This window comes from Sphaerotilus sp. (assembly GCF_031429695.1).
Lineage (GTDB): Bacteria > Pseudomonadota > Gammaproteobacteria > Burkholderiales > Burkholderiaceae_C > Sphaerotilus.
This window is the reverse complement of record NZ_JANPAB010000092.1, coordinates 1-57,671: the sequence shown is the minus strand read 5'-3', so window position 1 is coordinate 57,671 and position 57,671 is coordinate 1. Positions and strand designations below refer to the sequence as shown.

Annotated in this window: 46 protein-coding genes (1 of these 46 running past the window's edge); 24 read left to right on the top strand and 22 right to left on the bottom strand. The window is 70.1% G+C overall.

Annotation, left to right across the window (positions count from 1 at the left end):
• The 4 genes in view from bcsA to RMP06_RS17870 are tightly spaced (at most 37 nt apart) and all read left to right on the top strand, a layout consistent with a single transcriptional unit that may run on beyond the window.
• Positions 1 to 589 carry the final stretch of a UDP-forming cellulose synthase catalytic subunit gene (gene bcsA / locus RMP06_RS17885; RefSeq protein WP_310463147.1) on the top strand. Its footprint begins 1,634 nt before the window's first position, so 589 of the gene's 2,223 nt are visible here — the last part of the coding sequence; the start codon falls outside the window, past its left edge; it ends in the stop codon at positions 587 to 589.
• A gap of 37 nt (positions 590 to 626) precedes the next feature.
• On the top strand, positions 627 to 2,972 hold the full coding sequence (locus tag RMP06_RS17880) for a cellulose biosynthesis cyclic di-GMP-binding regulatory protein BcsB (protein WP_310463146.1): 2,346 nt from the start codon (positions 627 to 629) through the stop codon (positions 2,970 to 2,972).
• Positions 2,938 to 4,209, top strand: coding sequence for a cellulose synthase complex periplasmic endoglucanase BcsZ (bcsZ, locus tag RMP06_RS17875; RefSeq protein WP_310463145.1), 1,272 nt, complete (start codon positions 2,938 to 2,940; stop codon positions 4,207 to 4,209). The genes RMP06_RS17880 and bcsZ overlap by 35 nt, the downstream gene beginning before the upstream one ends.
• A complete protein-coding gene (locus RMP06_RS17870; RefSeq protein ID WP_310463144.1) occupies positions 4,206 to 8,312 on the top strand; it encodes a cellulose biosynthesis protein BcsC in 4,107 nt (1,368 codons plus the stop codon). Before bcsZ ends, RMP06_RS17870 begins: the two co-directional genes overlap by 4 nt.
• Before the next feature lie 16 nt (positions 8,313 to 8,328).
• Here the strand turns inward: RMP06_RS17870 and RMP06_RS17865 are convergent, their stop codons facing one another.
• Both RMP06_RS17865 and iolG read right to left on the bottom strand, forming a co-directional pair.
• Positions 8,329 to 9,357, bottom strand: a complete 1,029-nt coding sequence (locus RMP06_RS17865) for a Gfo/Idh/MocA family oxidoreductase (RefSeq protein ID WP_310463143.1) — start codon at positions 9,355 to 9,357, stop codon at positions 8,329 to 8,331.
• Positions 9,357 to 10,352, bottom strand: coding sequence for an inositol 2-dehydrogenase (iolG, locus tag RMP06_RS17860; RefSeq protein ID WP_310463142.1), 996 nt, complete (start codon positions 10,350 to 10,352; stop codon positions 9,357 to 9,359). Before iolG ends, RMP06_RS17865 begins: the two co-directional genes overlap by 1 nt.
• A 164-nt stretch (positions 10,353 to 10,516) precedes the next feature.
• Between iolG and RMP06_RS17855 the strand changes: the two genes are divergently transcribed.
• Positions 10,517 to 12,124: a c-type cytochrome gene (locus tag RMP06_RS17855; protein ID WP_310463141.1), complete on the top strand. Its 1,608-nt coding sequence runs from the start codon at positions 10,517 to 10,519 to the stop codon at positions 12,122 to 12,124.
• 12 nt (positions 12,125 to 12,136) lie between these two features.
• Here RMP06_RS17855 and RMP06_RS17850 read toward each other — a convergent pair whose 3' ends face one another.
• Positions 12,137 to 14,050 carry a multicopper oxidase family protein gene (locus RMP06_RS17850; protein ID WP_310463140.1) on the bottom strand — a complete coding sequence of 638 codons (1,914 nt, stop codon included), beginning with the start codon at positions 14,048 to 14,050 and terminating at the stop codon, positions 12,137 to 12,139.
• Between the two features lie 70 nt (positions 14,051 to 14,120).
• Positions 14,121 to 14,693, bottom strand: a complete 573-nt coding sequence (locus tag RMP06_RS17845; RefSeq protein WP_310463139.1) for an SCO family protein — start codon at positions 14,691 to 14,693, stop codon at positions 14,121 to 14,123.
• A gap of 275 nt (positions 14,694 to 14,968) precedes the next feature.
• Here RMP06_RS17845 and RMP06_RS17840 point away from each other — a divergent pair, with 275 nt between their 5' ends.
• The 15 genes from RMP06_RS17840 (at position 14,969) to RMP06_RS17770 (ending at position 32,064) form a co-directional block, all read left to right on the top strand.
• Entirely contained in the window at positions 14,969 to 15,580 is a 612-nt protein-coding gene (locus tag RMP06_RS17840) for a hypothetical protein (protein WP_310463138.1), read from the top strand.
• 85 nt (positions 15,581 to 15,665) lie between these two features.
• Positions 15,666 to 16,505 carry a TIM barrel protein gene (locus RMP06_RS17835; protein ID WP_310463137.1) on the top strand — a complete coding sequence of 280 codons (840 nt, stop codon included), beginning with the start codon at positions 15,666 to 15,668 and terminating at the stop codon, positions 16,503 to 16,505.
• A gap of 18 nt (positions 16,506 to 16,523) precedes the next feature.
• The gene (locus tag RMP06_RS17830; RefSeq protein ID WP_310463136.1) at positions 16,524 to 17,609 is read left to right on the top strand and encodes a LacI family DNA-binding transcriptional regulator; all 1,086 of its coding nucleotides are present in this window, start codon (positions 16,524 to 16,526) and stop codon (positions 17,607 to 17,609) included.
• A gap of 63 nt (positions 17,610 to 17,672) precedes the next feature.
• Positions 17,673 to 18,764 carry a LacI family DNA-binding transcriptional regulator gene (locus RMP06_RS17825; protein WP_310463135.1) on the top strand — a complete coding sequence of 364 codons (1,092 nt, stop codon included), beginning with the start codon at positions 17,673 to 17,675 and terminating at the stop codon, positions 18,762 to 18,764.
• Between the two features lie 157 nt (positions 18,765 to 18,921).
• On the top strand, positions 18,922 to 20,172 hold the full coding sequence (locus RMP06_RS17820; RefSeq protein ID WP_310463134.1) for a maltoporin: 1,251 nt from the start codon (positions 18,922 to 18,924) through the stop codon (positions 20,170 to 20,172).
• Positions 20,173 to 20,203: 31 nt separating this feature from the next.
• Positions 20,204 to 21,910, top strand: coding sequence for an alpha-amylase family glycosyl hydrolase (locus RMP06_RS17815; RefSeq protein WP_310463133.1), 1,707 nt, complete (start codon positions 20,204 to 20,206; stop codon positions 21,908 to 21,910).
• Entirely contained in the window at positions 21,903 to 23,000 is a 1,098-nt protein-coding gene (locus RMP06_RS17810; RefSeq protein ID WP_310463132.1) for an ABC transporter ATP-binding protein, read from the top strand. Before RMP06_RS17815 ends, RMP06_RS17810 begins: the two co-directional genes overlap by 8 nt.
• A gap of 21 nt (positions 23,001 to 23,021) precedes the next feature.
• Positions 23,022 to 24,233 carry a maltose/maltodextrin ABC transporter substrate-binding protein MalE gene (gene malE, locus RMP06_RS17805; protein WP_310463131.1) on the top strand — a complete coding sequence of 404 codons (1,212 nt, stop codon included), beginning with the start codon at positions 23,022 to 23,024 and terminating at the stop codon, positions 24,231 to 24,233.
• Positions 24,234 to 24,270: 37 nt separating this feature from the next.
• The gene (malF, locus tag RMP06_RS17800) at positions 24,271 to 25,809 is read left to right on the top strand and encodes a maltose ABC transporter permease MalF (protein ID WP_310463130.1); all 1,539 of its coding nucleotides are present in this window, start codon (positions 24,271 to 24,273) and stop codon (positions 25,807 to 25,809) included.
• A 27-nt stretch (positions 25,810 to 25,836) separates the two neighbouring features.
• Complete coding sequence (gene malG, locus RMP06_RS17795; RefSeq protein WP_310463129.1) at positions 25,837 to 26,727, top strand: maltose ABC transporter permease MalG; 891 nt, start codon at positions 25,837 to 25,839, stop codon at positions 26,725 to 26,727.
• A 52-nt stretch (positions 26,728 to 26,779) separates the two neighbouring features.
• The gene (locus RMP06_RS17790) at positions 26,780 to 27,229 is read left to right on the top strand and encodes a pullulanase-associated domain-containing protein (RefSeq protein WP_310463128.1); all 450 of its coding nucleotides are present in this window, start codon (positions 26,780 to 26,782) and stop codon (positions 27,227 to 27,229) included.
• A gap of 23 nt (positions 27,230 to 27,252) precedes the next feature.
• Positions 27,253 to 28,866, top strand: coding sequence for an alpha-amylase family glycosyl hydrolase (locus tag RMP06_RS17785; protein ID WP_310463127.1), 1,614 nt, complete (start codon positions 27,253 to 27,255; stop codon positions 28,864 to 28,866).
• A 27-nt stretch (positions 28,867 to 28,893) separates the two neighbouring features.
• On the top strand, positions 28,894 to 29,379 hold the full coding sequence (locus RMP06_RS17780) for a DUF3459 domain-containing protein (protein WP_310463126.1): 486 nt from the start codon (positions 28,894 to 28,896) through the stop codon (positions 29,377 to 29,379).
• Positions 29,366 to 31,051, top strand: a complete 1,686-nt coding sequence (locus RMP06_RS17775; RefSeq protein WP_310463125.1) for an alpha-amylase family glycosyl hydrolase — start codon at positions 29,366 to 29,368, stop codon at positions 31,049 to 31,051. Before RMP06_RS17780 ends, RMP06_RS17775 begins: the two co-directional genes overlap by 14 nt.
• Positions 31,048 to 32,064 (top strand): hypothetical protein, encoded by a 1,017-nt coding sequence (locus RMP06_RS17770; RefSeq protein ID WP_310463124.1) that lies wholly within the window; start codon positions 31,048 to 31,050, stop codon positions 32,062 to 32,064. Before RMP06_RS17775 ends, RMP06_RS17770 begins: the two co-directional genes overlap by 4 nt.
• Before the next feature lie 24 nt (positions 32,065 to 32,088).
• Here the strand turns inward: RMP06_RS17770 and RMP06_RS17765 are convergent, their stop codons facing one another.
• Entirely contained in the window at positions 32,089 to 32,847 is a 759-nt protein-coding gene (locus RMP06_RS17765) for a TerC family protein (RefSeq protein ID WP_310463123.1), read from the bottom strand.
• 100 nt (positions 32,848 to 32,947) lie between these two features.
• Between RMP06_RS17765 and nhaR the strand changes: the two genes are divergently transcribed.
• Positions 32,948 to 33,877, top strand: a complete 930-nt coding sequence (nhaR, locus tag RMP06_RS17760) for a transcriptional activator NhaR (protein ID WP_310463196.1) — start codon at positions 32,948 to 32,950, stop codon at positions 33,875 to 33,877.
• Here nhaR and RMP06_RS17755 read toward each other — a convergent pair.
• Genes RMP06_RS17755 through RMP06_RS17735 form a run of 5 tightly spaced genes read right to left on the bottom strand, consistent with a single transcriptional unit; the run spans position 33,863 to position 39,579 of the window.
• Positions 33,863 to 34,486: an NIPSNAP family protein gene (locus RMP06_RS17755; RefSeq protein WP_310463122.1), complete on the bottom strand. Its 624-nt coding sequence runs from the start codon at positions 34,484 to 34,486 to the stop codon at positions 33,863 to 33,865. The genes nhaR and RMP06_RS17755 overlap by 15 nt on opposite strands.
• 11 nt (positions 34,487 to 34,497) lie before the next feature.
• Positions 34,498 to 36,261, bottom strand: a complete 1,764-nt coding sequence (locus RMP06_RS17750) for an FAD-dependent oxidoreductase (RefSeq protein ID WP_310463121.1) — start codon at positions 36,259 to 36,261, stop codon at positions 34,498 to 34,500.
• Positions 36,258 to 37,073, bottom strand: a complete 816-nt coding sequence (locus tag RMP06_RS17745; protein ID WP_310463120.1) for a shikimate dehydrogenase family protein — start codon at positions 37,071 to 37,073, stop codon at positions 36,258 to 36,260. Before RMP06_RS17745 ends, RMP06_RS17750 begins: the two co-directional genes overlap by 4 nt.
• Positions 37,070 to 38,767 (bottom strand): FAD-dependent oxidoreductase, encoded by a 1,698-nt coding sequence (locus RMP06_RS17740; RefSeq protein WP_310463119.1) that lies wholly within the window; start codon positions 38,765 to 38,767, stop codon positions 37,070 to 37,072. The genes RMP06_RS17745 and RMP06_RS17740 overlap by 4 nt, the downstream gene beginning before the upstream one ends.
• An 8-nt stretch (positions 38,768 to 38,775) precedes the next feature.
• Positions 38,776 to 39,579, bottom strand: a complete 804-nt coding sequence (locus RMP06_RS17735) for an IclR family transcriptional regulator (protein ID WP_310463118.1) — start codon at positions 39,577 to 39,579, stop codon at positions 38,776 to 38,778.
• 97 nt (positions 39,580 to 39,676) lie between these two features.
• Between RMP06_RS17735 and RMP06_RS17730 the strand changes: the two genes are divergently transcribed.
• Both RMP06_RS17730 and RMP06_RS17725 read left to right on the top strand, forming a co-directional pair.
• Entirely contained in the window at positions 39,677 to 40,855 is a 1,179-nt protein-coding gene (locus RMP06_RS17730) for an acyl-CoA dehydrogenase family protein (protein ID WP_310463117.1), read from the top strand.
• 66 nt (positions 40,856 to 40,921) lie between these two features.
• Positions 40,922 to 41,335 (top strand): DUF4870 family protein, encoded by a 414-nt coding sequence (locus RMP06_RS17725; RefSeq protein WP_310463116.1) that lies wholly within the window; start codon positions 40,922 to 40,924, stop codon positions 41,333 to 41,335.
• A gap of 24 nt (positions 41,336 to 41,359) precedes the next feature.
• Here the strand turns inward: RMP06_RS17725 and RMP06_RS17720 are convergent, their stop codons facing one another.
• The 12 genes from RMP06_RS17720 to araD form a co-directional block, all read right to left on the bottom strand.
• Positions 41,360 to 42,367, bottom strand: a complete 1,008-nt coding sequence (locus RMP06_RS17720) for a zinc-binding alcohol dehydrogenase family protein (RefSeq protein WP_310463115.1) — start codon at positions 42,365 to 42,367, stop codon at positions 41,360 to 41,362.
• A 9-nt stretch (positions 42,368 to 42,376) separates the two neighbouring features.
• Complete coding sequence (locus tag RMP06_RS21480; protein ID WP_409050198.1) at positions 42,377 to 44,830, bottom strand: PfkB family carbohydrate kinase; 2,454 nt, start codon at positions 44,828 to 44,830, stop codon at positions 42,377 to 42,379.
• A 13-nt stretch (positions 44,831 to 44,843) separates the two neighbouring features.
• A complete protein-coding gene (manD, locus tag RMP06_RS17705; protein ID WP_310463114.1) occupies positions 44,844 to 46,055 on the bottom strand; it encodes a D-mannonate dehydratase ManD in 1,212 nt (403 codons plus the stop codon).
• Positions 46,052 to 47,458 carry a TRAP transporter large permease gene (locus RMP06_RS17700; RefSeq protein ID WP_310463113.1) on the bottom strand — a complete coding sequence of 469 codons (1,407 nt, stop codon included), beginning with the start codon at positions 47,456 to 47,458 and terminating at the stop codon, positions 46,052 to 46,054. Before RMP06_RS17700 ends, manD begins: the two co-directional genes overlap by 4 nt.
• A gap of 58 nt (positions 47,459 to 47,516) precedes the next feature.
• Positions 47,517 to 48,098 (bottom strand): TRAP transporter small permease, encoded by a 582-nt coding sequence (locus tag RMP06_RS17695; protein ID WP_310463112.1) that lies wholly within the window; start codon positions 48,096 to 48,098, stop codon positions 47,517 to 47,519.
• A gap of 5 nt (positions 48,099 to 48,103) precedes the next feature.
• A complete protein-coding gene (locus tag RMP06_RS17690; protein ID WP_310463111.1) occupies positions 48,104 to 49,084 on the bottom strand; it encodes a sialic acid TRAP transporter substrate-binding protein SiaP in 981 nt (326 codons plus the stop codon).
• A gap of 41 nt (positions 49,085 to 49,125) precedes the next feature.
• Entirely contained in the window at positions 49,126 to 50,151 is a 1,026-nt protein-coding gene (locus RMP06_RS17685; protein WP_310463110.1) for an L-idonate 5-dehydrogenase, read from the bottom strand.
• Positions 50,148 to 50,882, bottom strand: coding sequence for a FadR/GntR family transcriptional regulator (locus tag RMP06_RS17680; protein ID WP_310463109.1), 735 nt, complete (start codon positions 50,880 to 50,882; stop codon positions 50,148 to 50,150). The genes RMP06_RS17685 and RMP06_RS17680 overlap by 4 nt, the downstream gene beginning before the upstream one ends.
• Positions 50,883 to 51,012: 130 nt before the next feature.
• Positions 51,013 to 51,723 carry a ribonuclease activity regulator RraA gene (locus RMP06_RS17675; RefSeq protein ID WP_310463194.1) on the bottom strand — a complete coding sequence of 237 codons (711 nt, stop codon included), beginning with the start codon at positions 51,721 to 51,723 and terminating at the stop codon, positions 51,013 to 51,015.
• Between the two features lie 27 nt (positions 51,724 to 51,750).
• Entirely contained in the window at positions 51,751 to 52,818 is a 1,068-nt protein-coding gene (locus tag RMP06_RS17670) for an Ldh family oxidoreductase (protein WP_310463108.1), read from the bottom strand.
• 1 nt (position 52,819) lies between these two features.
• On the bottom strand, positions 52,820 to 53,794 hold the full coding sequence (locus RMP06_RS17665) for a Bug family tripartite tricarboxylate transporter substrate binding protein (RefSeq protein WP_310463107.1): 975 nt from the start codon (positions 53,792 to 53,794) through the stop codon (positions 52,820 to 52,822).
• 54 nt (positions 53,795 to 53,848) lie between these two features.
• Positions 53,849 to 55,591, bottom strand: coding sequence for an L-arabinonate dehydratase (gene araD, locus RMP06_RS17660; RefSeq protein ID WP_310463106.1), 1,743 nt, complete (start codon positions 55,589 to 55,591; stop codon positions 53,849 to 53,851).
• A gap of 105 nt (positions 55,592 to 55,696) precedes the next feature.
• Between araD and RMP06_RS17655 the strand changes: the two genes are divergently transcribed.
• Positions 55,697 to 57,574, top strand: a complete 1,878-nt coding sequence (locus RMP06_RS17655; RefSeq protein ID WP_310463105.1) for a tetratricopeptide repeat protein — start codon at positions 55,697 to 55,699, stop codon at positions 57,572 to 57,574.
• The last annotated feature ends 97 nt before the right edge of the window (positions 57,575 to 57,671 follow it).

Below are 57,671 nucleotides of genomic sequence, written 5' to 3'. Positions count from 1 at the left end.
CCTTCGGCTGTTCTGGTGGAACACGCATGAACTGGACACTGTGCTGCTGAACATGCTGTGGACGGTCTACAACCTCGTGATCCTGGGTGCGGCGGCAGCCGCCGCCTCCGAGACGCGGCAGGTGCGCCAGTCGCACCGCGTCCAGTTCGGCATCCCGGCGCGCATGGAAACCGCCGACGGCCGTGTCTGGCACGTGGAGACGGAAGACTTCTCGGAAGGCGGCCTGCGCGTGCGCCTGCCGCCCGGCGTGATGCTGGACGAGCAGACCCCCGTCACGCTGGCGCTGCTGCGCGGCGACCACGCCGCGCTGTTCTCGGCGCTGATCGTGTTCCGCCAGGGCGAACACCACGGCCTGCGCTTCGACCCGATGACGCTGCAGCAGCAGATGGACCTGGTGGAAATCACCTTCGCCCGCGCCGATGCCTGGATCGACCACGCCTCGCGCCACGCACCCGACCGTCCGGCCCATGCGATGCGCCAGATCATCGGCCTGGGTGTGCGCGGCTGCGCAAAGGTGTTTGGCTGGAAATCGAAACAGGCAGCGAAACACGCGGGCCAGCCCCGCCGGCCAGCCCCGGCCCGCGCCTGAAGACCGGCATGGACCAAGACAACAAGGATTGCAGGGGATGACGAAGCGCAACGACAAGACACGGGGCACGCTGACGCCAGTACGCCAGACCGTCCGGCAGGCGCTGGCCGCCATGCTGGCGCTGACGCTGGGCTTGACCGGCGCGCTGGCCGCCAACGCCGGCCGCGATCTGGTGATGCCCTTCTCGCAGCTTGGCCAGCGCGAGGCGGTGATGCTCAAGCGCGGCCATTCGCGCCACCAGATTCCGTTTGCCTTGCGCGCGGATGAGGTGGTTGCGTCCGCGGTCCTCAAGCTGGATCTGGCGCAGTCGCCGATGCTGGCCGGCCGCGCAGGGGCACTGGAGGTGCGGGTGAATGGCGAACTCGTGAGCCGCCTGGACCCATCCACGACGGCCAGCAGCGACAGCCGCGGCGCCAGCTACACGATCCCGATCGATCCGCGCCTGGTGATCGACCAGAACGAGCTGACCGTGCAGTTTGCCGAGCCGATCGACTGCGCATCCGCGGACAGCGCCGGCCTCTGGGCGCAGATCGCCCTGACCTCGACGCTGAACCTGGTGATGGCACCGCTGCCGCTGGCCAATGACCTGTCGCTGTTGCCCGCGCCCTTTTTCGATCCCCGCGACCCGCGCCGCAACGAGCTGACGCTGGTGCTCTCGCCGCGTGCCAGCGAGGCGACGCTGCAGGCCGCCGGCAATGTGGCCTCGTGGTTCGGTGCGCTGTCGGCCTACCGCGGCGTGCGCATCCAGGCGCGCGACCGCCTGCCGGGCGGCAACGCCATCGTGCTCGCCACGCCCGAGGACGCACCACCCGGCGTGGCACTGCCGCCCATTGCCGGGGCCTTGGTGACACTGGCTGCGCACCCGGACTACCCGCAGCGCAAGGTGCTCTACCTGCTCGGCCGCGACGGCGAGGAGCTGCGCCGCGCCGCTGACGCCCTCGTGCGCGGCCAGTTGCCCGGTCACGGCAGCAGCGCGCTGATCGACCGCCTGACCGACGCCCCTCCGCGCCGCGCCTGGGACGCGCCCAACTGGACGCCAACCCACCGCCCGGTGCGTCTGGACGAGCTGATCTCCACTGCCACGCTGGCCACCCGCGACGCCGGCCCGCTGAAAGTGCACGTGCCAATGCGCTTGCCACCCGACCTGTTCTCGTGGCGCGAACGCAAGGTGCTGGTCGATCTGCGCATGCGCTACGAGGCGCGGCCTGACGACACGGCGGTCGCGCTGCGCGTACGGTTCAACGGCGAGAACCAGCTCGACGAACTGCTCGACCCGGGCATCGCCGGGCGCTGGCTGGACAACCTGCAGCGCAGCGTCCGCGGCGAACGCGACGAGGCACTGACCCGCTCGGTGCGCCGCAGCCTGCGCATTCCGGTTGCCACACTCGGCACACAGTCCTACGCCCGCCTGGACGTGACGCTGCAACCCGGCGCCACCGACGACGCCGTCGAGTGCCAGCGCGAAAACGGCGTCGACACCGCACTGGACCGCCCGCGCAGCGTAGTCGATGGTGCCTCCACCATCGATTTCTCGGACACGCCCCACTTCCTGCCGATGCCGGACCTGGCTGCCTTCGCCAACACCACCCACCCCTACACCCGGCTGGCTGACCTGGCCGAAACCGCGGTGGTGCTACCCGACGAGCCTTCGCGCGAAGACGTGGACACCTTCCTGACGCTGATGGGCCGGGCGGGCGAGGCCACCGGCCTGGCGGCACGGCTGATCCGGGTGGTGCACACCCGCGGCGTGGGGCAGGTGGCCGACCGCGACCTGATCGTCATCGGCAGCGCTGGCAACCAGCGCCTGTTCGCCGACTGGGCCAGCGCCATGCCCTTCCGGGATCTGGCCGCGGTCCACGCTGCCACGTCGGTGGCACCGAAAACCGCCCTGTCGATGTCGATCGCGGGCCTGTCCCCGGCGGACTGGGCGCTGCCGGACAGCCTGCGCTGGCTGCGCACGCTCTGGCAGCACGACGGGCTTGCGCCCCAGGAAACGCTCGCCTTCCGCGGTACGGACCTGCAGGCGGCGCTGGTCGGCTTCGAATCGCCGCTGGCAAGCAACCGCAGCGTGGTCGGGCTGATGGCCACCACCCCGGCCGCGCTGTCCTTCATCACCGACGCCCTGCTCGACAGCCGCCGCCTGGCGCAGATCCACGGCCACATCTCGCTGTTCGACGAATCCGGCCGCATCACCGTCTTCAGCGCCGAACCGACCTACGCCAGTGGCGACCTGCCCTGGCTGAGCTGGATCCGCTGGAAGCTCTCGGACCGCCCCGTGCTGCTGTGGGCGGTGCTGATGCTGGGCATCCTGGTCCTCTCCGCCGTGATCTACGTGCTGCTCCAGCGCCATGCCATGCGCCGCCATGCCGGGGCATCGACCTGAACCGCTGACCAGTCCGCCGCGCAGGCGCCTGCTGCTGCGGATCGGCGCCCTGGCTGGTGGGGCGGGTGCGCTCGCGAGCACGGCGTGTGCCGCGCCCGTGCCGCCCCTGCGCCGGCTGGCCTGCGACGACTTCGATGCGCTGTGGGCCAGCTTCGTCGGCAACTTCCTGCAGCCGGATGGCCGCGTGCTCGACCCCGACACCGAGGCCCGCACCAGCACCTCCGAGGGCCAGGCCTACGCGCTGTTCTTCGCGCTGGTGGCCGACGACCGCCCGCGCTTCGACCAGCTGCTGCAGTGGACACGCCAGAACCTCTGCAACGGCGATCTGGCCGCACGCCTGCCCGCCTGGCAATGGGGCCGGCAGCGCGACGGCCGTTGGGGCGTGCTCGACACCAACGCCGCCAGCGACGCCGATCTCTGGCTGGCCTGGACACTGATCGAGGCCGCCCGCCTGTGGAATGCTCCAGCGCTGGCCACCGAGGGTCGTGCACTGCTGGCCCGCATTCGGGCCGAGGAGGTGGTCGAGGTGCCGGGGCTGGGCACCATGCTGCTGCCCGGACCGCAGGGCTTTGTCAGCGCAGACCGCCTGTTCTGGCGCTTCAACCCGAGCTACGCGCCGCTGCACCTGCTGCGCGGGCTGGCCAGCGCCGACCCGGGCGGGCCGTGGACGGTGCTGGCCGAACAATCGGTGCGCACACTGCCGGGCATGGTGCCGCACGGCCTCGCGCCCGACTGGGCCACCTGGTCGGTGCAGCACACGGCGCCCCTGCGCGGTCACTGGATCGCCGACACGCAGCACGGCGACACCGGCAGCTACGACGCCATCCGCTGCTACCTCTGGGCCGGTGTCGCGCCGGCCGACGATCCGCTGCGCGCAGCCCTGCTCCAAGGGCTGTCCGGCATGCAGCGGCACACCCGCGCAGCCACGTTGCCCGAGCGTTTCGCCACCCGAGCGCCCGCCGGCGCAGACCCGGCCGCCATCGCCCGCGGCACGGCACCGCCCGGTTTTGCCGCCGCGCTGCAACCCTATCTCGCCGCGCTCGGCGACTGTGCCGGCGTCCAGCACCTGGCCGAACGCCTCGCCACTGCCTGCGCCAGCGGAACCCGCTTGCGCTATTACGACCACGCCCTGGCGCTCTTCAGTGCCGGCTGGCTGCAGCAGCGCTGGCGCTGCGACCGCCACGGCCGGCTGCAGCGTGCCCCTATTCCATCAATTTTTCGCTGCCCGACGCCATGACGCATCCGTCCTCCCTGCCCTCCGCCCCTCCCCGCGCCCGCCCGACGCCCACCCTGGTTGCATGGGCCTGTGCCGGCCTGATGTCCGGCCTGGCCGCCGCGGCCAGCACCACGCCCGCGCCGCCCGACACAACCGTCGCCACCACGGTGCAGCAACTGGTCGCCCAGGCGCACCACTGGCAACAGCGCGGCCGCGCCGATCTGGCCGGCCAGACCTGGCAGAAACTGCTGGGTGTCGACCCGCGGCAGCCGGATGCGCTCTACGGTCTGGCTGCGCAGAACGTCGAGGCGGGGCGCTTCGAGGAAGCCAGCGCCTACCTCAACCGGCTGCGCCAGGTGCGCCCCGATCATCCCGGGCTGGCTGCGCTGACGAAGCAGGCCCAGTCGCAGACATCGAACAAGTCGCTCATCGCCACCGCCCGCCAGTACGCGCAGGCCGGTCAGCCCGAGGCCGCCGCCAGCGCCTACAAGCAGGCCCTCGGCGCGCAGCCTCCGGGCGACGACCTCGCCATCGAGTATTACCAGACGCTCGGCGGCACCCGCGAAGGCTGGGATGAAGCCCGCCGTGGCCTGGAACGCCTGACCCAGTCGGCCCCTGGCCAAGCCGCATCGGCCCTCGCCTACGCCCGCCACCTGAGCTACCGCGAACCGACCCGGCGCGACGCCATCCAGCGGCTGGCCAGCCTGTCCACGCAGACCGGCGCCTCCCCGCAGGTACAGAAAGACGCCCGCGCCGCGTGGCGCCAGGCGCTGGTCTGGCTCGACGCCCGCGCTGCCGACGCGCCGCTGTACCGCCAGTTCATCGCCAGCGCGGGTGACGACGCCGAGCTGCGCACACGGCTGGCCGAGCTGGCGCGCCCCGGCAGCGCCCCGGCCAAAGCGGCCACCACGGCCGCCGGTCCGCGCCGCGCCACCGGCCCGCGCACCGCCAGCGCACCCGCCGCCCAGCCCCCGCTGTCCCCGGTCGTGCGCCAGGGCTTTGCTGCACTCGACAGTGGTGACCTGAAGACCGCCCTGGACCGCTTCGAGTCCGTGCTGCGCCAGCGCCCGGACGACACCGACGCGCTGGCAGGCCTGGGCATCGTGCGGATGCGCGAAGACCGCTTTGCCGACGCGGGCGAGCTGCTCGGGCGCGCCAGTGCGGCGACCAACGGCAACCGCTGGAAGCCGGTCTACCGCTCGGCGATGCACTGGCAGGCGGTCCACGACGGCCAGGCCGCCCGGCAGGTCGGCGACCTCGACCGCGCCACCCGTCTCGCCAAGGGTGCCGTCGAAACCGATCCCAAGGAGCCGGAAGGCCAGGTGCTGCTCGGCGACCTGCTGGCCGAGCAGGGCCAGTTCCTGACCGCCGAAACCGCCTACCGCGAGGCGCTGCGCCAGAACGCCGACCACCTGCGTGCCAACAGCGGGCTGTACCAGGTACTCGGCGCCGCGGGCCGCACCGAGGCGCTGCGCACGGTGGTGCAACGCATGGACAGCGAGGTGAAGGCCCGTCTCGGCGGCGAGAAGGGTTTACAAGCGAGCCAGATGCGCCTGCAGGCCGACTTGGCACAGCAGCGTGGGGATCTGGCCGGCGCGCAGGCGCTGCTGGAGCAGGCCGTGACGCTGGCGCCGGGATCGCCGTGGGTGCGGCTGTCCCTCGGTCAGTTGCTGATGCGGCAGGGGCGGCTGGACGCGGCGCGCACGCAGGTCGATGCATTCGTGGTCCCCGCGGCCCATCCCGGAGAAGCCTTGCAGGCGCGGGCGCTGCTGCAGAGCGAGTTGAAGGACTGGACCGGTGCGCTCAAGACGCTGGAGCAAGTGCCCGCCCGCGAGCGCACGACCGACATGGGTCGGCTGCAGCGCCGCCTCGCCGTGCAGGCACAGGCCACCGAAGCCGTTGCCCAGGCCCGTGCCGGCCAGCGCTGGCAGGCCGAGGCCATGCTGGTGGAAGCCGAAGCCGCTGCCGGGCAAGACCCCGACATGGTCGGCGCCGTGGCGAGTGCGCGGCTGGAGCTGGGCGACGAGGCCCGCGCCGGGCAGCTCATCCGCGCCACGCTGGCCGCCCAGCCGCAGGCCGGCGCGGGGCTGCGCCTGCGCCACGCGGCGCTGCTGCTGCAGACGCGCCAGGACATCGAGCTGGTCGGCGTGCTGCGCCAGATCGCCGTGCAGCCGCTGACCGCCGGGCAGCGGCGCGATTTCGACGAACTGCGCACGGCCGTCGCGCTGCGGCAGTCCGACCAGTTGCGCGAAGGCGGTGACCTCTACAACGCCTGGGAAGCGCTCGCCCCGGTGCTGCAGGACCGGCCGCAGGATCCGCGGCTGCAGATGGCATTGGCCCGGCTGCACAGCGCGGCCGGGGAACACGACCAGTCGCGGGCGCTGTTCGAGGCGGTGCTGCAGCAGCGGCCGGACGAGGTAGACGCCTGGCTCGGGCTGGCGGGTGCCGCCGATGCACAGAAGGACCACGACTCGGCGACGATGGCGCTGCAGGAAGCCGGCCGGCTCGCTCCGAACACGCCCGCCGTGCTCGCCCAGTACGCCCGCCACCACCGGGCGCTCGGTCAGTTCAGCAAGGCGACCGAGTACCTGCGGGCGGCGGTGGCGGCCGAACAGCCGAACCGCCTGCAGTGGGGCCAGGCCAAGGCGGCGGGCAATCCCTTTGCGGCCCACGCGGCGGACGGACGCTCGCGCACGCTGCTGGCGGTGGGCGGCGTGCCGAACCGGGTGCCGGGCGGTGGACCGGTGCCGGGCGTGCTGCCGGGGTTTGGAGCGAACACAGGGCTGGGGCTGGCGAACCTGGACCAGTTGCCACCCACAGGCGCCGGCCGCCCCAGTACGCAGGTGGACAACGCCAGCGCCGTGAGCCGCTCGCTGCGGTGGCGTGATCCGGCGCCGGTGGTCGTGGCGCAGGCCCAGGTGCCGATGCAGCCGCCCCGCATCCCCAAGACCCTGAGCGACGAACTCGCCGAGGTGCAGATCGAGCGGGGCCGCACCAGCCTGGCCATCGCCGGCTCGATCGGCTCGCGCACGGGCGATGCTGGCCTCGGCAAGCTCGACAGCGTGCAGACGCCTGTCGAGGGCCGCAAGACGATCGAGAACGTCGGGCAGGTCAGCGTGCGCGTGACGCCGGTCGTGCTGAGCGCCGGACAGGTCGCCATCAACGCGCGCACCCGCACCGGCACGCTCGGGCTGGACGCCACCGGCGTGCTGGTCGCCCCGTCCCAGAGCGACGCCGGCACGGCGGTTGCCGTGGCGCTGAAGACCCGCACGCTGACCGTCGATGTCGGCACCACGCCGGTCGGCTTCGCGGTGGTCGATGTGGTCGGCGGGCTGCGCTACATCGACGAGTTCCGCAACAACCTGACGCTGACCGTGGATGCCTCGCGCCGCGCCGTCACCGACAGCCTGCTGTCGTTTGCAGGGACGCGGGATGCGCGCACCGACCGGGTCTGGGGCGGCGTGCGCAGCACCGGGGCGCGGGCCCAACTGGCGTGGGAACAGACGGATGTCGGGGTCTACGGTTATGGCGGCCTGCACGCGCTGACAGGCGAGCGCGTCGCCAGCAACAGCCGCTTCGAGATGGGCGCCGGCAGCTTCTGGCAGGCGCAGCGGCTGGCCGACTCGCAGATCGACCTCGGCATGAACCTCGGCTACCAGCACTACCGGCGCAACCTGAGCGGCTTCACCTGGGGCCACGGCGGCTACTTCAGCCCGCAGCACCTGCTGTCGCTGACGGTGCCGGTGAACTGGTTCGGGCGCAGCGGGCGGCTGAGCTGGGGGCTGCAAGGCTCGGCCGGCGTGCAGGCGTCCCGCGAGGACGCCGCGCCCTACTTCCCCACCGACGCCGCAGCGCAGGTGACGATGGACAGCCTGGTCGCGCAGCAGCGGGCGCCCGCGTCCACCTACGCGGCACGCAGCGATTCGGGGCTGGTGCTGAACCTGGGCGGGGCGCTGGAATACCAGATCACCCGGCAGCTCGACATCGGCACCCGGCTCGGCCTGGAACGCGCCGCGCAGTTCACGCAGAGCACGGGGTCGATCTACCTGCGCTTCAGCCTGGAGCCGCGGGGGGCGGTGAGCGGGCTGGGGCTGCAGATGCCGGGGGGGCCGGCGGGGTTCTGAGCACCGGTGCCCGCGGTCACACCGCCTCCGGCATCCCCGACCGCAGCGACCGCGTGATCGCCAGCCCGATCCGCGTGGCCTCCATCGCGTCCGACAGCGTGAGCGACAGCGGCTCGACACCGCGGCAGGCCGCGACGAACGCCGCCATCTCGTGCGCGAACGCCGCCTCGAAGCGCTCGTGGAAATCGCCGAGCACCGCGTGCGACACCCCACCCGCGTCGCTGCGGATCACCCGGTCGCGCGCCGCGTGTTCGCCCACCAGCAGCTTGCCTGCGGTGCCGATCACCTCGGTCGTCGTTTCATGCCCGTGCGCCAGCGTGCGCGAGGCGTAGAACACCGCCCGAGCCCCACCCTCGAACTCGACGATCGCCAGCCCGTTGTCCACGTCGCCACACTCGGCCAGGCCGGGGTGCAGCACGATGGTGCCGCTGGCGAACGCCCGCAGCGCCTTCGGGCGGCCGAGCAGCCAGCGCGCCAGGTCGATGTCGTGGACGCTGCAGTCCATGAAGATGCCGCCCGAAGTCGGCGCGAAGCGGACGAAGAAGCCGTCCGGGTCGTTCTTGTCGCAGGTCTGCGAGCGCACGAGGAAGGGCCGGCCGATCTCGCCCGCCTCGACCGCCGCCGCCGCGTTGCGGTAGCTCGGGTCGAAGCGCCGCACGAAGCCGACCATCGCCACCTGCGCGGGATGTTCGGCGGCCATCGCCAGCACGCGTTCGCAGTCCGGCAGGTTCAGCGCCAGCGGCTTCTCGATGAAGACGTGCTTGCCGGCCTTCAGCACTGCGATCGCCTGGTCGGCGTGCAGCGAGGTGGGCGTGACCAGCACGACCGCGTCCAGGTCGGGGTCAGCGATGAACGCGTCAAAGTCCGCGTACAGCCGATCCGCAGCGATGCCCAGCTCGCGGCCGGCGAAGTCACGCTCGGCCTCGACCGGGCTGCACGCGGCGACCAGATCGACATGGCGGGTGGAGAACGCCAGCGCCTCGGCGTGGCGCCGCCCCAGCCGCCCGAGGCCGGCGATGCCGACACGCAAGCGGGCGGCGGCCATCAGAAGCGCACCGGTTGGCCGCTGAGCGCGCTCTCGGACGCGGCGTCGGCGAGGATCTGCGCCTTCACGCCGTCGGCGACGGTCGTGCGGAACGGCGCGCCGGTCTGCAGGCACTCGAAGAAGTGCGCCAGTTCCAGCTTGTAGGCCGCAGCGTAGCGCTGCAGGAAAAACGGCTCGGGCTTGTCGCTGGAGATGCCGTTGGCGTCCCACTGGATGACCTGGTTGGGCGTCTGGTTGCCACACTGCAGCATGCCGGCCGACCCCAGCACCTCGAACCGCTGGTCGTAGCCATACGCGGCGCGGCGGCTGGTGTTGATCTGGCAGAGGCGGCCCTGCTTGGTGCGGATCGTCACGGCAGTGCTGTCGAAGTCGCCCAGATCGGCAATGCTCGGGTCGGTCAGCACGGAGCCGGACGCGCTCAGCCACTCGGCCTCGTCGCCGTCGGCGCACAGGATCCAGCGGAACACGTCCAGGTCGTGGATCAGCATGTCGCGGAAGATGCCGCCCGAGGCCTTGATGTACTCGGCCGGCGGGGCGCCCGGGTCGCGGCTGGTGATGATCAGCATCTCGGGGTTGCCGATGGCACCGGCATCCATGCGGGTGCGGGCTTCGTTGAAGGTGGGGTCGAAGCGGCGCTGGAAGCCGATCATGCAGGCAACCCCCGCAGCCTTGACCGCTTCGCCGCAGGCGATGGCGCGCGGCACCGACAGGTCCACCGGCTTCTCGCAGAAGATGTGCTTGCCAGCGGCGGCGGCACGGGTGATCAGGTCGGAGTGGGTCGAGGTGGGCGAGGTGATCGCGACCACGTCGATCGACGGGTCGGCCAGCACGGCGTCGATGGTCGAGACCTGGGCACCCAGCTGCTGCGAGAGCTGCGCGGCGCTGTCGCCGAAGGGGTCGCAGATGAATTGCAGGTTCACGCCGGGCAGGCTGGCGAGGTTGGTGGCGTGGATGCGGCCGATGCGACCGGCACCGAAGACGGCGACGTTTTTCATGGAGTCTCCTGGGGAATGGGGCATTGACGACCGCAGGGGCCGGGTCGTCCTTGGGTCGGAACTATAGCCACGGTCCTCAATTTTGGAAATATTTTTCCATTGGTGTTTTCCATGGAACATCTTTTTGAACGTTTCAGTCGCCAAGACCCCGGCACACTGCCTGCATGAAGCATCTTGTCACCATCCTGCTGTTGGCGATCAACCTCCCATTGGCATTCGCGGAGACGGCGGAGAACGCTGGTCCGGCGCGGGGCCGGGCCATTTACCAGGACGGGCGGCGTCCAGATGGCAGCGGGCTGCGGGCCCGGCGCGCAGACTTGCCCGACATGACCGGCACGGCAGCCGCGTGCGCGCAATGCCACCGGCGCAGCGGGCTGGGTGACCAGGAGGGGCGCCTGCGCGTGCCGCCGATCACGGCTGCGAGCCTGTTCGCGCCGGGCCGGGCCATGGCGGTCGGACGGGCGGCCTCGGGCATCGGCGTCGCCGGCACCCGGACCGAGACCCGGCCGGCCTACACGGCGGACAGCTTCGCCCGGGCGCTGCGCAGCGGCACCGATCCGGCGGGGCGGGCGCTGGCGCCGTGGATGCCGCGGTATGACCTTGACGACGCGGCGGTCGCCGATCTGCTGGCCTGGTTGCAGCAGATCGGCCCGGTCGGCGGCGCCTCGCTGCGGGGGCTGGTGGACGGGACGCTGCACCTCGCCACCATCGTCACACCCGACGCACCCGCGGCGCGGCGCGGGGCCGTGGAGACGACCCTGGCAGCGTGGGCACGCCAGCAGACCTTCGGCGAGGTGCGCGTGGCGCTACACGTCTGGCGTCTGACCGGCGAGCCGGCCGGGTGGAGCGCGCAGTTGCAGCACAAGCTGGCCGCGCAGCCGGTGTACGCCGTGGTCTCCGGCGCCGGTGCCGCGCAGTGGGCGCCGGTCGAGGCCTTCTGCGAGGCGGCGTCGCTGCCGTGTGTGTTTCCGCTGATCGACGGTGCGCCGGCCTCTGCCCCCGCAGCGGCGCGGCACCACGCGCTCTACCTGTCCGAAGGCCTGGTCGCGGAGGCACGGGTGGCCGCGCGCGCCGTGGCGGCGCTGGCTGCGGCGCCTGCGCGCCTGCGGGTCTGGTTCGATTCGGACCTTGGCCGCGACGCGGCGCAGGCCTTCCAGGCGCTGCTGGGGCAGGCCGGCCCGGACGTGCAGCTCCGGGATCTGCGCACGCAGCCGGTGGCCATGGACCAGGCACTCGCGGCACCGGACGACCTGGTGCTCGCCTGGCTGGCGGCACCCCAGGTGCGCGCCCTGCTCGCCCCCACGGCCGATGCGCGGCAAGCGGACACGCTGCCGGCGGTCTGGCTGTCGGCGCAGCTGGCGCCGCCCGAGACGCTCGACCTGGCGCCGGCGTGGCGGGCGCGGGTGCGCTGGGCCTCGCTGCGGGCGACGCCGGAGCGCTTCCGGGCGGCCGCGGTCACCGGCCTGCAGCCGTGGCTGCGCACCCTGGGCATGGACCCGCTGCAAGCGACGCCACTGCAGGGCGAGGTGTACGCCGCCGCCTACTTCTTCACCGACGCGCTGCAGCGCAGCCGCGGTGCGTGGTCGGTGGAACACCTGCTGGAGCGGCTCGAAGCGGGGGTCAACAACCGTGCCGCCGCAGGCGCCTACCTGCGGCTGTCGCTGGGACAAGGCCAGCGTGTCGCCGCGCAGGTTGGCCAGATCCAGGGCTGGGCGCCGCCGGACTACCGCACGCTGGTGCCGCTGTCGCCCGTGCTCAACGCCAACCGCTGAGGGTGCCTCCGGTCAGACGACCTGGTACCACCGCATCATGTCGTGGTCCTCGTGCGACAGGATGTGGCAGTGGTAGACAAACTTGCCCGGCCGGTCGAAGGTGGCGACGATGCGCGTGACCTGGCCCGGCGGGCAGATGACCGTGTCCTTCCAGCCGCTCTCGGTTGCCGCGGGGGCCAGCGCTGCACCGCTCAGGGCCGCGCCCGGCTGCAGTTGCACCCCTGTCCAGCCATTGCGCATCGCGGTGGACTGGATGGTGCCGGTGAAGGCCTGGCGGTTCTTGATGCGGAACTTGACCAGGTGCAGGTGGACCGGGTGGGCGTCCACCGTGGTGTTCCAGAACTCCCAGACCTCCGTGCTGCCGAGCCGAGGCGTTTCGGTGGCCGGGTCGTTGAAGCCTTGCGTGCCAAGGTTGTTGACACCCTTCGGATCGTAGATGCCCAGCATCGGGTTGATGCGGCCGTACTCGTCGGTGCCCTCGCCGAGCAGGATGCGGCGCACCGGCGTTGCCGGCGTGTCGCCCGGCGCGGCCGGCAGCAGGGCCGTGCCGTTGCTGCCACGCAGCACGGTGCCCGTGCCCAGGATCGGCCTGGGGACCAGCAGGTTGGCCAGCAGCCCGACCTTGAACCGCATCACGGTCGCCGCGCCCGCAGACGGCGGACCGCCCAGCGGGAACGGCGTCGGTGCCGAGTTGAGCAGGTCGATCTTGCCGCCGGCCAGCAGCGCCCACGAGAAGTCGATCACGACGTCATAGCGCTCGCCCGGCGCGATCGTCAGCCCGGCCGCACCCACCGGCACCGGGTTGTTGAGCAGGCCGACATCCGTGCCGATCACGTACATCGGCACCCAGGTCGGCGCCGAGTTCCTCAGGGTGTAGAAGCGCGAGTCCGACCCGTTGAGCAGCCGCAACCGGTACGGCCGCGGCTCCACCGACAGGCTCGGCCAGGCCTTGCCGTTCACCAGGACCACGTCGCCGAACACCTCGGGCATGTGGCTCGGGCTGTTCGCCGGGAAGGATCCCGGCAGCGGCGTCGGCGAATTCGCCGGATTGGCGGAGTAGACGAACTGGCCCTGGGCGTCGAAGGTGCGGTCCTGCAGCACCAGACCGACCTCGTGCTGCGCGGCGGGGATTTTCCAGCCCGATTGCAAGGCCGTCTCGTTCGCGTCGCGCACGACGTAGAGCCCGGCCAGCCCGGCCTGCACGTTCACGCCGGTCAGGCTCTCGGCATGGTCGTGGTACCAGTGCAGCGAGGCCTCCTGGTTGTTGTCGTAGACGTAGGTGACCGCTTCGGCTGTGCCGACCTGCACCGCATTGCCGGTGATGCCCGGCCCGGTCTGGCGGCGCAGCGGCGTGGCCCACTGGTCAGGGCCGCCGTCGAACTCGGCCGCCGAGTTGCTGCCGTGGTGGTGCACCGCCAGCGGCACGCCGGTGGTCGGCGTCTGGATCGTCATGGTCTGGTCGATGGGCAGGAGGTGCGGCAGCGCCTGGCCATTGGCGTCGACGAGCCGGTTGACCCAGTGGACCGTGATCGGCACGCCCTTGGTGACCTGCAGCGTGCGACCCGGGAAGGTCGGGCCGGTTTCCTGGTTGGCGTAGCCCCAGATGGTCGTGGTGATGCCCACCACGCCGAGCACGTCCGCGACCGCCTGGCCTGCGCCGATGGTGTAGTCCGACGCGCCGACCGTCGGTTTGTAGATGCCGGCCGCGGCCAGCGGATTGGGCAGCACGTTGGAGAAACGACGCGCCCATGCCCGTTGCCACAGCACCGGATCGGAGGTCGCCGCCCAGCGGGTGTTGGTGCCCTGGACAGCCGCCGCGACCCGGGTCGGCGCCAGGGACAGCGAAGCCGTAGCGGCGGCGGCACCTGCGGACAGGGTGAGAAAGCGGCGGCGGCTGGTGTGCGGGGTGTCGGTGTGGTCAGGCATGGAGGAACTCGCGTGGACAGGGGAAGAGGCTGGAGCGGAGCGGAGTGGGGGCGGGCGGGGCCGGGGTTGGTCAGGCCGGCTTGAGGCGGCGGTACTCGTCGAGCAGGCGGCGCGGGCTGACGAACCCGTCCAGCCGTACCCAGACCAGGCTGGCCGACGCACGCAGGAAGATCACCGCGTCGTGGTTCATCTTGTCGCCGCGCCAGGCGTCGAAAGCGCGCTGGACGGTCTCGGAGGACTGCGGATCGCCAGTGACGAAGCTGCCTTGGGCGCCGCGGCTGCGGGCGTGCTCGGCGAGCCGGGCAACGGTATCGTGGTCCGGGTCGATCGACACCGACACGACATTGACCTGCCTCGCCTCCGGGCCGAGCGCACGCATGAATTCGTCGATCACGTGGCTGGTCACCGGGCAGACGGTGGTGCAGGACGTGTAGAGAAAGGTCAGCACGACCGGCCGGCCATCGTCGAGCAACGGCCGCAACGCCTGGGCCCTGCCGTCGGCGGTGAGCACCTTCACGGTCGGCACCTGGTACCGCTGTTCGCTGCGCCGCACCGCCGTGGCGTCGGTCCGGGCAGCGGGTTCGTGTCCTCTGGCCGGCATCACCGGGCTCGCCATCGACATCACCAGCACGGTCGTCGTCAAGAAAGCCTGGACACCACGGCGACGGCGTAGGAACGGCAACAGTGAAGGCATGAAATAGTTTGCTTTTGTTTACAAATTTACATCTTGATTCATCTTAACAAAGCCATGCCATGCTGTGGTATCCCCCAAAACTCACCCCCCTCATCTTCATCCTGCGTTCAGGTGGCGATGTCTTCATCGAAAACAGACCATTTGCATGAAAATTTGCAGGTGTAAAAACGTGCCTGTCAAGGCAACCTGGGATATTCATGAAATCGGCAAGCCCATCCAAATCCATGCAATCCACAGGGATCGCGATCGCCCTGCTGGCAGCGCTGACTGCAGCCGGTGGACTCGGTTGCCATGTACTCGCTCCGGGCGATGCGCCGACAGTCACACCGGACGCAACGGCCAGCCCGGGCACCTTCACCGAGTCCACGGCCGTGCGTGTGTCGGCCGCCGTGGCGCCGCCCCCGGCCGCCGCCCTTGCCCAGCAGCCGGCAACACTGCCACCCGGCATCGTGCTGGTCTCCACCGCGCCGGATGCCCAGCCCCCGCAGGCCACGCTGCTGCTGGACGGCCAGTTGCAGGTGCAGCCCCAAGGCACGCAGGTGGCGGGCTCGGCGCTGCTGCTGCGCGGCGTGACCGCCAGCACCGCCACGCTGGGTCTGGCGGAGGGGCCGGTGCTCTACACGCTGCCGATCAGCCCTGCCGACGCGGTGCGCCGACTGCTGGCCGACGCCCGATCGGCGCGGCTGGCCGAACGGGCCGCAGCCCCGACCATCGCCAGCGTGGGCGAGCGGGTAGTGCAACGCGACGCCGGCCAGACCGCGCCCTTGCCGGACGAGATGACTGTCACGGTCCACCGCCGCCACCCCACGGCGCCAGGGCCGGTCGGTGGACTCTGATCCGATTTGATCAACACAAGGGCTGCAGCCCACTGCGGGCGACCATAGAGTGCGGACCAATCCATCCCACTGAGCGAGACAGCCCATGACCCAGCCCCTCCACTTCGCCCTGAACCGCATGGCCGTGCCGCGTGTGCGTTTCGCCGATTTCGCCGCGATGACGCGCCGCCTGGGCGTGACGGCCATCGAGATCCGCAATGACCTGCCGGACATCGAGATCGGCGACGGTGTGCCAGCCACCGAGATCGGCGCCATCGCCAAGGCCCACGGCCTGACGATCCGCTCGATCAACGCGCTGCAGCGCTTCGAGCAGTTCACCGCCGAGCGCGAGGCCGAGGCGGTCGCCATGGCGCAGTACGCCCGCGACTGCGGCGCCGAAGCCCTGGTGCTGTGCCCGACCAACAACCGCGGCGACAAGCGCACCGCCGAGGAGCGCCACGCCGCGCTGGTCCACGCGCTGACCGCGCTGAAGCCGATCCTCAACGACCACGGCCTGGTCGGACTGGTCGAGCCGCTGGGCTTCGAGGAATGTGCCGTGCGCCGCAAGTCGCAAGCCGTGCGCGCCTTCGAGGAAATCGGTGCCGACAGCACCTTCCGCGTCGTCCACGACACCTTCCACCACCACCTCGCCGGCGAAGGCTTGTTCTTCCCCGCCTGGACCGGCCTCGTCCACATCTCCGGCGTCGAGGACTCGGCCGTGACCGTGCCCGACATGCGCGACGGCCACCGCGTGCTGGTCGGTGGTGACGATCGTCTGGGCAACATCGCACAGCTGCGCACGCTGCTGGACGCGGGCTACACCGGCTTCGTCTCCTACGAGCCGTTCGCCGAGGAGATCGCCGCCGCCACCGACATCGAGGCGCGTCTGGCTGCGAGCATGGCGCACCTGCAAGCGGGTGTCGCCGCCCTTGCCAGCACCGCCTGACCGTGGCATCACGGCGGGATGACTGAATCCGTCCCTCCCTCTGCGCCGCCACCCCGGCGCAAGCGCAGCGCCCGCTTCACCGAGATCGCCGCCGCCGCAGGCGTGGGCACCGCCACCGTCAACCGCGTGCTCAACGAACATGGCGGCGTCTCGGCCGAGACCACCGCCCGTGTCCTCGCTGCGGCCCGACAGCTCGGTGTGCCGCGGGTGCTGCCCGATCCGCGCCATGGCCTGACCCGCTTCGACGTGGTGCTGGCCCGCAGCGAGACGCCCTATTTCCGCCGCCTCGACCTGGCACTGACCCGCGCGGTGCAGGTACTCGACCGACGCATTCTGGTCCATTGCCACGTCGTCGATGCCACCGACGCCGCGCAGGTCCGCGAGCGACTGACCCGACCGCGCCACCGCCGAGACGGGCTGATCGTCGCGCTGCACGACACGCCGGATGTGCGGGCGGCGCTGCGCGAGCAGGTGGACGCGGGCGTGCCGGTGGTGACGCTGATGAGCGGCATCGGCGACGTGCCGGGCCTGCACTACGCCGGCATCGACAACCTGGGCGCCGGCCGCACCGCCGGTCACTTCATCGGCCGCCTCGCCCACCGCCCCGGCCGCGTGCTGCGCCTGACCAACACCCTCGACTACCGCGCCCACGCCGACCGCCTGCGCGGTTGCGCCGAGGTGCTGGCCGAGCGGCATCCGCTGATCGACCCCGGCGCACCCGTGCCCTGCCACGACGACGCGGACCGCTGCCAGCTCGCGCTGCGCCACGCATTGGCCGCTGCACAGCGCGACGGCGTGCCGCTGGTCGGCCTGTACCACAGCGGCGCCGGCTCGGCGGGCATCGCCGCGGAGCTGCAGCGGCTCGCGCCCGCCGAGCGCCCGATCTGGGTTGGCCACGAACTCAGCGACGAACACCGCACGCTGCTGCGGCTGGGCCTGCTCGACCTCGTGATCGACCAGGATCCGGACGGCCAGATCGCCAGCGCGCTGCACCACCTGCTGCACGCCAGCGGCCATGTCGAGCAGCCCGCACCGGCCGAGCCGAACGAGTTTCGCTTGTTCTGCGCTGAAAATATCCGCGGTGGACCGTACCTGGCGGGTTGAACGGCACGGCGAGCGCCGACAATGCCGCCCGTCCCCTGCCGCCGTCACCGACCACGCAAACCCATGGCTTCCAAGCGCCCGGAACCGACCTCCCCCGACCTCGACTCTGCCCCGATCCCGGCGCCGCCGCGCGCCAAGGTCACCGCCAGCGATGTCGCCAAGGCGCTGGGCGTCAGCCCCGCCACCATCTCGAACGCCTTCAACCGCCCGGACCAGCTATCGGTGACGCTGCGCACCGAGATCATCAGCCGCTCGCGTGAACTGGGCTATTTCGGCCCGGATCCGGCCGCCCGCGCCCTGCGCCGACGCGACGCGGTGCGCGAGGTGGCGGTCATCTACCACCACGGGCTGGAGTTCGCGCTCAGCGACCCGGTGAGCCTGGACTTCCTGCGCGGCGTCAGCCACGAGCTGGACCAGCGCGCGCTGTCGCTGCAGCTCATCCCCAAGCTCGGCCGCGACCTGCAACTCGCTGCCGCGTTCCAGACCACGGCCGATGCCCTCATCGTCCACGCCGAGATCGGCCCCAATCTGGTGCCGGAAGTCGTGGCCGCCCGCAAGCCGCTGGTGCTGGTGGACACGGTGGTGGAGGGCGTGCCGGCCATTGGCATCGAGGACCGCGATGGCGCGGAACAGGCCATGGCCTACGTGTTGTCGAAGCAGCCCGACCGGGTGCTCGCGCTCTGCTTCACGCTCAATGGACAACAGCGCCGACACGCCATGGCCGTCAGTCCACGCAAGGTCCAGCCGCGCAGCGCGTCGGTGGCCATCGAGCGGCGCATCGGCTATGTGCGGGCGGCCCAGCGGCTGGGCCGCCCGATCGACACCATCGACTGGATCGAGGTGGACGACATCCGCCCCGAGTCCTCCGCGCAGGCGCTGGTTGCCCTGCGCACGATGCTGCCCACCGGCAGCCGCATCGCCATCGTCGCCATGACGGACCGCATGGCGCTGGCCGCACTCGACGAGGTACGCACCTGGGCCGGTGTGACGCTGGCCGCCGCGGTCGGCTTCGACGACATCCCCGCCGCCGCCGCCGCCGGTCTGACCACGCTGCGCCAGGACGCCCACCGCAAGGGGGTGCTGGCGGTGCAGGCGCTGCTCGATGGGCTGCGGCCAGCGCCGCTGAGCGTCGAGCTGGTGGTGCGCGACACCTAGGGAAAGACCGGACGCAGAATGGCTTGACGATTTTCTGAACCGATTCAGAATGGCGGTCATGCGTTATCTGAATCGATTAAGTTTGCAAAATCGGTCGAATTCGAGCGCACGGAACTGCCCCGCTCGGGGCTTCACAGACACCACGAGGAGCATCGAGATGCAAAGCAACAAGGCGCTGCTGCCCCTGGCCCTGGCCATCGGCAGCCTGTTCACCGCCACGGCCGTCCGCGCCGACGGCATCGACGTTCACGGCTATGTCCGCACCCAGGTCGGCGGCACCAGCGAAGGCGGCAACCTGCAGTGCTTCGGCGAAGGCACCTGGCCGATCCGCTCGAAGTACCGCCTGGGCAACGAGTGCGACAACTTCGCCAGCGTCACCACATCGGTTCCGTTCGGCAAGTCGGACGGCGCCTGGGCCAAGTTCCACCAGACCCTGTCGTTCAAGGAAAAGGGCAAGCAGCCCTGGGAAGACACGACCGACAACAAGAACTTCAACATCGCCAGCGAGCAGGCGTACATCGAGGCGGGTGGCTTCTTCGACGGCAGCCCGGCGCTCGATTCGTCCAAGGTCTGGGTGGGCAAGCGGTTCTACAACCGCCACGACATCCACATGAGCGACTACTACTACTGGGGCAACAACGGCACCGGCGCCGGCATCGAGGAGATCAACCTCGGCGCGGCCAAGCTGTCGCTGGCCTACTTCCAGAACGGTGGCAACGCCAACGCGGTCGATGACATCGTCGGCAAGCGCATCTCGGCCCGTTTCTACGACGTGAACGTCAACCCGAACGGCAAGCTCGAAGGCGAACTCGTGCTGCTCAGCGGCAGCACCGCCTCCAAGGACGCCACCAAGGAAACCGGCAAGGGCACGATGCTGTTCCTGCAGCACACCCAGACCGGCCTGATGGGCGGCTGGAACAAGGCCAGCCTGGTCATCGGCGAGAAGCTTGGCAGCGGCTTCGAGTGGCTGCCGTCCTACCAGGGCGGTGGTGTCTCGCAGGGCAAGTCGTGGCGCATCCATGACCACTTCTACTTCTCGCCGGCCGGCACCAAGATCAGTGGTGTCGTGACCGCCAGCTACGGTCGCGCCAACTTCGGCGGCGACAACGACAACATCTGGGCCAGTGTCGGCATCCGCCCGCAATACAACTACAGCGACCTGCACAGCACTGCCGTCGAGATCGGCTACGACCAGGGCAAGACCGATGGCGGCAGCAAGCCCAAGATCGCCAAGGTGACCGTGGCGCAGCAACTGACGCTGCAGAGCGGCTTCTGGGCGCGTCCGGCGCTGCGCGCCTTCGTCACCCACGCCAAGTGGAACGACGCCGCCGGCACGCAGGCCAACGGCGTCTTCGGGACGCAGAAGAACGGCACCACCTACGGCTTCCAGGCCGAGGTGTGGTGGTAAGCGCAGCCGCGCCCTCCATCCCGGACGCCGCATGAACACGACCAACCTCAGGGAAGAACGCAGCCCGCCCGACGCCGACTGGTGGCGCGGCGCGGTGCTGTACCAGGTCTATCCCCGCAGCTTCGCCGACCACAACGGCGACGGCGTGGGGGATCTGCCAGGTATCCTCGACCGGCTCGGCTACCTCGCCGGGCTGGGCGTGGACGCGGTCTGGATCTCGCCGTTTTTCAAGTCGCCAATGAAGGACTTCGGCTACGACGTGGAGGACTACCGGGCGGTCGATCCGCTGTTCGGCACGCTGGACGACTTCGACCGGCTGGTGGAGCAGGCCCACACCCTGGGGTTGAAGGTGCTCATCGACCAGGTGGTGTCCCACACGGCGGACACCCACGCCTGGTTCCGGGAAAGCCGGTCGAGCCGCGACAACCCGCGCGCCGACTGGTACGTCTGGGCGGACGCGCAGCCGGACGGCTCGCCCCCCAACAACTGGCTGAGCGTGTTCGGCGGCTCGTCGTGGCAGTGGGACACGCGCCGCCGACAGTTCTACCTGCACAACTTCCTGGCCGCGCAGCCGGACCTGAATTTCCACAACCCTGCCGTGCGCGCCGCCGTGCTGGACGACATCCGGTTCTGGCTCGACCGCGGCGTGGACGGATTCCGCTTCGACACGACCAACTACTACTTCCACGACCTCGCGCTGCGGCCGAACGCGGCGCTGCGCCCAGACGCACCCGACGCGGTCGCCTACGCGCACAACCCGTATGACATGCAGGTCCACGCCCACGACAAGAACCGCCCGGAGAACGTGCAGTTCCTGGAGGAAGTGCGTGCCCTGCTGAACCAATACGGGGCCACCTCCGTCGGCGAGGTGGGCGACGCCGACGCGCTGGCGACGATGCTCGACTACACCGCGGGCGACAAGCGCCTGCACATGACCTACAGCTTCTCGATGCTGTCGCCGGACGCGAGCGTCGGGCACCTGCGGCGGCAGGTCGAGCAGTTCGAGGCCGCCGCCGCCGCACCCGGCCAGGGCGGCTGGGCCTGCTGGACCATCGGCAACCACGATGCCGACCGCGTGCTCACGCGCTGGAACGGCACCGAGTCCCCCGCCTCCTTCGTGCGCGTGATGCTGACGATGCTGGTCAGCCTGCGCGGCAGCGTGTGCTGGTACCAAGGGGACGAACTCGCGCTGGAGCAGGCCGATCTGCCCTTTGAGGCGCTGGTCGATCCGCCGGGCATCGCCTTCTGGCCCGAGTACAAGGGCCGCGACGGCTGCCGCACGCCAATCCCGTGGGAGGCCGACGCGCCGCACGCCGGCTTCAGCGGCGGGCAGGACGTGACACCTTGGCTGCCGGTACCCGACGCCCACCGCCGGCTGGCCGTGGACGCCAGCGAGGCCGACCCGAACGCGCCGCTGCACTACCTGCGCACCCTGCTGCCGTGGCGGCGCTCGTTTCCGGCGCTGGTCAAGGGCGGCATCCGCTTCCTCGACGCCCCCGAGCCGGTGATGGCGCTGGTGCGCGAGGCGCCGGCGCGCAACCTGGGGCCATCGCTGCTGGTGGTGCTCAACCTCGGCACCGCGCCGGTCCAGGTCACGCTGGGCGATGCGCCAGCCAGCGTCCCCATGACCGTGCCGGGCCTGCCCGACGCGCAACGCACCCGCCGCACGGGCCATCACTTCTCCCTGCCCGCACACGGCATCTACTTCGGCGCACTGGAAGGCGCACCCCATGGCTGATCTGCAATTCAAGGCGCTGCGCAAGTCCTTCGACCAGACGGAGATCCTGCACGGGATCGACCTGACCGTGGCCGATGGCGAGTTCATGGTCTTCGTCGGCCCGTCCGGCTGCGGCAAATCGACCATGCTGCGCTGCATCGCGGGGCTGGAGGAGATCACCTCGGGCGAGCTGCACATCGGTGGCCAGCTCGTCAACGAGATCCCGCCCTCGAAACGCAGCATCGCGATGGTGTTCCAGAGCTACGCGCTCTATCCGCACATGTCGGTGGCCAAGAACATGGCGTTCGGGCTGAAGCTGGCGGGCATGTCGCAGCCGGAGATCGACACCGCCGTGCAGCGCGCCGCGCAGATCCTCAAGATCGAGCCGCTGCTGGAGCGCCGGCCGAAAGACCTCTCCGGTGGCCAGCGCCAGCGCGTGGCGATCGGCCGCGCCATCGTGCGCAAGCCGGGCGTGTTCCTGTTCGATGAGCCGCTGTCGAACCTGGACGCCGCGCTGCGGGTGCAGATGCGGGTGGAGCTGGCGCGGCTGCACCGCGAACTGCAGACCACGATGGTCTACGTCACCCACGATCAGGTCGAGGCGATGACGCTGGCGAGCCGGATCGCCGTGTTCCATGCCGGCGTGATCGAGCAGGTCGGCACACCGATGCAGCTCTACCACCAGCCGGCCAACCTGTTCGTGGCGGGTTTCATCGGCTCGCCGACGATGAATTTCATGCCTGGCCAGCTCGAATCCGCCACCGCCGAACGGGCCGAGGTCCGCCTCGACAGCGGCCACCTCGTCACGGCGCACGTCGATGCCAGCCGGCTGCAGCGCGGTGCGGCGGTGACGCTGGGCGTGCGGCCGGAGCATCTGCTGGCGAGCACGCTGCCCGGTGACAACGCGGTGCGCGGCACGGTGCAGGCCGCCGAGCACCTGGGCGACGTGACCTATCTCTATCTGCAGGTGGCCGGCGTACCGCAGACCGTCGTGTCCCGCACCGACCCTGAGAACCCGCTGAACAGCGGCGACATGGCGCACCTCGTGCTGCCGCCGCACCGCTGCCACCTCTTCGACGCGCAAGGGCTGGCCCTGCCGCGCCGGACCTGATCCCCGCTCCAAGGAATCGCCATGAAGTCCACCCGTTCCACCCGATCCACCTTCGCCCTGTCCACCCTCGGCGCCGCCCTGCTCGCTGCGGGCGCGTTCACCACCCCGGCCGCCCTCGCCGCCGAACCCGGCAAGCTGCTGATCTGGTACAGCACCGACGGCGCCAAGGGCATGCAGAAGATCGGCGCCGAGTTCACCGCCAAGACCGGCATCCCCGTCACCGTCGAGGCGCCGGAAGACGGCCCCGGCAAGTTCCAGCAGGCCGCGGCCGGCGGCAAAGGCCCGGACATCTGGATCTGGGCGCACGACCGCGCGGGCGAGTGGATCGCGGGTGGCCTGATCGTGCCCGTGACGCCGAGCAAGAAGGTGCAGGCCGACATCGACCCGCTGGCGTGGAAGGCCTTCAGCATCGGCGGCAAGACCTGGGGCTACCCGTACTCGATCGAGGCGATCTCGCTGGTCTACAACAAGGCCCTCGTCAAGACGCCGCCGAAGACCTTCGAGGACGTGCTCGCGCTCGACAAGCAGCTCCAGCCGCAGGGCAAGCGCGCCATCCTCTGGGACTACACCAACACCTACTTCACCTGGCCGCTGCTGGCCGCCGGGGGTGGCTATGCGTTCAAGCAGAAGCCGGACGGCACCTATGACGGCACCGACGTGGGCGTGAACAACGCGGGCGCGGTGGCCGGCGTCGAGCTGCTGAACAAGCTGCTGCGCGAGAAATACATGCCGCTCGAATCCGGCTATGCCGAGATGGAAGGCGCGATGGCGCAGGGCAAGGTCGCGATGATGATCAACGGCCCGTGGTCGTGGGACAACCTGAAGAAGGCCAACATCGATTACGGCGTGGCGAAGATCCCGGCGGTCAACGGCCACAAGGCATCGCCCTTCGTCGGCGTCAAGGGCGCGATGATCAACAAGGCGTCGCCGAACAAGGACCTGGCGGTCGAGTTCATCGAGAACTTCATGCTCACGCCCAAGGGGCTGAAGGCGCTCAACGACGCCGAGTCGATCGCCGTGCCCGCCAGCAAGGCGTTCTTCGAGGAGGTGAAGTCCAACCCGAACATCGCCGCGACGATGGCCTCGGCCCAGGACGGCGCCCCGATGCCCAACAACCCCGAGATGGGCCGCTTCTGGTCGGCGATGGTCTCGTCGCTGGGCAACATCATGGACGGCCGCCAGTCGCCCAAGGAAGCGATGGACGCCGCCGCCAAGCGCATCCTGAGCAAGTGATCCGAACCGGCCGTGGCCCCGTGAGCATCGACCCCGCATGAGACTCGATCACTTCGTTCGCCGCTGGACCGGCCCCGCGTTGCTGGCCGCGCTGGTGCTGGGCGCGCTCTACCTCGTCACGCTGATGTACGCCGTCGGCGAGACGCTGCTGGCGGGGATGCTGCTGGTGCTGGTCGCGCTGGCGGCGTGGACCTACACCTCGGCGAAGACGATGGCGCTGCGCTACCTCTTTCCCGGCATCGCGGCGGCGGCGGTGTTCGTGGTCTTCCCGATGCTCTACACGGTGTCGATCGGCTTCACCAACTACAGCTCGCGCAACCTGCTCGACTTCGAGCGGGCGCGGCAGTACCTGGTCGATGAAACCTGGCAGGCCGAGGGCGGGGTGTTCTCGTTTGCGCTGGTCGGCGGTGGCGCGGAGGGCAAGTTCCGCCTGCGGCTGCAGGACCAGGACGACGAGCAGAAGGTCTTCGTTTCGCCGCCGCTGGCCCTCGATGGCACCGCCGCCGAGATCCGCCTGAATGCGGCAGACGCAGCCACGGCTGAAGCCGACGCCGCGCCGCTGACCGAGGTGATCGCCCGCCAGAAGCGGCTCAAGCCGCTGACGCTGCTCACGCCCGACGGCATCCAGGTCCGCATGGCCTCGCTGCGCCAGTTCAGCCCGGTACAGCCACTCTACGCCGCGCAGCCCGACGGCACGCTGAAGAACCTGCGCGACGATGTGCTGCTGACGCCCAACTTCAAGACCGGCTTCTTCGAGACAGCGGCGGGCGAGCCGATCGCACCGGGGTTCAAGGTCGGTGTCGGGCTGGCGCACTACGCCCGCATCTTCACGGACAGCAAGTTCCGCGAGCCCTTCGGGCGCATCTTCGTGTGGACGGTGGCGTTCTCGGGGCTGACCGTCCTGTTCGCCGCGTCGCTGGGCATGCTGCTGGCGGTGCTGCTGAACTGGGACAGCCTGCGCTTCAAGGGCGCGTACCGGCTGGCGCTGTTCCTGCCCTACGCGGTGCCGGGCTTCATCTCGATCCTGATCTTCAAGGGCATGTTCAACCAGAACATGGGCGAGGTGAACCTGGTGCTGAACGCGCTGTTCGGGGTCAAGCCGGCGTGGTTCTCGGACCCCTTCCTGGCCAAGACGATGATCCTGATCGTCAACACCTGGCTGGGCTTCCCGTACATGATGATCGTCTGCATGGGGCTCATCAAGTCGATCCCGGCCGACCTGTACGAGGCGTCCGCGGTGGCCGGTGCCGGGCCGATCACCAACTTCGTCGAGATCACGCTGCCGCTGATCCTCAAGCCGCTGACGCCGCTGCTGATCTCGTCGTTCGCGTTCAACTTCAACAACTTCGTGCTGATCACGCTGCTGACGGGCGGGCGGCCGGACTTCCTCGACATCACCGTACCGGCCGGCTCCACCGACCTGCTGGTGTCCTACACCTTCCGCATGGCCTTCCAGGACTCGGGGCAGCAGTTCGGCCTCGCCTCGGCCATCTCGACGGTGATCTTCTTCATCGTCGCCGCCATCACGCTGGTGCAGATGCGGTTCACCAAGCTGGCCGAGCAATCCGGCCGCTGACCGCCCACCGCGCATTCGGAGCACTCCATGGCCATCGTCCTCGACAAGTCCCAACGCTGGCGGGTCGTCGCCGCGCACGTCTTCCTGATCGCGCTGTGCATCCTCGTGGTGTCACCGTTCCTGATCGTGCTGTCGGTGTCGCTGCGGCCCGGCAACTTCGCCACCGGCAGCCTGATCCCCGACACCATCAGCCTCGAACACTGGAAGTTCGCCTTCGGCCTGCCCTACCCCGGCCCGGACGGCACGCTGATCGAGCCGGAGCTGCCCGTGCTGCGGTGGCTTTGGAACTCGGTGAAGATCGCCACGCTCTCGGCCTGCGTCACGCTGCTGTTTTCCACCACCGGCGCCTATGCGGTGGCACGCATGAAGTTCCGGGGCCGCCAGCAGGTGCTGACCGGGATGATGCTGATGCAGATGTTCCCCTCGGTGCTGGCGCTGGTGGCGATCTACGCCATCTTCGACCGCATCGGCGCCGCCTTCCCCGCTTTCGGGCTGGACACGCACTGGGCGCTGCTGCTGGCGTACTCGGGCGGCATCGCGATGCACATCTGGACCATCAAGGGCTACTACGAAACCATCCCGATGGAGGTCGAGGAAGCCGCCAAGGTCGATGGCGCGACGCCATGGCAGTCGTTCCGGCTGGTGCTGCTGCCGATGGCGCTGCCGATCCTGGTGGTCGTGTTCCTGCTCGCCTTCATCGGCACGGTCATCGAGTACCCGGTCGCCTCGGTGCTGCTGCACCGCGAGGAGATGCTGACGCTGGCGGTCGGCACCAAGATGCTCGCCCACGAGCACAACTTCCGCTGGGGCGACTTCGCCGCGATCGCGATCCTGTCGGGCCTGCCGATCACGGCCGTCTTCCTGCTGGCCCAGAAATGGATGATCGCCGGGCTGACCGCCGGCGGCATCAAGGGTTGATTTCCCCACGCCCACCACGTTCACCACGCCACCCACCTCGAAGGAGACGCTCATGCACACCCGCACCCACACGGCTACCCGACTGCTCGCCGGCCTGACGCTGGCCCTGGCCGCGATGCTGCCCGCCCACGCCACATCCAACCCTGGCGAAGGCAAGATCGCCATCAACTACAGCCGCTGCGACAAGAACTTCGAGGGCTGGGGCCTGCACATCTGGAAGAACCCCGGCATCCCGCTGCCGGGCGTGGACTGGCAAAAGCCGATGCCGCCGACCGGCAACACCGACTTCGGTGCCTACTGGCATGCCGACATCTCGGAGTTCGGCAGCACCGGTACCGTCAACTACATCATCCACAAGGGTGACTCGAAGGAACAGGGCGGCCGGGACATGAAGTTCGACGGCAAGGCCACCAAGGAGATCTGGGTGCTGGACGGCGACCGCCGCAGCTACACCTCGCTGGACGAGGCGAAGAAGGCCCGCGAAGAGAAGCCCTGCAAGTAAGCCTCTCCAAGCCTCAGCCCGCCATGACCCTGCGCCGCCTCTCGACCCACCTGCTCCTCAGCACCAGCCTCGCCGTGGGCGCAGCCGGAGCGGCTGAGGCGGCGCCACCGGTCCCGACCGACATCGCCCCCATCGCCGGCGCCGATCCGGGCAGCACGCTGTCACCGGACTGGAAACACGGCCCCTTCATGGAAATCTACGTCCGGGGCTACCAGGACAGCAACGGCGACGGCATCGGCGACCTGCGCGGTGTCACCGCGCGGCTGGACCACCTGAAGGCGCTGGGCATTCGCGGGATCTGGCTGATGCCCATCACGCGCAGCCAGGACAACGACCACGGCTACTCGACCAGCGACTACCGCGGCATCGAGCAGGACTACGGCACGCTCGCCGACTTCGACGAACTGCTGAAACAGGCCCATGCGCGCGGCATCGGCGTGATCATCGATTACGTCATCAACCACAGCGCCGCCGACCACCCGCTGTTCCGCCACGCCGAGTCGTCGCCGAAAAGCCCGTGGCGCGACTGGTACATCTGGGAAAACGACAAGCCCGCCGGCTGGCACATCTACGGCAACACGCCCTGGTACGAATCCGACCACGGCTGGTACTTCGCCGGCTTCTACAGCGAGATGCCGGACTTCAACCTGAAGAACCCGAAGGTGCTCGACTGGCACCACGACAACCTGCGCTTCTGGCTCAACCGGGGCGTGGACGGCTTCCGCTTCGACGCCGTAGGCAACCTCGTCGAACACGGGCCGCTCGCATGGGAAGGTCAGCCCGAGAACCACGCCATCATGCGCGGCGTGCGCCGGCTGGTGGACAGCTACGCGAACCGCTACATGGTCTGCGAGGCACCGGGCGACCCGCTGGCGTTCGGCCAACCGGATTCCTGCGGCTGCTCCTTCGCCTTCGGGCACCAGCACAAGCTCGTCGGCGGCGCGCTCGGCAGCCCGTCGATGCTGGAGCAGGTCGCCCGCTACTTCGAGACCGCCCCGGCGACGATGGCCACCTTCGCCTCGAACCACGACGGCTTCGCGGGCGCCCGGCTGTGGGACCGGATGCGTGGCGACGAAAACGCCTACCGCCTCGTGGCCGCGACCTACCTGCTGCAACCCGGCACGCCCTTCCTCTACTACGGCGAGGAGATCGGCCTGTCGGGCGGCAAGGGCCTGAGCGGCGACCACAAGCTGCGCACGCCGATGAGCTGGACAGCGGACGCGCAGACCGCCGGCTTCACGACCGCCGAGCCGTTCCGGGCGCTGTCGGGCAACGTGGCGACGCACAACGTCGCGGCGCAGGTCGGCGATCCGAACTCGATCCTGTCGTTCTACAAGGCCGTGATCGCGCTGCGCAACAGCCGGCCGTCGCTGCAGCAGGGCCGCTACGAGGCGCCGACATCGACCGGCTGGGTGATCAGCTTCCAGCGTGTCCACGGGAGCGAGCGCACGGTGATTGTCCTCAACTACGGATTGCAGGCCGCCGCCACGGCCGTCGCCGGCCTGCCTGCGAAACAGGCGCTGCGCCCGCTGTGGCCCGCCGCCGGTCGCGCCACGCGCAGCAATGCGCAGGGGCAGGCGCGGGTCAAGCTCGGGCCGCAGTCGTTCGCGGTCTATGCCATCGATTCAGCGAAGTAGCCAACCCTCAGCGCCCAAGGAATCCATGTGCATGCGCCCACCCATACAGCGAACACGCGAGTCTCGCCACGCGATGAAAACGCCTACCGCCTCGTGGCTGCGACCTACCTGCTGCAGCCCGGCACGCCCTTCCGCCCGCTGTCGGCGAACGTGGCGACGCACAACGTCGAGGCACAGGTCGGCGACCCGCACTCGATCCTGTTGTTCTACAAGTCGCTGATCGCGCTGCGCAACAGCCGGCCGTCGCTGCAGAAAGGACGCTACGAAGCGCCGAAATCGACCGGTTGGGTCATCAGCTTCAACCGCATCCACGAGGGCGAACGCACGGTCGTCGTCATCAACTACGGCCTCCAGCCTGCGGCCACCACTGTCGCCGGCCTGCCCGCGAAACAGGCGCTGCGCCCGCTGTGGCCCGCCGCCGGTCGCGCCACGCGCAGCAATGTGCAGGGGCAGGCGCGGGTCAAGCTCGGGCCGCAGTCATTCGCCGTGTATGCCGTCGATGCCGCGAAGTAACCGGCACGGCATCAGCAGCGCCCGCGCCCACGCCGCGCTGTTGTCGCTCGCCCTGCTGGCCGGTTGCGGCGGTGGTGGCAGCGACACGCCCGCCATCCCGCCCACCATCGACGCCGCCAGCGTCAGCGCCGTCGCCGCATCCGATCCCGGCAGCACCCTGCCCGCACACTGGCAGCGCGGCGTCTTCATGGAAATCTTCGTCCGCGCCTACCAGGACAGCGACGGCGACGGCATCGGCGACCTCAAGGGGCTGACCTCGCGCCTCGACGACCTGAAGGAACTCGGCATCACCGGCCTGTGGCTGATGCCGATTCACCCGAGCCAGGACCGCGACCACGGCTACGCGGTCACAGACTACCGCGCTGTCGCGCCCGAGTACGGCACGCTCGCCGACCTCGACGAACTGCTGCGTCAGGCCCACGCCCGCGGCATCGGCGTGGTCATCGACTACGTGATGAACCACAGCGCCGCCGCGCACCCACTGTTCACCAATTCGCGCAGCGCGGCGGACAACCCGTGGCGCGACTGGTATGTCTGGCAGAACTCGGCACCCTCGGGCTGGAACATCTACGGCAGCAACCCGTGGTACGGCGCGAGCAGCAATGGCGGCAGTGGCGTCGGCGCCTACTTCGCCGGATTCTGGAGCCAGATGCCGGACTTCAACCTGAAGAACGCCCGCGTCGCCGAGTGGCACCGGGACAACCTGCGCTTCTGGCTGAACCGGGGTGTGGATGGCTTCCGCTTCGATGCGGTCGGCAACCTCGTCGAGAACGGCCCCGCCGCCTGGGAAAACCAGCCGGAGAACCACGCGCTGATGGCGGCGGTGCAAGGCGTGCTCGCCGGTTATTCGCGACGCTTCCTCGTCTGCGAAGCGCCGGGGCAGCCGCGCCGCTACGCCGAAGCCGACTCCTGCGGCAGTGCCTTCGCGTTCGGGCAGCAATACGACATCGTTTCCGCCGCCAAGGGCGACACGGCGGCCATCGCCCGCGTCGCGGCGTACCGCAGCACCGCGTCCGACACGCTGGCCGGCTTCGCGTCCAACCACGACGGCTTCGCGGGCGAGCGGTTGTGGGACCAGCTCGGCGGCGACGGCGCCAAGATGCGGCTTGCAGCGGCGACCTACCTGCTGTCGTCGCCCACCGCGTTTGTCTACTACGGCGAAGAGATCGGCATGGCCGGCGCCAGCGGCCTGAGCGGCGACCCGGCCCTGCGCACGCCGATGAGCTGGACCGGCAGCACGACCAACGCCGGCTTCACCACCGGGCGCCCGTTCCGCGAGCTGTCCGCCAACGTCGCCAGCGCGAATGTGGCGGCGCAGCGCAGCGACCCAGCTTCGCTGCGGTCGTTCTACCAACAGGTCATCGCGCTGCGCCAGTCGCTGCCCGCGCTGACGCTGGGCCAGTACGGCGGCGCGCTGGCGCAGGACACGCGGATGCAGTTCCGCCGCGTGCTGACCACCGCCAGGGGCACCGACACCGTCTGGGTCGGCTTCAACTACGGCGACCGGGCCGCGACGCTCGACCTCGCCGACCTGCCCGCCGGGATGACGCTGCGCCGCCGCTGGCCCGCCGGTGCCGCCGACGTGACGCTCGACGCGCAGGGCCGCGCCACGGTGACGCTGCCGGCCGGCTCGTTCGCGGTGCTGCAGGCGGTGCCGGTGCAGGCGCCATGAACCGCCGCTGGCTGCTGTCGGCGTCTGGCGCGGCGCTGCTGGGGGTGGGCGCTGGCTGTGGCCATGCACCCGGCCCGGCAGACGACATCCACCCGACCCGCGACCCGGCGCTGTGGCCCTTCGCCTCGGACAGCCCGTGGAACACGCCGCTCGGCGACGGCGCCCGCTACGCGGCGATCCGCAGCCCCGGCTTCGACCCGACCGCCGGCGCCCGGATCAACACCCGGCAGTGGAGCCACCCGGTGTTCATCGCCCAGGCCGACGACCCGACCGTGGCGCTGCACCTGCGCGGCCAGAGCCGGCCGGTGCGGGTGCAGCGTGTGCCTCCGCAGGCACAGCCGGACCCGATGGCCGATGGCACGCTGCTGCTGATCGACGTGCCACGGCGCAGCGTGGTCGAGCTGTGGCGGGCCGAGCGCGTCGGGTCGGACCGCATCGTGGCGGAAGCGGTCGTCGTCAATGCGCTGACCGGCATGGGGCTGGACAGCGCGTGGCATGGGGTGCGTGCCAGCGGTGGCTCGGCGCTCGGTGGCCTGGTCCGCCAGGGCGAGCTGGACCACGGGATCGCCCATGTGCTCGCGCTGGCCGTGCCGCCGCAGGCGCTCAACCGGCTCGGCCCGCAGGGGAACGCCTGGGTCTGGCCGGCCGCCTCCGCCGACGACGGCGACGGGCGGCGCTACGGCACGGCCGGGAACCTGCACCTCGGCAGCCTGCTGGCGTTGCCGCCCGAGGTGGCGCTGGACACGCTCGGCCTGCAACCCGGGCCGGAAACCGTGCTCGCCCGGGCGTTGCAGGACTTCGGCGCCTGCATCACCGACACGGTGCGGGCGGGTGGCCCGGTCGCTTTCCAAGGGGAGCCAGCGGTCCACGACACCGCAGCCCGCATCCATTCGGCCGCGTTGCGCACACTGGTCGAGCGGCTGGAGGTGGTCATCAACCACACCCCACGCAGCATCGGTGGTGGGGGACTGCGCCGGGCACCCCCTGCACCCGCTCTCAGCCGTGGCGGCTGAAACCGGGCACGCGGTGGCATTGCGTCAGGCCACGGAATGGCGTTGCTTCAGCCGCTTGGCCCGCGCCCGGATGTTGAGCGCCTCCACCCCCAGCGAGAAGGCCATCGCCGCGTACAGATAGCCCTTGGGAATGTGCATGTCCAGCGCCTCGCCGGTCAGCGCCATGCCCACCATCACCAGGAAGGCCAGCGCCAGCACCTTGACCGATGGGTGGGCATCCACGAAGTCGCCGATCGGCTTGGCGGCGAAGAGCATCACGCCCACCGAGGCGACCACAGCCGCCACCATGACGCCGATCTGGTCCACCATGCCGACCGCAGTGATCACCGAGTCGAGCGAGAACACGATGTCGATCACGCCGATCTGACCAATCGTCGCCCACAGCGCACGCTGGCTGGCGGTCTTGAGTGCGGCGGCGTCGGTCACCGGGGGCGGGCCGTCGTCTTCGCGGGCCTCGACCTCGACGAAGATCTCGTGCGATGCCTTGTAGAGCAGGAACAGGCCACCGCCGAGCAGCACGAGGTCACGTCCGCTGATGCCCTTGCCCAGCACGGTGAACAGATCCTCCGTCAGGCCCATCACCCAGCTCAGCGAAAACAGCAGCATCAGCCGCGACACCATCGCGAAGCCGAGGCCGAGTCGCCGCGCCAGATCACGCTGCTCGGGCGGCAATCGGCCGACGAGAATGGAGATGAAGATGATGTTGTCGATGCCCAGGACGATTTCCAGGGCGGTCAGCATCGCGAAGGCGATCCAGAGATTGGGGTCGAATAAGAAGTCCATGGGGCGCAATGTAGGGGCCGAAATACTTCGCGTACAGTCGTTTGATACGAAGGTTTACTTCGCAAAAACGGAAGTGTTTTCCCGCCATGTGCGCACCATGCTGAATTTCCGCCACCTCCACTACTTCTGGGCGACCGCCAAGGCCGGCGGCGTGATGCGCGCCAGCGAGCAGCTCCACACGACGCCGCAGACGCTGTCGGCGCAGATCAAATTGCTGGAAGACAGCCTCGGCTGCGCGCTGTTCCGCAAGCGCGGGCGCGGCCTGGAGCTGACGGACGACGGCCGCGCGGCGCTGCGGTATGCGGACCAGATCTTCGCGCTCGGCGCGGAGCTGGAGGCGGCGATCGGACCAGCGCGGCGTGGCCAGGCGCGGCCCGAATTCCGCGTGGGCATCGCCGACCAGGTGCCGAAGTCGATCGCCTACCGCCTGCTGGAGCCGGCGCTCGACGGGCCGGAACCCGTGCGGCTGATCTGCCATGAAGGCTCGCTGGCCGACCTGCTCGCGCAACTGGCGGTCCACCGGCTCGATCTGGTGATCGCTGACGAAGTGATGGCGCCGAACCTGAGCGTGAAAGCCTACAGCCACCCGCTGGGCACGACGGCGATGAGCTTCTTCGCCACCCCTGCACTGAAAGCCACGCTGCAAGGTGCGTTCCCGCAATGCCTCGACGGCGCGCCGATGCTGATCCAGGGCGCGGCGTCGGCGATGCGGCAACGGCTGGACGGGTGGCTCGTCGAACAAGGCATCCGCCCGCAGCGCGTGGGTGAATTCGACGATGCGGCGCTGCTGAAGGCGTTTGGCGCCGAGGGCCGAGGCGTGTTCATGTCGCCGACGGTGCTGGAGCCACAAACCTGCGCTCAGTACGGCGTCGAGGTGCTGGGGCGTTCGGACACATTGGTGGAGGCATTCTTCGCCATCTCGGTGGAGCGGCGCATCACGCATCCCTGCGTCGTGGCGATCACGGCGGCGGCGCGGGGGCAGTTCCTCGCGCAGCCGGACGCGCCCGATCTGGAGTCATTTCAGCGGTGAAATCGCCGTCGGCAGGAACATGGTCGACTGCATGTTCGTGGTCAGCCACGCCGGCCCGCCCTTGGGTGGCCACACCCCGATCCTGACCGCCTCGGCGCGGGCGGCCGAGCGGTCGTTCAGGCTGGCGGCCGGCCAGATGTGGGTGAAGCGCGGTGTGCCGTCCAGCGCGTACATCGCCACCAGGCAGGGCGACACGGCCGAACGCGCCGGCATGGCAGCCTCCCAGGCGTCGATCGTCGGTTGCAGGCCGCCGAGCTTGTATTCGTAGGTGCGGATCTCGAAGATCGGGCCGACCGTGCCCAGCGTGCCCGGCTCGATCGGCGCCATCCACGGGAAGCCCTGGTAGCTGGTCTGGTCGAGCGCCGTCAGGAACTCGCCGCAGCCAAAGGGATTGGCGCTGAAGAGACCGCGCTCGCGTTCCAGCACGCGTTCGGCGGGATCGGCGAAGCGGCGCAATACGGAGATCTGGTTGAGTTCCCCCACGTCCGAGAACCAGCAGCCCAGCAGCGTGCCGTGGGCCTCGGGGGCGTGGACATAGGCGTCGATCGCGGCGACGGCGGCGTTCAGCGTGCCGAGGCGGATGGTGAGGGTGGCGAGTTCGTAGTGCATGGGCGTGGGTCTCAGTCGGCGTGCGGGAAGGAATCGGGGTTGGGATCGACCGTCGGCAGCGCAACCCCTGCGGCGTGGTGCCCGGCGATGAAGCCGAAAGTCATGGCCGGCCCCAGCGTGATGCCACCGCTGGGATAGCCTCCGCCCATGACGCTGGCCATGTCGTTGCCGGCGGCGTAGAGGCCGGGGATGGGCTCGCCACCGCTGCCAAGCACGCGGGCGCTGGCATCGGTGCGCAGCCCGGCGAAGGTGCCGAGACTGCCGGGCACGACGCGCACCGCGTAGAACGGCCCGTGTTCGATCGGCGCGACGCAGGGGTTGGGCTGCTGCGCGGCGTCGCCCTGCATCCGGTTGTAGGGGGTGGCGCCGCGGCCGAAGGCGGGATCTCGGCCGTGGCGCGCTTCGGCGTTGAAGGCCGCGACGGTCGATCGCAATGCCGCCGCGTCGATGCCACACGCCTCGGCCAGCGCCAGCAGATCCCGCCCGCGCCGCAGATACCCCGAGCGCAGCGACGGCCCCAGCGGCATCGGCGCCGGCTTGGCATGGCCCAGCCCGTAGCGGCGGATGAAACGGTGGTCGCAGACCAGCCACGCCTGCACCGGCTCGCCGGCAGGAACCGCCGAAAACAGCGCCGCCATGAAGTCGTGGTACGGCCCGGCCTCGTTGACGAAGCGCCGCCCGTCCCGCGTCACCGCGATCAGCCCAGGCTTGCCGCGCTCGATCAGGTGCGGGAAGTGCCCCGTGCTGCCATCGGCCCGCGGCACCAGCGAGACCGGCGCCCAGGCCCCCGCGTGCGGCAGGTCGGTGCGGACCTCGGCCCCAACGGACTCGCCCAGACGCAGGCCATCGCCCGTGTTCTCCGGCGGTGCGGCGGACCAGTGTTCACGGCCGGTCGGCGCATGGGGAAACAGGGTCCGCATCCGCTCGACGTCGTGCGGGAACCCACCGCAGGCGAGCACGACGCCCCGCCCGGCCCGCAGTTCCGTTTCGCCTGCGGCACCCGCCACGACGGCGCCGACCACCCGCCCGCCCTCCCGCAGCAGGCGCCGCACCGGCGACGACACCCGCAGTTCGACCCCCCGGTCCAGCGCCGATGTCAGCAGCCGCGCCACCAGCGCATTGCCGGCGACGAGGTGCTGGCCGCGGCCGTGCAGCGCGAGGTCCGCGAGGTGGCGCGTGACCCGCTTCGCCGCGTGGACAAACGACGGCCAGGCCCGCATCGCATGCAGGAAATGCCGCAGATCGGCACCCGCCGCGATGCCCATGCCCCACAGCGAGACCAGGTCCAGCGGGCGGCGCAGGTCGGCCAGCCGGGCACCGAGTTGCCGCGCATCGAAGGGCGCGGCGCAGACCGACCGGCCGCCCGGCGCCGCGCCGGGTGCGTGGCCGTGGAAGTCGGGGATGGCGTTGCCGTCGATGAACTGCAGCGCGGTGCGCGAGCGGAAGAACCCGACCATGCGCGGCCCCTGGTGCAGGAAGGCGTCGAGGCGCTCGGGGTCCGCTTGCGCGCCGAGCACGTGGTGCAGGTAGCGGCGCGGGGCGTCGGCGTCCTCGACGAAGCCGGCCTCGACCGCCAGCGGATTGCGCGGGATCCACATCCAGCCGCCGGACCACGCGGTCGTGCCGCCCAGCACCGGCGCCTTCTCGACCACGACCACCCGCAGACCCAGCTCGGCCGCCGTCACCGCCGCCGACAGGCCGCCCGCGCCGGAGCCGACCACCAGCAGGTCGCAGTCGGTCGCGGTGCGGATCGCGGTCTGGGTCGCGGAGGTCACGCCAGCGGCCCTTCGGCAGTGAGGAACTCGACCATCAGCGCACAGACCGCCGTGAACATGCCGCCGCCCGTCTGCGTGCGGCAGCCGAGGTCGCGGGCGGCCTGCACCAGCGGCGTGACGGCGGGCGCGGTGATGACATCGCCGACGAACATCTGCGCGGTGAGGCGATCGACCTGCACCGGGAAGGGATCGCCCGCTTGCATGCCGCACCAGGAGGCGTTGGCCACCACGTCGAAGCCGCTCGGGTCGTCGCTGCCGACGCGGGCACGCGCGCCGAGCCGCCCGACCAGCGTGTCGCGCCGTGCCGTGTCGGCGTCGTGGATGGCGAGTTCGGCTGCGCCGCTGTCCAGCATTGCCTGCCCGATGGCGCTGCCCGCCCCGCCCGCGCCGACCAGCAGCACGCGGGCGCCGTCCAGCACACAGCCCGCCTGCCGGATCGCGCGCACGAAGCCGAGGCCGTCGCACATGTCGCCGTGCCAGGATCCGTCCGCGTTGCGGCGCAGCGTGTTGACGGCGTCGAGGAAACGCGCCCGCTCGGTGACGGTGCCGCACAGCGCGTAGGCCGCGAACTTGTGCGGCATGGTCATGATCAGCCCGTCCACGTTGCGCGCCCGGCCCATGCCGCGCACGTAGTCGGCCAGATCGGCGGGGGCGACGTGGGCCGGGATGACCACGGCATTGCGGCCGAGTGCCTGCAGCGTGGCCGTGACGCCGGCGGGGGATTTCACCTGCGCGATCGGGTCGCCGACGATGGCGATGACGCGGGTGGCGCCGCTGAGAGGGAAATGGTGAGGGTGATCGTGGTCGCTCATCGGGCAGCAGGTCCGGCAAGTCGGGCCGCGGCGTGGCGCGCGGCGAGGTAGGCGAAGGTGAGTCCCGGGCCGATCGTGATGCCCGGCCCCGGATAGGTACCGCCCATGACGGACTGCATGTCGTTGCCCACGGCGTAGAGACCACGCATCGGCCGGCCCTGCGCGCCGTGGACGCGGGCGTCGGCGTCGGTCTGCAGGCCGGTGGCCGCGCCGATGTCGCCGGGGTAGAGGCGCACGGCGTAGAACGGCGCGGTCTCGACCGGGCCGAGGGTGGGATTGGGAGCAAACGTGGCGTCGCCGAGGCTGCGCTGGTAGTCGGTGCGGCCACGGCCGAAGTCGGGGTCGTGGCCGGCGCGGGCGTGGTCGTTCAGGCGGGCCACGGTGCGGGCCAGGGCGGCGGGGTCGATGCCCAGGCGGCTGGCGAGTTCGGCCAGCGTGCGGCCCTTGACCAGATAGCCGTCGTCGAGGAAGGGCCGCAGGCCGCCGCCGCCCGGCCGCACCATGCCCAGCCCGTAGGCCTTCAGCGCCCGCGCATCGGCGATCAGGTAGGCGGGGATGCTCGGGCCAAGCGGGTGGGCCTCGAACATGGCACGGCCGAAGCGGTGGTAGGAGGTCGATTCGTTGACGAAGCGTTCCCCGGCCTGGTTGACGACCACGGTGCCCGGCTTGGCCCGGTCCAGCACGAAATGCGGGAACACGGCCCGGCTGCCATCGGCCCGCTGGCGCACCGAGACGGGCGCCCAGAAAGCGTGGTCCAGGTTGCCGCGGCCCAGGCGGGCGCCCGCCGCGAGGGCCAGCGACAGCGCCTCGCCCGTGTGGCCCGGTGCGCCGGGGGTGTGGGTTTCGCCGGCCGGCAGCAGTTGCGCCCGCAGTTGCGGATGCCGGTTGAAGCCGCCCGAGGCCAGCACGACCCCGGCGCGGGCGGCGAGGCGGTGGGTCTGCCCGGCGTGGGTGACCTCGACACCCGTGATGGCCGTGCCTGCGGTGGTGAGCCGCTCGACCCGCGCCTGCGTCCAGACCGGCACCTGACGCGCCACCAGCGACGCCAGCAGCCGCCCGACCAGCGCATTGCCCATGACCAGCCGGGTGCCGCGCGGGTGGCGCAGTCGGTCGATGGCGTGGCGCGCGATCAGGCCGAGGCCGTGGCGCAACGAGGTCAGGGAACGCTGCATCGCCAGCAGGTGGCCGATGTCGGTGCGGTCCACCATCATCCCGCCCAGCACGGTGAACTCCGGGATCGGTGGCCGCACCAGCCCGAAGTGGCGCCCGAGCAGGCGGCCATCGAAGGGCAGCGGCTCCAGCGCCCGGCCGGCCAGCGTGGCGCCGTCGAGGTCGGATTCGTAGTCGGGATGGCGGGCATAGGCGCGCAGCTTGACCAGCGATTCGGCTTCCAGTTCGGCCAGCGCCTGCGGGCCGTGGCGCAGGAAGGCGTCGCGCAGCACCGGATCGCCATGCGGCCCGCAGACGCGGTCCAGATACGCGGCGGCCTGCGCCACGCTGTCCTGCGCGCCGACTTCCGCCGCGTGGGCCGAGTTGGGCACCCAGACCGTGCCGGCCGAGAACGCGGTCGTGCCGCCAATGTATTCGGTGCTTTCCAGCAGCAGCACGTCCAGCCCGCGGATCGCGGCAAACAGTGCGCAGGCCATCCCGGCGCCTCCCGCGCCGATGACGATCAGGTCGTGCGACAGGGGCATTCCAGGGTTCAAGGCTGCAGGTCCGGTCGGGCGTGGGCGCGGTCGAAGAGCGGCGAGGCGCTGCTGATCGCGGCGATGTCGGCGGCGGCGGCCATCAGGTCGGGGGCGAGCGTGTGCAGGCGCGCCTCAATCAGGCGCACGGTCGGGCCGGAGATCGCGAGCACGCCGACCGCATCGCGCCCGTTGGGGCGGATGGCCGTGGCGATGGCGCTCAGGCCGCGGGCGTAGGTCTCGATGCCGGTGCCATAGCCGCGCTGCCGGGCCAGCGCCACCTGTTCAAGCACGGCCTGCACCGAGCCGGGCGCGTTCGGCCCGTACTCCGCAGGCGAGCCGATGCCCTGGCGGCTGAGCAGCGCGATCGCGTCGTCCTCGGCCAGGGTAGACAGCCAGATGAAACCCGAGGAGGTGCAGGACAGCCTGGCGTCGATGCCCATGTCCGGGTCGTAGCGCAGCCCGGAGCGTGCGCCCTGCGACAGCCCGACCCAGGTGATGTGGTCCACGTCCACCACTGCCAGCCGCACCAGTTCGCCGCACGACTCGGCCAGCCGGTCGAGGATGGGCTGGCAGATGTCCACCACGCCGGAGCTTTTGAGGAAGTTCAGCCCCAGCGACACCAGCCGCGTCGTCAGCATGTAGGTGCCGCGCTCGCGGGACTGGCGCACGTAGCCCAGCTCGCACAGCTCCGTCAGCAGCCGGTGGGCGCCGCTGCGGGGTATCCCCAGGTCGTCAGCCAGCGTCGCCAGCGGCACGCCGTGGACGTGGTGGGCCAGCCGTTCGAGGATGGCCAGGGTTCGTGCCGTCAGGCTGGACATGCGGGGCCTTTGTCGGAGTGCAGGGATTTATTGGAACACAGTTCAATTATGGAATAGCATTCCACATTTACACAAGCAGCACTGTGCCACACCGACCATGGACTTCACGCTCCAAGACGACCAGAAGATGCTCATCGAGACGGTGCGCCGTTTCATCCGCGAGGAACTCCGCCCGCTGGAAGACCGGCTGGAACACGACGGCCGGCTCGACGACGCCACCGCCCGCGCCCTCCACGACAAGGCCCGCTCGCTCGGCCTGTACGCGCTGAACATGCCCGAGGCGCTCGGTGGTGGCGGGCTGTCGAACCTGGACCGCATCCTGTGCGAGGAGCAGTTCGGCCACACCAGCGACTACTTGATCCGCCGTGCCTTCGGCAACGTCTACGAGCCGCTGCTGCACTGCCAGGGCGCGCAGGTCGATCGCTGGCTGAAGCCGACCGTGGCGGGCGAGCGCACCTGCGCCATCGCCATCACCGAGCCGGGCGCGGGATCCGACGCGGCCGGCATCCGCACCCACGCCAAGCGGACGGGATCAGCCGATGGCGGCTGGGTGCTCAACGGCAGCAAGCACTTCATCAGCGATGGCCTGTGGAGCGATTTCTTCCTCGTCTCGGCCAGGACCGGCGAGGCGGGCAGCAAGGAGATCTCCATGTTCATGGTGGACAAGGGCCTGCCCGGTTTCACCGTCGGCAAGGACCAGCAGATGATGGGCCTGCGCGGCACGCCGCACGTCGAGCTGTTCTTCGACAACGTGCCACTGGAGCCACTGTCACTGCTGGGCGGCGAGGGCCAGGGCTTCAAGCTGGCGATGGGCGCGCTCAACGTGGTGCGGCTGGCGCAGGTCGGGGCGCGCGCGGTCGGCAAGGCCAGCCACGTCTGCGAGCGGATGCTGGACTACGCCCGCGAGCGCCAGCAGTTCGGCACCCGCATCGGCGACTTCCAGATGGTCCAGCAGCAGCTCGCCGACAGCGTCATCGAGATCAACGCAGCGCGCTGGATGGTCTACCACGCAGCGTGGATGCTCGACCAAGGCTTCGACGCCCGCGAGCAAATCGCCATGGTGAAGGTCCACGCGGCCGAGATGCTGGGGCGCGTGGTGGACCGCGCCGTGCAACTCTTCGGCGGCATGGGCTTCTGCAAGGAGCTGCCGATCGAGCGTTACTACCGCGACGCCCGCATCTACCGGATCTTCGACGGCACGTCCGAAATCCACCGCAGCGTGATCGCCAGGAGCGCGCTGAAGAAGGGCGCAGCGCTGTTCGATGTCCACCGCTGAACCCGGCCGATTGCGTTAAAGTTTTCACACCCCATCAGCCCATCGCCGGCATCGGAGACTCCAGCCATGAACAACGTGATCATCCAGGACGACGAGCTGCGCAGCTCGCAGCGCATGTTGCACATCATCTATGCGCTGCACGCGCTCGGACTCGGCCTGGGCGCGTTCGGCGCGGCCACAGTGGTCGGCTCGTTCCTGTTCGGCTGGCCATCGATCATCGCGGTGGTGCTGAGCTACATCGAGCGCAGCAAGGTCGCCAACACATGGATGTCCTCGCACATCGACTGGGTGATCCGCACCTTCTGGATCGCGCTGGCCTGGTCGCTGCTGGTGCTGGTGGTGTCGGTGCCGCTCATGGCGCTGCTGATCGGATTCGCCACGCTGCCGCTGGGCATGTTCCTGCTCGGCGTGTGGGCGATCTACCGGATCGCGCGGGGCTGGCTGCGGCTCAAGGACGGGCAGGCGATGCCGGCGGAGTAAGAAGCGCCAGGCGCCTGCGCGGCGTCAGCACTCCACGATGGCCTTGATCACCCTGGCCGCGGGGTCCAGCAAACCGGCGAAGTCGGTTGGCACGCGCGACAGCGGCATGCGGTGCGTGTTCAGCGCCGACGGGATCAGGCCAGCGCGCATCGCCTGCAGCACGGTCTCGAAGTCCTCGGTGGTGGCGTTGCGGCTGGCCAGCAGCGTGGTTTCGCGCTTGTGGAACTCGGGGTCGGAGAAGGTGATGTTGGCGCCGACGATCGAGATCAGCACGTAGGTGCCGCCGTGGGCGACGAAGCGGAAGCCGCGCTCCATCGCCTGCGGATTGCCGGTGGCGTCGAAGACCGTGTCGAAGAACTCGCCATCGGTCAGCGCAGCGAGCTGCGCCTCGTCCTGCTCCCCGAGGGCGACCGTGGCCGCCATGCCCAAGGTGTCGCGGCAGAAGTCGAGCCGGTCCTGGCGCCCGTCGAGCGCAGTGACGATAGCCCCGCGCAGCTTGGCGAAGACCATCGCCGCCATGCCGATCGGGCCAGCGCCGACGACCAGCACGCGCTGGCCCGCCTGCACGTTGGCGCGGCGCACGGCATGTGCGCCGATGGCCAGGAATTCGACCATCGCGGCCTGGTCCAGCGTCACGCCGTCCGCGCGGTGGACGAAGGCTTGCGGGACGCTCAGGACTTCGGTGAAGGCGCCGTCACGGTGGACGCCGAGCACCTGGATGTGCGTGCAGCAGTTGGTCTTGCCGGCGCGGCAGGCGATGCAGTGGCCGCACGACAGGTAGGGCATCACGTAGACGACATCACCCGGTTGCAGCGCGCTGCCCTCGGGCGCTTCCTCGACGAGGCCGGAGAGTTCGTGGCCCATGACGCGGGGGTAGCTGAGGTAGGGCTGCTTGCCGGTGTAGATGTGCAGGTCGGTGCCGCACACGCCGACGCGCTTGACGCGCACCAGCACCTCGTCGACGGCGCGGACGGGCCGGGGGCGTTCTTCGGCACGCAGCAGGCCGGGGGTTTCGCAGATGACGGTGAGCATGGTTTGCTTTCAGTACGTGGCGGGCAGTTCATGACGCATCGGCAGCCCTTCCATGTCGCCGACCACCTGCAGGGCACGCGAGGCGATCCAGTTCGCACGCCGCAGCGCGTCGGGCCAAGAGCGGCCTTCCAGGCGGGCGCTGATGATGCCGACCGCGAAGGCGTCGCCCGCGCCGACGGTGTCCACGATGACCGGGACGACCTCGCCGGGGACGTGCAGCGACGCGCCCTCGGCCGTGCGCACATGCGCACCGTCGGCGCCGAGCTTGACGACCACGGCACGGGCGCCGCGTTCGAGGTAGAAGTCGGCGATGGCGTCGGGCGTGTCGCGGCCGGTGAGCAGGCGGCCTTCCTCGATGCCGGGCAGCACCCAGTCGGCGTGGACGGCCAGCGCGTTGAGCGTGTTGCGCATCGTCGCGGTGTCGGGCCACAGGCTCGGGCGCAGGTTGGGGTCGAACGAGACGCTGCGCCCGCTGGCGCGGAAGCTGCGCATCGCCAGCGCGACGAGTTCGCAGGCGGCCGGCGACAGCGCGGGCGTGATGCCGGTGGCGTGGACGTGGCGGGCCTGGAGCGCCCAGGCGGCGTCGAAATGCTGCGGGCCGAGCTGGCTGGCGGCGGAGCCTCGGCGGTAATACTCGATTGCCGGGTCGCGGCCATCGACGCTGCGGGTCTTCAGCATGCAGCCGGTCGAGCGCGTCGGGTCGGTCTCCACGTGCGAGGTGTCGATCCCTTCCGCCTCGATCGAGGTGCGCACGTAGGCGCCGAACGAGTCCGCGCCCAGCCGGCTGATCCAGCCGACACGCAGCCCGAGCCGCGCCAGGCCGATCGCCACGTTCGTGTCAGCGCCGGCCAGCCGCTTGCTGAAATGCTGCGCCTGCGCGAGCGGCCCCGGCTCGTCGGCGACCAGCATCGCCATCGTCTCGCCGATGGACAGCACGTCGAAACCGGACGCGGCCCAGTGGCGCAGCGTCCCCGCCACCCCACGCGATTGCAGCGACTGCAACGCCGCCAGCACCGGATCCGCCAGTGGCGCGCTGCCGGCCAGATCACCGAACACCGGCGCGTAGCCCAGCATGGCGCGCACCGTGTCGCCGTCCAGCCGCTGGCCAATCGTGGCGCGGTGCAGCGCGGTCAGGGCCTCGGCCTGCGGGTCGTCGATCGGGTACGGCTGGCCGAGTTCGTCCACGCCGCGCAGGAAATGGAGCCACGCCGCCACCGCCAGCCCGAGCCGCGCCACCGATCGCCCATCACCTGCCAAACCACGCCGCCGGTCGCGCACGGTGCCGAGCAGGCGCTGCGGCAGCTTCTGCGAGCCGTCCATCGCGATCTGCTTGGTGCGGTGCGCGAGCGCGGGGTTGGCGTAGCGTTGCAGCAGGCTCTGACGGTAGACGGCCAGGTCCAGTCCGGGCAGATCGGGCAGCGTTGGCTCGATCTCCTCGCGCATCAGCGCCTCGATGAAACGGCGCAGGTCCGGCTGCGTGATCGCCACGTCCACCGTCGTCCAGCCGGCCATGACGCTCAGGTAGGCGATGCACGAGTGCGTGCCGTTGACCATGCGCAGCTTGAGGTGCTCCCACGGTTCGGCAGCCGCGACGAAGCGGGCGCCACCCAGCGTCCAGTCCGGCCGACCAGCAGCAAAGCGGTCTTCCACGGCCCAGTCGAGGAAGGATTCGCCCAGCACCGGCCACGCATCGCGCAGGCCGAGCGCCGTGCTGATCGCGTCGCGGTCGGCGTCGGTGGTGCGCGGCACGATGCGGTCCACCATCGAGCAGGGGAAGGTGCAACCCGCGTCGATCCACACCGCCAGATCCGGATCCACCGCCTCGGCGAAGGCGAGCACGGCGCCGCGCAGCGTGTGGCCGTTCGCCGGCAGGTTGTCGAGCGACAGCAGCGTGATCGGCCCCCTGCCCTGCGCACGCCGCAAGGCCAGGCCGCGCACCAGGAAGCCAATGGCGCTGACCGGTGCCACCGCGTCCGCCGACTGCGCCAGATCGTGGGCAATGTCGGGATGGTCGAGCCGCAACCGCCCGGTGGCCGGGTCGAGGCAGTAGCCCTTCTCGGTCACGGTCAGGCTGACGATGCGGGTGGCCGGGTTGGCGATCTGGTCCAGCACCGCCTGCGGGTGTTCCGGCGCGACCAGCACCGACAGCACCGCGCCGACGACCTGCAGCCGCTCGCGGGGCCGACCGTGTTCGTCGGCATCGCGCACGGCCAGCGTGTACAGCCCGTTCTGCGGCGCCAGCGCGTCGCGGGTATCGGGCTGGCGCAGCGAGACGCCGACGATGCCGAAGCGCGTGTCACCCGCCGCCAGCGCGGCCTCGGTGATCGGCGCGAGGTGGGCGCGCATGAAGGCGCCGATGCCGAGGTGGACGATGCCGGGTTGCAGGGCATAGCGGTCGAACGTCGGACGGGCGACAGCGGCAGGCAGCGTGTCCAGGGTGGAGGGATGCAGGCGTGGTGTCATGCGGATCGCTGCCTCACCAGTTCCACAGCGTGCCGTCGTGCTGCTGCCGGTTCACGGGCAGGTAGGCGCGCTGGTAGGGGAATTTCGCGGCGACCGCTTCGTCGATCGTCACGCCGTGGCCGGGCACCTGGCCGGGGTGCATGAAGCCGTCCCGGAAGGTGTAGGCATGCGGGAACACCGCGTCGGTCTCGTCGGTGTGGCGCATGTACTCCTGGATGCCGAAGTTCGGCACCCACAGGTCGAAGTGCAGCGCCGCGCCCATGCAGACCGGCGAGAGGTCGGTGGCGCCGTGGCTGCCGGTGCGCACCTGGTAGAGCGAGGCCAGATCGGCGATGCGGCGCAGGTGGGTGATGCCGCCCGCGTGGACCACCGTGGTGCGGATGTAGTCGATGAGCTGATTCTCGATCAGCCCCTTGCAGTCCCAGATGGTGTTGAAGACCTCGCCGACGGCCAGCGGCGTCGTCGTGTGCTGGCGGATCAGGCGGAAGGCGTCCTGGTTCTCGGCCGGGGTCGCGTCCTCCATCCAGAACAGGCGGAACGGCTCCAGATCCTTGCCGAGCCGCGCCGCCTCGATCGGCGTGAGGCGGTGGTGGACATCGTGCAGCAGGTGGATGTCCGGCCCGACGGCGGCGCGCACCTTGTCGAAGAGTTGCGGCGTGTGGCGCAGGTATTTCTCGGTGGACCAGTCGTGTTCGCTCGGCAGGTCGGCGTCGGCCGGCTCGTAGAACATCGTGCTTTTTCCCACGCCGTAGACCTTCTCCAGCCCCGGCACGCCGCTCTGCGCCCGGATCGCCTTGTAGCCCATCTCGCGGTAGCGCAGCACCTCGTCCACCGTCTGCTCGGTGTCGCGGCCGTTGGCGTGGCCGTAGACCATCACGCCGGTGCGGCTCGCGCCCCCGAGCAACTGGTACAGCGGCAGGCCAGCCGCCTTGGCCTTGATGTCCCACAGCGCGGTGTCCACGGCGGCGATGGCGCTCATCGTCACCGGGCCGCGCCGCCAGTAGGCCCCCTTGTAGAGGTACTGCCAGATGTCCTCGATCTGGTGCGGATCGCGGCCGATCAGGCAGGGGATGACGTGGTCGGTCAGGTAGCTCGCCACCGACAGCTCGCGGCCGTTGAGGGTGGCGTCGCCGATGCCGGTGAGGCCCTCGTCGGTCTCGATCTTGAGGGTGACGAAGTTGCGGCCGGGGCTGCAGACGATGACGCGCGCGGCAGTGATTTTCATTTCAGCAATCCAAGGTGCTGCGGCAGCCACAGCGTGATGGCAGGGATGTAGGTGATGGCGAGCAGCGCGACGATCAGCGGCACCAGCCACGGCAGGATCGCCATCGTCGTGCGCTCCACCGAGAGCTTGGCGATGCGCGCCAGCACGAACAGCACCATGCCCAGCGGCGGGTGCAGCAGGCCGATCATCAGGTTCAGCGTCATGATCAGGCCGAACTGCACCGGGTCGATGCCAAGCTGGCGCACGATCGGCAGCAGGATCGGCACGAGGATGGTGATGGCCGCGATGGTGTCGATGAAGCAGCCGACGAACAGGATCAGCAGGTTCGCCAGCAGCAGGAACACCCACGGCGTCTGCGTGAAGGCCAGGATGCCGGTGGCCAAGGCCTGCGCGGCCTGCGTGGTGGTCAGCAGCCAGGCGAAGATCGACGCGGCGGTGACGATGAACAGCACCGAGGCGGTGGTCTCGATGGTGTCGAAGGTGGCCTTGACCAGCCCCTTCAGCGACATCGACCGGTAGCGCACCAGCCCGAGGAACAGCGCCCACAGCACGGCCGCGACCGCCGCTTCGGTGGGCGTGAACCAGCCCATCGTCATGCCGCCGATCAGGATCACCGGGGCCATCAGCGCCATCACGGCCGAGAAGTTGAAGCGCCAGTCCAGCCCCAGCAGCACGGCGAAGGCGATGCCGGCCGCCACGTTGGGCGACACCCCGTTGCGCGTCATCCCCCACACCGCCAGCGGGAAGGCCAGCACGATGCCGATCTCCAGCCCCGCGACGCCGAGGCGCTTCCAGTCGAAGGCCACGTCGCCGCCCCAGCCGTTGCGGCGGGCGAAATACGCCACCGTCAGCATCATCAGCAGCGTCATGAAGATGCCCGGCACGACCCCGGCCACGAACAGCGCGCCGATCGAGACGTTGGCCATCATCCCGTAGATCACGAAGGGCAGCGACGGCGGGATGATCGGCCCGAGCGTGGCCGACGCCGCCGTGACACCGACGGCGAACTCGGTCGGGTAGCCGTGGTCCTTCATCGCCTTGATCTCGATGGAGCCGAGACCGGCCGCGTCGGCGATGGCCGTGCCCGACATGCCGGAGAAGACCACCGAGCCGATGATGTTGACCTGCCCCAGGCCGCCGCGCATCCAGCCGACCAGCGCGACGGCGAAGTCGTAGATGCGGCCAGTGATGCCGGCGATGTTCATCAGGTTGCCGGCCAGGATGAAGAAGGGCACGGCCAGCAGCGGGAACGACTCGATGCCGGCGATCATGCGCTGGGCGAGCACGATGTCGGGCACCGTGCCGGAGACGAGGATGTAGACCAGCGAGCCGCCGGCCATGGCGACGGCCACCGGCACGCCGCAGACCATCAGGCCGAGGAAGCTGGCAATCAGCAGGAACATGGAAACAGCTCCGGGAAGGAGGAAGGAAGACCGGCGCAACCGCCGGCGCGTTCGCGGCTCAGGCGTCGGTGTCGTCGAAGGCTTCGGGGCGTTGCAGCGCCGAGTAGCCGCGCCGGTGGTTCTGCCACGCGACCTGCACCGCCCGGATCGCCATGAGCGCGAAACCCGCGCAGGCCAGCCAGTACAGGATCGCCTTGCTCCACGGCACGGTGGTCATCGGCTCGTCGCCCACCGCCAGCGTGTAGCGCGCCACCAGCCAGGTGGCGTAGCCGTAGAACAGCACGCAGGCGACATCCACCGCACCGGACAGCACCCGCCCTGCCCCGGCACCCAGGTAGCGGTAGAGGAAGTTCACCTGGATGTGCCGCATCCGCCGCACGCAGGCCGCCGCGCCGATGAAGACGATCGGGATCAGGCAGTAGACCGCCAGCTCCTCGGTCCACGCGAACGAGTCGTTCAGCACGTAGCGGGTGAAGAACTGCAGGAACACCAGCAGCGCCATGGTCCAGAAGAAGACCAGGCAGACCCAGTCCTCGAACGAATAGCCCGACAGGTCGATGTCGGCCGCCTGTGTGTCGGCTTCGGCGAAGCTGGCGACGATGGCTTCGGGCGCCTCCGGGGCGTGGGTGCCGGCGTTCATGGCGTTCACTTCACCGCCTGGATGCGTTCCCAGTCGGCCTTCTGGTAGCCGAACTGCTCGAAGGGCACGTTCTTCAGCACCGTGTCGCGGAACTCGGCCGTGTTGACCTCGGTGACGGAAATGCCCTTGCTGCGGAACACGGCGGCCAGTTCACGCTCGCGGGCGGCGACTTCCTGCGTGGCCTTGCCGGCGGCTTCCAGCATCACGTCGGTGAAGAGCTTGCGGTCGGCTTCCGAGAGCTTCTTCCACACGCCGCCCGCCACCACGGTGTTGAGGTGATCGACGATGTGGCCGGTCAGCACGATGTGCTTCTGCACCTCGAAGAACTTCTTGGCCTCGATGGTGGGCAGCGGGTTTTCCTGCGCCTCGACGGTGCCGTTCTGCAGTGCCAGATACACCTCGGCGAAGGCGATCGGCGTGGTGTTCGCCCCGCAGGCACGCGGCATCGCCAGGTACGCCGGCACGTCCGGCACGCGCATCTTCAGGCCCTTCATGTCCGCGCATTTGGTGATGGCGCGGTTGCTGGTGGTGTGGCGGGTGCCGTAGTAGGTGGTGGCGACGATCTCGTTGCCGGTCTTCTGCTCGTAGCCGGCGGTGAGTTCCTTGTAGATGTCGCTGCGGGTGTAGGCCAGCAGGTGCTCGGGGCCGCGGAAGGTGTAGGGGTAGTAGGTGACGCCGATGCGCGGGAACGCCTTGGCCGCGAAGCTGGAGCCAGAGATGATGATGTCCACCGTGCCGAGCGACAGACCCTGGTTGATGTCGTTTTCCTTGCCGAGCTGCGAGGCTGGGTAGACATCGATCTGGTAGCGGCCGTCGCTGCGCTTCTTGATCTCGTCTGCCGCCCAGACCGACCACTTGTGGAAGGCTTCCGAGGTCTCGTAGACGTGCGCCCACTTGAGCTTGGTCTGTGCGCTGGCGGGAGAGGCCGCCAGCAGGCCAGCGGCCAGAGCGAAGGCCAGGGGGCCGAGGGTTTTGGTCAGCGTCATCGTTGTCTCCGGTTGTCGGTGTAGGGATCAGGGATTGAGGATCAGTTGTCGGGCACGAGCAGCACCTTGGTGCTGGCGTTGCGGTCGAGCGCGAGGTCGAAGGCTTCCTTCGCGCGGCTCAGGGGCACCTTGGCCGTGATCAGCGGACGCACATCGACCCGCCGGCTGCGCAGCGCCTGCACCGCCCAGTCGAAGGCGCGATCCGCACGGAAGGCGCCCACGTAGTCCAGCTCGCGGGCCATCAGCGTGTTGGCCGGGAACGGCATGTCGTTGGGCAACGTGCCGACCTGCACGATGCGCCCGCCGCGCCGCACGACGCCGAAGGCACCCGCGAGCGCCGCCGGGTGGCCGGCCGCCTCGATGGCGATGTCCACGCGGTCGCGCCACGCCTGCAGTTCATCGTCCGAACCGACCACCGCGTCCGCACCCACGGTCAGCGCCAGCGCACGGGCACGCGGCGTCGGGTCGCTGACGACGACGGTCTGCGCGCCGGCCAGCCGTGCGGCCATCACCGCCATGCAGCCGATCGTGCCCGCGCCCGTGACCAGCACCGTGGCGCCCAGCAACGGCCCGGCGCGGTGGACGGCGTGCAGTCCGATCGACAGCGGCTCGGCACAGGCGATCTCGTCGAGTCCGATGTCCTCGTCGATCGGCGTGAGCTGCGCCTGGCCGATCAGGAACTGGGCGCGGAACAGGCCCGGCCGGTGCGGGAAGATCGCCGCGCTGCCGAGGTAGACCATGTGGTCGCACAGGTTGGCCCGCCCTGCGCGGCAGGCGCGGCACTGTCCGCAAGGGTGGGATGGGTTGATGGCGACGCGCTGGCCGGGCTGCACGCGCTGCACGCCCTCCCCGACCACCTCGACCACGCCCGACGCCTCGTGGCCCGGCACGAACGGCGCGCGCAAGGCGAAGGCGCCGATGCGGCCGTGCTGGTAGTAATGCAGGTCGGAGCCGCAGATGCCGCCCGCGCCGAGCCGCACGCGGACCTCGCCGGGGCCGGGTTCGCCGACAGGGTGCGGATCGACGCGCAGGTCCATCGGCGCGTGCAAGGTACAGGCGAAGCTCATGGCAAGGTCAGCAGGTTCGTGGGGGCAACAGCAGCCGGTTCCGCCACTGGCCAGACATCGGCGAAGCGGTCGTGGGAATGGCCGAGGTGGGTCTGCATCGCCACGCGGGCGGCGGCGGGGTCGCGGGCGGCGATGGCGTCGAGCACGGCCTGGTGCTCCTGCACCGCGGCACGCCAGGTGCGCTCGCGCTCGAAGTGGGTGCCGAACCGCTTGAACAGCGCGCCGTAACGCTCGTCGAAGAGCTGCGTCACGACGCTCAGCAGCACGCTGTTGTCGCTGGCCTGCGCGATGCCGAGGTGGAACTCGCGGTCCCCGGCGATCGGCATCACGCCGCGGTCGATGTCCTCGCGCATCTGGCGCAGCGCGGCGGCCAGACCATCCACGAGGCCCGGGCTGGCAGCTTGCGCAGCGGCAGCGGCCAGTTCGCTCTCCAGCACCTGCCGGGCGCGGATGGTCTCCAGCGGACCGTGGGCGCTCGTCTCGACACGGCGCACGGACTCGCGGGCCATCACGAAGATGCCCGCGCTCATGCGCACCTCGATCAGCCCCTCGACCTCCAGCGCGATCAGCGCCTCCCGCACCGACGGCCGCGACACGCCCAGCTTCTGCGCAAGGTCGCGCTCGGTGGGCAGCTTGGAGCCGACCGGGAACTCGCCGCGCTGGATGTGCTGGCGCAACTGGTCGGCGATCTGGCGGTAGAGGCGGCGGGGCTCGATGGGCTGGAAGGGCATGGTCAGGATATTTGGTTAATTGGTCAGACCAATAGACCGAACTCTAGGGCCATGCCACTGCGCCAGACAGACGGGATTACCCGAGGACTGCAGGCTGGGCAGGTGCCGGACTGGCGGGTATCTCGCCCGTTCAGCGCCCCTTGGCGACGCGCCACGCCGCGAAGTCGATCCGGCTCTGCTCCAGCGTCGGCGGGTACAGACCGATGATCGGGCGGCCCTTCATCACCTCTTCCTGCACGAAGTCCTCGAACGCCGTCATCTCGACCGCCTCGGCCGCGACCTCGTCGGCCAGATGCGCCGGGACCACGATCACGCCTTCGGCATCCCCGACCACGATGTCGCCGGGCCACACCGCCACGTCGCCGCAGCCGATCGGCACGTTCAGGTCGAGCGCCTGGTGCAGCGTCAGGTTGGTCGGCGCGCTCGGGCGGGTGTGGTACGCCGGCATCGTGTACCTGGCGATGTCGGGCGAGTCGCGGAAGCCGCCATCGGTGACGATGCCCGCCACGCCACGCTGCATCAACCGGGCGACGAGGATGCCGCCCGCCGACGCGGCGCGGGCGTCCTTGCGGCTGTCGATCACCATCACGGCGCCTTCGGGGCACTCCTCGACGCCGACGCGCTGCGGGTGCTTCGGGTCGAGGAAGACGCCGATCGGGTTCAGATCCTCGCGCGCCGGGATGTAGCGCATCGTGTACGCCGGCCCGACCATGTTCGGCAGGCCGGGGTTGAGCGGGCGCACGTCCTGGATGAACTGGTTGCGCAGGCCGCGCTTGAACAGGGCGGTGCAGAGGGTGGCCGTGCTGACGGTCATCAGCTTGGCGCGGGTGTCGGGGTTCATCGTGGTCATGGGGAAGTTCTCGGGATGTCAGGAAGCTTCAGGCAGCGCCACGCCGAGGCGCTCGGCGCAGGCCGCGAGTTGCTGCCAGGTGGCGTCGTCGAGCCGCAGCCCGTCGGCCTCCGCCTGCGCCAGCCCAGCCGCCGCCTGATCACCCGGCAGGCGCACGGGCCGGTCGGCACGGATCGGCCGGTTGCTGCGGCAGCGGTCGGAGAGGTGGTCCATCTGCGCGGCGAAGGCGTCGCGGCCGGCGAAGAAGTCGGGATCGGTGACCTGCAGGAAGACATTGCCGCCCCAGCGCGTCGGCGCGTCGAGCCGACCGTGGCCGGACAAGCCCTGCGACAGCGCCTCGACCATCAGCGCCAGCCCGTAGCCCTTGTGGCCGTACTCCTGCCCGCCGACGAGCTGGATCGAGCCACGCGGCTCGGTGTGCTCCAGCACGGCCGGGTCGCGGGTTGGTACGCCCTGCGCGTCGAGCAGCCACGGGTGCGCGAACTGCTCGCCGGCCGCGTAGGTCTGGCGCGTCATCGAGGTCGTGGTGATCGAGGCGCAGATGTCCACCAGCACCGGGTGCTCGGCGCCGGGGTAGCCGATCGCGAACGGGTTCGGCGTGAACACGGCTTCGGTGCCGCCATACGGGGCGACGCGGCGGCCGGCGGGGTCGGAGTTGTAGACCTGCGCGACGAAGCCCCGGTCGGCCGCCTGCTTGACGAGCGCGGCCAGACAGCCGATGTGGTGCGTGCGGCGAATGGCGATGGCGGCCAGCCCGTGCGCGGCGGCCCGCGCCATCGCCACGTCCAGCGCCCGCTCCATCAGCCACAGCCCCGGCAGGTAGCCGCCGTCCCACACCGCCGTCAGCCCCGTGTCGCGCACGGTCTCCGGCTCGCCCTGCACGCGCATCCCGCCCTTGGCGATCTCGGCGAGGTAGAGCGGCGCCATCGCCAGCCCGTGCGTGCGCCGGCCCATCGCGTCGGTCAGCACCAGCAGCCGGGCGACGCTGCGGGCCTTGTCGCCGTCCATGCCGGCAGCGACGAACAGCGCCGCGCCGAAGGCTTCGAGCGTGGCGATCGAGAAGGCCGATTCAGACGAACCGCGCATCTCAGGAGTTGCCTTCCAACTGCGCGCCCGCCCGCTGGATCAGTCCGCCCCACCGCTTGCCCTCGGCGGCGAGGAAGGCCGTGGTCTGCTGCGGAGTGGACGTCATGACCTCGGCGCCAGCGGCCACCAGGCGCGAACGCATCTCCGGCGAGCGGATCACCTGGATCAGCGCCGCGCTCAGCCGATCCACCGTGGCCTTGGGCATGCTCGACGGCACGGCAATGCCCTGGTAGGTGCCGGACTCGAAATCCTTGATTCCCTGCTCGGCGATGGTCGGCACATCGGCGATCAGCGCCATGCGGGTGCGCTTGCTCACGCCCAGCACCTTCAGACGGCCACCCTGCACCAGCGGCAGCGTCGCGACCATGCCGTTGAGCACCAGTTGGGTGTTACCGGCGGCGACATCGGCGATGCTTTGTGCGCCCCCCCGGAACGGCACATGGACGAACTTCATCCCCGTGGCGAGCGCGATCTCGACCGCCGCCAGGTGGTTGGCGGAGCCCACGCCCGACGACGCGATGGCGATGGACTTCTTCTGGCTCTGCGCCACCATCTCCTTCAGGTTGGACGCCGGGAACGCCGGGTTGGTGACCAGCAGGTGGGGCGAGTAAGCCAGCAGCGTGGCCCCGCTGAGCTGCTCGGGCTTGTACGGCAACTCCTTGCTCATCACGGCGTTGATGGCCAGCGAACTCATGTCCGACAGCAGCATGGTGTGCTCGTCGGTGGCCTGGGCGACGGCCGCCGCGCCGATGGCCCCGTTGGCGCCGGTCTTGTTCTCCACGATGACGTTCTGCCCGAGCAGTTCGCCCAGCGGCTTGGCGATGAGGCGGGCGATCACGTCCGAAGTCCCCCCCGGCGGGAACGGCACGATGATCTTCAGTACCTTGTCGGGCCAGGCAGCCCAGGCGGGCAGCGGCAGTGCGGCGGCCAGCCCCGCGCCAAGGCCAGTGGTGAGGACAGAGCGACGGGTAGTCATGGGGGTGTCTCCTTGGGGCGTGGGCAGCCGATGGTCAGGAATGGCCAACGGGAATCAAAAGATGTCCGGCTCGGGCACAGGCGCACCGAAGCTGGTTTCGAGGAAATCGAAGTCGCAGCCCTGGTCGGCCTGCAGGATGTGGCGGCCGAACAGCCAGCCGTAGCCGCGCTCGTACCGCGGCGGCGGCGGTGTCCACGCGGCGCGGCGGGCGGCGAGTTCGTCGTCGCCAATGTTGAGGTGGATCGTGCGCGCCGGCACATCGACGGTGATCGTGTCGCCTGTCCGCACCAGCGCCAGCGGCCCGCCCACCGCCGCCTCGGGCGCGCAGTGCAGCAGGCAGCCGCCGTAGCTCGTGCCGCTCATGCGTGCATCCGACAGCCGCAGCATGTCGGTCACGCCCGCCTTGAGCAGCTTGGTCGGGATCGGCAGCATCCCCCACTCCGGCATCCCCGCGCCCTTCGGCCCAGCGTTGCGCAGCACGAGGATGTCGTCGCCGGTCACGTCGAGGTCCGGGTCGTCCACGGCCTTCTTCAGCGCCGGATAGTCGTCGAACACCAGCGCCCGGCCGGTGTGCTGCAGCAGGTGCGGCGCGCAGGCGCTCGGCTTGATCGCCACGCCGTCCGGCGCCAGATTGCCGCGCAGCACGGCCAGCGCCCCCTCGGCATAGATCGGGTTCGTGACCGGGCGGATCACGTCATCGTTATAGGTCTCGGCGCCCGCGATGTTCTCGCCGAGCGTGCGGCCGTTGACGGTCAGCGCGTCGGTGCGCAGGTGCGGGCGGATCTGTTCCAGCATCGCCGGCAGGCCACCCGCGTAGTAGAAATCCTCCATCAGGTAGCGGTCGCCACTCGGCCGGATGTTGGCGACCACCGGCACGCGGCGGCTGAAGGCGTCGAAGTCGTCGAGCGTGACCGGGTGGCCGGCGCGGCGCGACATCGCGATCAGGTGGATCACCGCGTTGGTCGAGCAGCCCATCGCCATCGCGCAGGCAATCCCGTTCTCGAAGTTCGCCCGCGTCAGCATCCGCGCCGGCGTCAGGTCGTCCCACACCATCTCGACGATGCGCCGGCCACATTCGGCGCTCATGCGGATGTGGTTCACGTCGGCGGCCGGGATCGACGACGCGCCCGGCAGCGTGAAGCCGCACGCCTCGGCGATGCCCATCATCGTCGCGGCCGTGCCCATCGTCATGCAGGTGCCGTGGCTGCGGGCGATGCCGGCTTCCATCTCCTGCCACGCCTGGTCGGAGAGGCGGCCGGCGCGGCGTTCGTCCCAGTACTTGAACGCATCGGAGCCGGAGCCGAGCACCTTGCCCTTCCAGTTGCCACGCAGCATCGGGCCGGCGGGCAGGTAGACAAACGGCAGGCCCATCGACAGCGCGCCCATCACCAGCCCCGGCGTCGTCTTGTCGCAGCCGCCCATCAGCACCGCGCCATCGACCGGGTGCGAGCGCAGCAGCTCCTCGGTTTCCATCGCCAGGAAGTTGCGGTAGAGCATCGAGGTCGGCTTGACCATCGACTCCGACAGCGAGATCGCCGGCAGCTCCAGCGGGAAGCCACCCGCCTGCAGCACGCCGCGCTTCACGTCCTCGACGCGCTGCTTGAAATGCGTGTGGCACTGGTTGGCGTCGCTCCAGGTGTTGACGATGGCGATGACCGGCTTGTCCTTCCAGTCGATCGGCGCGAAGCCCATCTGCATCACGCGGGAGCGGTGGCCGAAGGAGCGGAAATCGTCGGGGGCGAACCAGCGGGCGCTGCGCAGGGAATCCGGGGTGCGGGGGGAGCGGCGGGAAGTCATGGGCGGCAGTAGAGCACTGATATATTAGTGCGTCAATGCCGATTGACACCCGTCAAGCACCCATGGCATCGTCGCCCCGATCCAAAAATCCGGGGAGACACCACGATGGACGACGCCCAGCGCCGCGACTTGTTCCTGAGCTATCGCCGCCTCGACGCGGAGCGAGTCGCGCCGCTCGTGGCCGCCTTGAACACACGCGGCGTCACCGTCTGGCAGGACGCCAATGAGATCGACGACCTCGCCAGCATCCAGCGCGCCATCGACCACGGCCTGGCCCATGCGCGGGCGCTGCTGGTCTGGTACTCGAAGGACTACAACGCCTCGCGGGCTTGTCAGTGGGAGCTGACGACGGCGTACTGCGCGGCGCAGGCGTCGGGGGGTGATCCGCGGCAGCGCGTGCTCGTGGTCAATCCGGAGTCGTCACCGGGGCACATCGTGTTGCCCGAGTTGTTCGATCAGTTGCACCTGAATGCGGCGGCGCTGTCGGTGGAGGAGATGGCTGAGCGGATCGCGGCCCGGCTGGCCGATCACGCAGGAGTGCCCGTCGAGCCGCTGGGCAGCCTGCGCAAGCTCGCCCGGCCGGCGTGGCATGGCTCGGCGGGCCTCGGCTCGATGCGCTTCGTCGGGCGACTGCGCGAGATGTGGGCGCTGCACGCGACCTTGCAGGCCGAGCAGGCAGCGATGCTCACCGGCGTCGGCGGCGCGGGGCGGCCGGGCGTGTTGCAGGTGCGCGGCTCGGGCGGGATGGGCAAGAGCCTGCTGGCGGAGGAATACGCGCTGCGCTTCGGGGCGGCGTATCCGGGCGGGGTGTTCTGGCTGCGGGCGTATGGCTACTCGGACAGCGAGCGCGAGATCGACCCCGCCCTGCGTGAGGCGCAGCGCGACAGCCAGGTGCGGACGATCGCGATGGAACTCGGGCTGAACCCGCACGGGCTGGAGACGCCGCAGGTGCGCGGGCTGCTGCGCCAGCATTTCCAGGGGATCGGGCAGCCGTTCCTGTGGATCGTCGATGACCTGCCGCCCATCGAGCGCACCGACGCGCTGGCGCCGTGGCTCGCGCCGCATGAACTCGGGCGGACGCTGATCACGACGCGGGCGCGGTTGGTCGAGTCGGTCAAGCCGATCGACCTGCAGCAGCTTGAACCGGACGAGGCGCTGCGGCTGCTGACACGCGGGCAGGCGCTGTCGGATGAGGACGCGGCGATGGCGCGGGCGATCTGCGCCGAACTCGGCTGCCACGCGCTGGCGATCGACGTGACGGCGGCGCTGATCCGGCGGCGCGGCTATGCCAAGGTGCTGGAGAACCTGCGCCAGCCCGACCGCGACGCGCTGGAGTTCGCCGCGACGCAGTTCCGCGAGGCGCTGCCCAACGGCCACGAACGCAGCATCGCCGCCACGCTGCTGGCGAGCCTGCGCGAACTCGACGAGCCGGCGCGGGATCTGCTGCGGCTGGCGTCGGTGCTGGCGGCGGCGCCGATTCCGAGGGACTTGCAGTGGCGCACGATAGGGCTGGCCGATGGGCTGGGCGACGATGACGCGCAGGACGTGGCCGATCCGGCGGCGGCGCAACTGGTCGAGACGAGTCTGGCGGACGAGGCCGGCGCAGCCGGGGATGGGGCGTTCACGGTTCATACGCTGGTGGTGCGGACGGTGCGGTTTCATGACGGGCGGCCGGAGCGGGTCGAGGCGCTGCGACGGGCGGCGGTCGAGATACTGCTGAAGCTGATGCCGCTGGTCGCGGACATCCGAATGCACGAGGCGCTGAAGGACTGGGTGGCCCATGCGCGGCAGGTCAGCACGGAAGTGCAGGATGCCCGGACAGCCGATCTGCTGGGATGGGTCGGCCGGCACGACTACCAGCAAGGCACCTACGGGCCAGCTCGGCATGCTTGGCAGCATCAACTCGACACGATGCGGCGCGTCCTCGGCGAGGACCATCCTGTCCTGGTCAAGTTATTTCGCACAGCCCGACAGGTTGTGTGATTGCCGATTGCTGCTCGAAGGCATTGGGAGGCAAGTTGCCCAGTGTGGAGTGCAGACGCACGCTGTTGTAGAAGCTGACGATGTAGTCGGCGATGTC

Coding starts and splice junctions, on each gene's coding strand:
- RMP06_RS17880 (WP_310463146.1), top strand. CDS start 627: ATGACGAAGCGCAACGACAAGACACGGGGCACGCTGACGCCAGTACGC.
- bcsZ (WP_310463145.1), top strand. CDS start 2,938: ATGCCATGCGCCGCCATGCCGGGGCATCGACCTGAACCGCTGACCAGT.
- RMP06_RS17870 (WP_310463144.1), top strand. CDS start 4,206: ATGACGCATCCGTCCTCCCTGCCCTCCGCCCCTCCCCGCGCCCGCCCG.
- RMP06_RS17865 (WP_310463143.1), bottom strand. CDS start 9,357: ATGGCCGCCGCCCGCTTGCGTGTCGGCATCGCCGGCCTCGGGCGGCTG.
- iolG (WP_310463142.1), bottom strand. CDS start 10,352: ATGAAAAACGTCGCCGTCTTCGGTGCCGGTCGCATCGGCCGCATCCAC.
- RMP06_RS17855 (WP_310463141.1), top strand. CDS start 10,517: ATGAAGCATCTTGTCACCATCCTGCTGTTGGCGATCAACCTCCCATTG.
- RMP06_RS17850 (WP_310463140.1), bottom strand. CDS start 14,050: ATGCCTGACCACACCGACACCCCGCACACCAGCCGCCGCCGCTTTCTC.
- RMP06_RS17840 (WP_310463138.1), top strand. CDS start 14,969: ATGCAATCCACAGGGATCGCGATCGCCCTGCTGGCAGCGCTGACTGCA.
- RMP06_RS17835 (WP_310463137.1), top strand. CDS start 15,666: ATGACCCAGCCCCTCCACTTCGCCCTGAACCGCATGGCCGTGCCGCGT.
- RMP06_RS17830 (WP_310463136.1), top strand. CDS start 16,524: ATGACTGAATCCGTCCCTCCCTCTGCGCCGCCACCCCGGCGCAAGCGC.
- RMP06_RS17825 (WP_310463135.1), top strand. CDS start 17,673: ATGGCTTCCAAGCGCCCGGAACCGACCTCCCCCGACCTCGACTCTGCC.
- RMP06_RS17820 (WP_310463134.1), top strand. CDS start 18,922: ATGCAAAGCAACAAGGCGCTGCTGCCCCTGGCCCTGGCCATCGGCAGC.
- RMP06_RS17815 (WP_310463133.1), top strand. CDS start 20,204: ATGAACACGACCAACCTCAGGGAAGAACGCAGCCCGCCCGACGCCGAC.
- RMP06_RS17810 (WP_310463132.1), top strand. CDS start 21,903: ATGGCTGATCTGCAATTCAAGGCGCTGCGCAAGTCCTTCGACCAGACG.
- malE (WP_310463131.1), top strand. CDS start 23,022: ATGAAGTCCACCCGTTCCACCCGATCCACCTTCGCCCTGTCCACCCTC.
- malF (WP_310463130.1), top strand. CDS start 24,271: ATGAGACTCGATCACTTCGTTCGCCGCTGGACCGGCCCCGCGTTGCTG.
- malG (WP_310463129.1), top strand. CDS start 25,837: ATGGCCATCGTCCTCGACAAGTCCCAACGCTGGCGGGTCGTCGCCGCG.
- RMP06_RS17790 (WP_310463128.1), top strand. CDS start 26,780: ATGCACACCCGCACCCACACGGCTACCCGACTGCTCGCCGGCCTGACG.
- RMP06_RS17785 (WP_310463127.1), top strand. CDS start 27,253: ATGACCCTGCGCCGCCTCTCGACCCACCTGCTCCTCAGCACCAGCCTC.
- RMP06_RS17775 (WP_310463125.1), top strand. CDS start 29,366: ATGCCGCGAAGTAACCGGCACGGCATCAGCAGCGCCCGCGCCCACGCC.
- RMP06_RS17770 (WP_310463124.1), top strand. CDS start 31,048: ATGAACCGCCGCTGGCTGCTGTCGGCGTCTGGCGCGGCGCTGCTGGGG.
- RMP06_RS17765 (WP_310463123.1), bottom strand. CDS start 32,847: ATGGACTTCTTATTCGACCCCAATCTCTGGATCGCCTTCGCGATGCTG.
- RMP06_RS17755 (WP_310463122.1), bottom strand. CDS start 34,486: ATGCACTACGAACTCGCCACCCTCACCATCCGCCTCGGCACGCTGAAC.
- RMP06_RS17745 (WP_310463120.1), bottom strand. CDS start 37,073: ATGAGCGACCACGATCACCCTCACCATTTCCCTCTCAGCGGCGCCACC.
- RMP06_RS17740 (WP_310463119.1), bottom strand. CDS start 38,767: ATGCCCCTGTCGCACGACCTGATCGTCATCGGCGCGGGAGGCGCCGGG.
- RMP06_RS17735 (WP_310463118.1), bottom strand. CDS start 39,579: ATGTCCAGCCTGACGGCACGAACCCTGGCCATCCTCGAACGGCTGGCC.
- RMP06_RS17730 (WP_310463117.1), top strand. CDS start 39,677: ATGGACTTCACGCTCCAAGACGACCAGAAGATGCTCATCGAGACGGTG.
- RMP06_RS17725 (WP_310463116.1), top strand. CDS start 40,922: ATGAACAACGTGATCATCCAGGACGACGAGCTGCGCAGCTCGCAGCGC.
- RMP06_RS17720 (WP_310463115.1), bottom strand. CDS start 42,367: ATGCTCACCGTCATCTGCGAAACCCCCGGCCTGCTGCGTGCCGAAGAA.
- RMP06_RS21480 (WP_409050198.1), bottom strand. CDS start 44,830: ATGACACCACGCCTGCATCCCTCCACCCTGGACACGCTGCCTGCCGCT.
- manD (WP_310463114.1), bottom strand. CDS start 46,055: ATGAAAATCACTGCCGCGCGCGTCATCGTCTGCAGCCCCGGCCGCAAC.
- RMP06_RS17700 (WP_310463113.1), bottom strand. CDS start 47,458: ATGTTCCTGCTGATTGCCAGCTTCCTCGGCCTGATGGTCTGCGGCGTG.
- RMP06_RS17695 (WP_310463112.1), bottom strand. CDS start 48,098: ATGAACGCCGGCACCCACGCCCCGGAGGCGCCCGAAGCCATCGTCGCC.
- RMP06_RS17690 (WP_310463111.1), bottom strand. CDS start 49,084: ATGACGCTGACCAAAACCCTCGGCCCCCTGGCCTTCGCTCTGGCCGCT.
- RMP06_RS17685 (WP_310463110.1), bottom strand. CDS start 50,151: ATGAGCTTCGCCTGTACCTTGCACGCGCCGATGGACCTGCGCGTCGAT.
- RMP06_RS17680 (WP_310463109.1), bottom strand. CDS start 50,882: ATGCCCTTCCAGCCCATCGAGCCCCGCCGCCTCTACCGCCAGATCGCC.
- RMP06_RS17675 (WP_310463194.1), bottom strand. CDS start 51,723: ATGAACCCCGACACCCGCGCCAAGCTGATGACCGTCAGCACGGCCACC.
- RMP06_RS17670 (WP_310463108.1), bottom strand. CDS start 52,818: ATGCGCGGTTCGTCTGAATCGGCCTTCTCGATCGCCACGCTCGAAGCC.
- RMP06_RS17665 (WP_310463107.1), bottom strand. CDS start 53,794: ATGACTACCCGTCGCTCTGTCCTCACCACTGGCCTTGGCGCGGGGCTG.
- araD (WP_310463106.1), bottom strand. CDS start 55,591: ATGACTTCCCGCCGCTCCCCCCGCACCCCGGATTCCCTGCGCAGCGCC.
- RMP06_RS17655 (WP_310463105.1), top strand. CDS start 55,697: ATGGACGACGCCCAGCGCCGCGACTTGTTCCTGAGCTATCGCCGCCTC.